The organism is Lacihabitans soyangensis (assembly GCF_024343775.1).
GTDB classification, from domain to species: domain Bacteria; phylum Bacteroidota; class Bacteroidia; order Cytophagales; family Spirosomataceae; genus Leadbetterella; species Leadbetterella soyangensis.
Genome location: NZ_RJUF01000001.1, coordinates 115,344 through 173,014 on the forward strand (window position 1 = coordinate 115,344; position 57,671 = coordinate 173,014).

Annotated in this window: 47 protein-coding genes (2 of these 47 cut by a window edge); 22 read left to right on the forward strand and 25 right to left on the reverse strand. The window is 38.2% G+C overall.

The window, feature by feature from the left end; all coding sequences use genetic code 11:
- The 6 genes from rpmJ to rplQ form a co-directional block, all read left to right on the forward strand.
- A protein-coding gene (gene rpmJ / locus EGI31_RS00550; protein WP_255035163.1) for a 50S ribosomal protein L36 crosses the window boundary here: on the forward strand, window positions 1-85 show its 3' portion. It extends 32 nt beyond the left edge of the window; only the last 85 of its 117 coding nucleotides appear in the window; its start codon lies beyond the left edge, outside the window; it ends in the stop codon at window positions 83-85.
- 5 nt (window positions 86-90) lie between these two features.
- Window positions 91-465 carry a 30S ribosomal protein S13 gene (gene rpsM / locus EGI31_RS00555; protein ID WP_255035164.1) on the forward strand — a complete coding sequence of 125 codons (375 nt, stop codon included), beginning with the start codon at window positions 91-93 and terminating at the stop codon, window positions 463-465.
- 64 nt (window positions 466-529) lie between these two features.
- Window positions 530-925 carry a 30S ribosomal protein S11 gene (gene rpsK, locus EGI31_RS00560; protein WP_255035165.1) on the forward strand — a complete coding sequence of 132 codons (396 nt, stop codon included), beginning with the start codon at window positions 530-532 and terminating at the stop codon, window positions 923-925.
- A 67-nt stretch (window positions 926-992) separates the two neighbouring features.
- On the forward strand, window positions 993-1,598 hold the full coding sequence (rpsD, locus tag EGI31_RS00565) for a 30S ribosomal protein S4 (RefSeq protein ID WP_255035166.1): 606 nt from the start codon (window positions 993-995) through the stop codon (window positions 1,596-1,598).
- A gap of 93 nt (window positions 1,599-1,691) precedes the next feature.
- Complete coding sequence (locus tag EGI31_RS00570) at window positions 1,692-2,681, forward strand: DNA-directed RNA polymerase subunit alpha (protein ID WP_255035167.1); 990 nt, start codon at window positions 1,692-1,694, stop codon at window positions 2,679-2,681.
- A 96-nt stretch (window positions 2,682-2,777) separates the two neighbouring features.
- A complete protein-coding gene (gene rplQ, locus EGI31_RS00575) occupies window positions 2,778-3,374 on the forward strand; it encodes a 50S ribosomal protein L17 (RefSeq protein WP_255035168.1) in 597 nt (198 codons plus the stop codon).
- A gap of 57 nt (window positions 3,375-3,431) precedes the next feature.
- On the opposite strand, the gene EGI31_RS00580 is transcribed toward rplQ, so the two are convergent.
- Window positions 3,432-4,253: a universal stress protein gene (locus tag EGI31_RS00580; RefSeq protein WP_255035169.1), complete on the reverse strand. Its 822-nt coding sequence runs from the start codon at window positions 4,251-4,253 to the stop codon at window positions 3,432-3,434.
- Between the two features lie 214 nt (window positions 4,254-4,467).
- Between EGI31_RS00580 and carA the strand changes: the two genes are divergently transcribed.
- Together carA and thrC are read left to right on the forward strand one after the other, a co-directional pair.
- Complete coding sequence (gene carA, locus EGI31_RS00585) at window positions 4,468-5,568, forward strand: glutamine-hydrolyzing carbamoyl-phosphate synthase small subunit (RefSeq protein ID WP_255035170.1); 1,101 nt, start codon at window positions 4,468-4,470, stop codon at window positions 5,566-5,568.
- A gap of 11 nt (window positions 5,569-5,579) precedes the next feature.
- Complete coding sequence (gene thrC, locus EGI31_RS00590) at window positions 5,580-6,893, forward strand: threonine synthase (RefSeq protein ID WP_255035171.1); 1,314 nt, start codon at window positions 5,580-5,582, stop codon at window positions 6,891-6,893.
- A 39-nt stretch (window positions 6,894-6,932) separates the two neighbouring features.
- Here thrC and glgB read toward each other — a convergent pair whose 3' ends face one another.
- Window positions 6,933-8,870, reverse strand: coding sequence for a 1,4-alpha-glucan branching protein GlgB (gene glgB / locus EGI31_RS00595; protein ID WP_255035172.1), 1,938 nt, complete (start codon window positions 8,868-8,870; stop codon window positions 6,933-6,935).
- Between the two features lie 216 nt (window positions 8,871-9,086).
- Here glgB and EGI31_RS00600 point away from each other — a divergent pair, with 216 nt between their 5' ends.
- The 9 genes from EGI31_RS00600 to EGI31_RS00640 all read left to right on the forward strand — a co-directional run bounded on the left by EGI31_RS00600 (window position 9,087) and on the right by EGI31_RS00640 (window position 22,698).
- A complete protein-coding gene (locus EGI31_RS00600) occupies window positions 9,087-9,488 on the forward strand; it encodes an STAS domain-containing protein (protein ID WP_255035173.1) in 402 nt (133 codons plus the stop codon).
- 14 nt (window positions 9,489-9,502) lie between these two features.
- On the forward strand, window positions 9,503-10,408 hold the full coding sequence (locus EGI31_RS00605; protein ID WP_255035174.1) for a ribonuclease Z: 906 nt from the start codon (window positions 9,503-9,505) through the stop codon (window positions 10,406-10,408).
- A 117-nt stretch (window positions 10,409-10,525) separates the two neighbouring features.
- Window positions 10,526-12,598 carry a ferredoxin-like domain-containing protein gene (locus EGI31_RS00610; RefSeq protein WP_255035175.1) on the forward strand — a complete coding sequence of 691 codons (2,073 nt, stop codon included), beginning with the start codon at window positions 10,526-10,528 and terminating at the stop codon, window positions 12,596-12,598.
- A 26-nt stretch (window positions 12,599-12,624) separates the two neighbouring features.
- The gene (gene cobA, locus EGI31_RS00615; protein WP_255035176.1) at window positions 12,625-13,365 is read left to right on the forward strand and encodes a uroporphyrinogen-III C-methyltransferase; all 741 of its coding nucleotides are present in this window, start codon (window positions 12,625-12,627) and stop codon (window positions 13,363-13,365) included.
- A gap of 71 nt (window positions 13,366-13,436) precedes the next feature.
- Entirely contained in the window at window positions 13,437-14,117 is a 681-nt protein-coding gene (locus tag EGI31_RS00620; RefSeq protein ID WP_374760670.1) for a phosphoadenylyl-sulfate reductase, read from the forward strand.
- A gap of 27 nt (window positions 14,118-14,144) precedes the next feature.
- Window positions 14,145-15,047: a sulfate adenylyltransferase subunit CysD gene (gene cysD / locus EGI31_RS00625; RefSeq protein WP_255035178.1), complete on the forward strand. Its 903-nt coding sequence runs from the start codon at window positions 14,145-14,147 to the stop codon at window positions 15,045-15,047.
- 3 nt (window positions 15,048-15,050) lie between these two features.
- A complete protein-coding gene (locus tag EGI31_RS00630) occupies window positions 15,051-16,301 on the forward strand; it encodes a sulfate adenylyltransferase subunit 1 (RefSeq protein ID WP_255035179.1) in 1,251 nt (416 codons plus the stop codon).
- Between the two features lie 296 nt (window positions 16,302-16,597).
- Complete coding sequence (gene gltB / locus EGI31_RS00635; protein ID WP_255035180.1) at window positions 16,598-21,145, forward strand: glutamate synthase large subunit; 4,548 nt, start codon at window positions 16,598-16,600, stop codon at window positions 21,143-21,145.
- A 38-nt stretch (window positions 21,146-21,183) separates the two neighbouring features.
- Window positions 21,184-22,698, forward strand: coding sequence for a glutamate synthase subunit beta (locus EGI31_RS00640; protein ID WP_255035182.1), 1,515 nt, complete (start codon window positions 21,184-21,186; stop codon window positions 22,696-22,698).
- Window positions 22,699-22,767: 69 nt separating this feature from the next.
- On the opposite strand, the gene EGI31_RS00645 is transcribed toward EGI31_RS00640, so the two are convergent.
- From EGI31_RS00645 to alaS, 13 genes are all read right to left on the reverse strand, one after another.
- The gene (locus EGI31_RS00645) at window positions 22,768-25,137 is read right to left on the reverse strand and encodes an aldehyde dehydrogenase family protein (RefSeq protein ID WP_255035183.1); all 2,370 of its coding nucleotides are present in this window, start codon (window positions 25,135-25,137) and stop codon (window positions 22,768-22,770) included.
- 267 nt (window positions 25,138-25,404) lie between these two features.
- The gene (gene deoC / locus EGI31_RS00650) at window positions 25,405-26,358 is read right to left on the reverse strand and encodes a deoxyribose-phosphate aldolase (RefSeq protein ID WP_255035184.1); all 954 of its coding nucleotides are present in this window, start codon (window positions 26,356-26,358) and stop codon (window positions 25,405-25,407) included.
- A 347-nt stretch (window positions 26,359-26,705) separates the two neighbouring features.
- Window positions 26,706-27,872: a phosphopentomutase gene (locus EGI31_RS00655; RefSeq protein WP_255035185.1), complete on the reverse strand. Its 1,167-nt coding sequence runs from the start codon at window positions 27,870-27,872 to the stop codon at window positions 26,706-26,708.
- Between the two features lie 164 nt (window positions 27,873-28,036).
- On the reverse strand, window positions 28,037-28,231 hold the full coding sequence (locus tag EGI31_RS00660; protein ID WP_255035186.1) for a hypothetical protein: 195 nt from the start codon (window positions 28,229-28,231) through the stop codon (window positions 28,037-28,039).
- Between the two features lie 138 nt (window positions 28,232-28,369).
- Window positions 28,370-28,606 carry a type II toxin-antitoxin system HicA family toxin gene (locus EGI31_RS00665; RefSeq protein WP_255035187.1) on the reverse strand — a complete coding sequence of 79 codons (237 nt, stop codon included), beginning with the start codon at window positions 28,604-28,606 and terminating at the stop codon, window positions 28,370-28,372.
- A gap of 9 nt (window positions 28,607-28,615) precedes the next feature.
- Entirely contained in the window at window positions 28,616-28,837 is a 222-nt protein-coding gene (locus tag EGI31_RS00670) for a 2-oxoisovalerate dehydrogenase (RefSeq protein ID WP_255035188.1), read from the reverse strand.
- 174 nt (window positions 28,838-29,011) lie between these two features.
- Window positions 29,012-31,852, reverse strand: coding sequence for a carbamoyl-phosphate synthase large subunit (gene carB, locus EGI31_RS00675; RefSeq protein ID WP_255035189.1), 2,841 nt, complete (start codon window positions 31,850-31,852; stop codon window positions 29,012-29,014).
- 296 nt (window positions 31,853-32,148) lie between these two features.
- A complete protein-coding gene (locus EGI31_RS00680; protein ID WP_255035190.1) occupies window positions 32,149-33,528 on the reverse strand; it encodes an ATP-binding protein in 1,380 nt (459 codons plus the stop codon).
- Window positions 33,529-33,705: 177 nt separating this feature from the next.
- Entirely contained in the window at window positions 33,706-35,634 is a 1,929-nt protein-coding gene (locus EGI31_RS00685; RefSeq protein ID WP_255035191.1) for a redoxin domain-containing protein, read from the reverse strand.
- A gap of 292 nt (window positions 35,635-35,926) precedes the next feature.
- Window positions 35,927-37,012, reverse strand: coding sequence for an OmpA family protein (locus tag EGI31_RS00690; RefSeq protein ID WP_255035192.1), 1,086 nt, complete (start codon window positions 37,010-37,012; stop codon window positions 35,927-35,929).
- 210 nt (window positions 37,013-37,222) lie between these two features.
- Entirely contained in the window at window positions 37,223-38,929 is a 1,707-nt protein-coding gene (locus tag EGI31_RS00695) for a GMC oxidoreductase (RefSeq protein ID WP_255035193.1), read from the reverse strand.
- A gap of 28 nt (window positions 38,930-38,957) precedes the next feature.
- Window positions 38,958-39,596 (reverse strand): gluconate 2-dehydrogenase subunit 3 family protein, encoded by a 639-nt coding sequence (locus tag EGI31_RS00700; protein WP_255035194.1) that lies wholly within the window; start codon window positions 39,594-39,596, stop codon window positions 38,958-38,960.
- Window positions 39,597-39,730: 134 nt separating this feature from the next.
- Complete coding sequence (alaS, locus tag EGI31_RS00705) at window positions 39,731-42,412, reverse strand: alanine--tRNA ligase (protein ID WP_255035195.1); 2,682 nt, start codon at window positions 42,410-42,412, stop codon at window positions 39,731-39,733.
- A gap of 133 nt (window positions 42,413-42,545) precedes the next feature.
- Here alaS and EGI31_RS00710 point away from each other — a divergent pair, with 133 nt between their 5' ends.
- The 3 genes from EGI31_RS00710 to dprA are packed head-to-tail and all read left to right on the forward strand — an operon-like array spanning window position 42,546 to window position 45,383.
- The gene (locus tag EGI31_RS00710; RefSeq protein ID WP_255035196.1) at window positions 42,546-43,961 is read left to right on the forward strand and encodes a leucine-rich repeat domain-containing protein; all 1,416 of its coding nucleotides are present in this window, start codon (window positions 42,546-42,548) and stop codon (window positions 43,959-43,961) included.
- Window positions 43,958-44,269 (forward strand): MerR family transcriptional regulator, encoded by a 312-nt coding sequence (locus EGI31_RS00715; protein ID WP_255035197.1) that lies wholly within the window; start codon window positions 43,958-43,960, stop codon window positions 44,267-44,269. Before EGI31_RS00710 ends, EGI31_RS00715 begins: the two co-directional genes overlap by 4 nt.
- Before the next feature lie 4 nt (window positions 44,270-44,273).
- Window positions 44,274-45,383, forward strand: coding sequence for a DNA-processing protein DprA (gene dprA / locus EGI31_RS00720; RefSeq protein ID WP_255035198.1), 1,110 nt, complete (start codon window positions 44,274-44,276; stop codon window positions 45,381-45,383).
- Between the two features lies 1 nt (window position 45,384).
- Here dprA and EGI31_RS00725 read toward each other — a convergent pair whose 3' ends face one another.
- Together EGI31_RS00725 and EGI31_RS00730 are read right to left on the reverse strand one after the other, a co-directional pair.
- Window positions 45,385-45,954 carry a hypothetical protein gene (locus EGI31_RS00725; protein WP_255035199.1) on the reverse strand — a complete coding sequence of 190 codons (570 nt, stop codon included), beginning with the start codon at window positions 45,952-45,954 and terminating at the stop codon, window positions 45,385-45,387.
- Between the two features lie 61 nt (window positions 45,955-46,015).
- Entirely contained in the window at window positions 46,016-46,762 is a 747-nt protein-coding gene (locus tag EGI31_RS00730) for a hypothetical protein (RefSeq protein ID WP_255035200.1), read from the reverse strand.
- A gap of 171 nt (window positions 46,763-46,933) precedes the next feature.
- Between EGI31_RS00730 and uvrB the strand changes: the two genes are divergently transcribed.
- Both uvrB and EGI31_RS00740 read left to right on the forward strand, forming a co-directional pair.
- Complete coding sequence (gene uvrB / locus EGI31_RS00735) at window positions 46,934-48,964, forward strand: excinuclease ABC subunit UvrB (protein WP_255035201.1); 2,031 nt, start codon at window positions 46,934-46,936, stop codon at window positions 48,962-48,964.
- 68 nt (window positions 48,965-49,032) lie between these two features.
- Window positions 49,033-49,482: a hypothetical protein gene (locus tag EGI31_RS00740; protein WP_255035202.1), complete on the forward strand. Its 450-nt coding sequence runs from the start codon at window positions 49,033-49,035 to the stop codon at window positions 49,480-49,482.
- 87 nt (window positions 49,483-49,569) lie between these two features.
- Here the strand turns inward: EGI31_RS00740 and EGI31_RS00745 are convergent, their stop codons facing one another.
- The 8 genes from EGI31_RS00745 to EGI31_RS00780 form a co-directional block, all read right to left on the reverse strand.
- On the reverse strand, window positions 49,570-50,862 hold the full coding sequence (locus EGI31_RS00745; RefSeq protein ID WP_255035203.1) for an alpha/beta hydrolase family protein: 1,293 nt from the start codon (window positions 50,860-50,862) through the stop codon (window positions 49,570-49,572).
- Window positions 50,863-50,993: 131 nt separating this feature from the next.
- A complete protein-coding gene (locus tag EGI31_RS00750) occupies window positions 50,994-51,446 on the reverse strand; it encodes a DUF4920 domain-containing protein (RefSeq protein ID WP_255035204.1) in 453 nt (150 codons plus the stop codon).
- An 11-nt stretch (window positions 51,447-51,457) separates the two neighbouring features.
- A complete protein-coding gene (locus EGI31_RS00755) occupies window positions 51,458-54,901 on the reverse strand; it encodes a DUF7948 domain-containing protein (protein WP_255035205.1) in 3,444 nt (1,147 codons plus the stop codon).
- Between the two features lie 115 nt (window positions 54,902-55,016).
- On the reverse strand, window positions 55,017-55,166 hold the full coding sequence (locus tag EGI31_RS00760; protein ID WP_255035206.1) for a hypothetical protein: 150 nt from the start codon (window positions 55,164-55,166) through the stop codon (window positions 55,017-55,019).
- Between the two features lie 90 nt (window positions 55,167-55,256).
- Window positions 55,257-55,394, reverse strand: a complete 138-nt coding sequence (locus tag EGI31_RS00765; protein WP_255035207.1) for a hypothetical protein — start codon at window positions 55,392-55,394, stop codon at window positions 55,257-55,259.
- 143 nt (window positions 55,395-55,537) lie between these two features.
- On the reverse strand, window positions 55,538-56,167 hold the full coding sequence (locus EGI31_RS00770; protein WP_255035208.1) for an ABC transporter ATP-binding protein: 630 nt from the start codon (window positions 56,165-56,167) through the stop codon (window positions 55,538-55,540).
- A 2-nt stretch (window positions 56,168-56,169) separates the two neighbouring features.
- On the reverse strand, window positions 56,170-56,961 hold the full coding sequence (gene lpxA / locus EGI31_RS00775) for an acyl-ACP--UDP-N-acetylglucosamine O-acyltransferase (protein ID WP_255035209.1): 792 nt from the start codon (window positions 56,959-56,961) through the stop codon (window positions 56,170-56,172).
- Window positions 56,962-56,967: 6 nt separating this feature from the next.
- Window positions 56,968-57,671, reverse strand: partial view of a bifunctional UDP-3-O-[3-hydroxymyristoyl] N-acetylglucosamine deacetylase/3-hydroxyacyl-ACP dehydratase gene (locus EGI31_RS00780; RefSeq protein WP_255035210.1) — the 3' portion only. Its footprint extends 688 nt past the window's final position; only the last 704 of its 1,392 coding nucleotides appear in the window; its start codon lies beyond the right edge, outside the window; its stop codon occupies window positions 56,968-56,970.

A 57,671-nucleotide genomic window follows, 5' to 3' on the forward strand; every position in this document is an offset into this window, starting at 1 on the left:
TGAGGACTGCAAAGTGATCAGACGTAATGGTAAGATTTACGTAATTAATAAGAAAAATCCTAAATTTAAACAAAGACAAGGTTAATATTTATGAGGATCTCAGGTGTTGATATTCCGGACAAAAAGAGAGGTGAAATTTCTCTTACCTATATATACGGTATAGGTCGCAGTACTGCGAAAAATATTTTAGGGCAAGCTAACATTTCTGTTGATAAGAAGGCAGGAGAGTGGTCTGACGATGAAGCTAACGCAATTCGTGCTATTATTTCTAATGAGTTTAAGGTAGAAGGTGCTTTACGTTCAGAGGTTACACTTAGCATCAAGCGTTTGATGGATATCGGTTGTTACAGAGGTTTGAGACATAGAAAAGGTTTGCCTTTGAGAGGTCAAAAAACTAAGAACAACTCTAGAACTAGAAAAGGTAAGCGTAAGACTATCGCTAACAAGAAAAAAGCAACTAAATAATATTTAATTGGATCAGGGGAAAATATTTAGTTTTCCTGCCTTAATTTAAGTTTTTCTATCAAAAATGGCACAAGCTAAAAGAAAAGACAAAGCAAAAAAGAGAGTTGTAGTTGTAGAAGCCTACGGACAAGTTCACGTAAGAGCCTCTTTCAATAACATCATCATTTCAGTTACAAATAGTACTGGACAAGTTATATCATGGGCATCTGCTGGTAAAATGGGCTTTAGAGGCTCAAAAAAGAATACCCCTTATGCAGCACAAATGGCGTCACAAAACTGTTGCCAAGTGGCTTATGATTTAGGAATGAGAAAGGCCGATATTTATGTAAAGGGACCGGGATCAGGTAGAGAGTCTGCTATGAGAACTGTTCAAAGTGTAGGTATCGATGTAGTAAATATTTATGATATTACTCCTCTTCCTCATAATGGTTGTAGACCTCCAAAAAGAAGAAGAGTATAATTTTTTATTTTAAACAAATATTAGTTTGGACATTGGGGCTAATTATTTGATAATTTATTTTTAAAACATGGCAAGATATACAGGTCCGAAATCAAAGATTTCAAGAAAGTTTGGAGAAGCTATCTTAGGTCCAAGCAAAGCATTGGCTAAGAAAAACTATCCTCCAGGTCAACATGGTAGAGGTAGAAGAGGTAAAAAATCTGAATACGCTTTACAATTGCAAGAGAAACAAAAGATCAAGTACACTTACGGTATGCTTGAGCGTCAGTTTGCAAGAATTTTCCACTTGGCCGCCGTTAAGGATGGTCAAACTGGTGCTAACTTGATTAAATTGTGTGAATCAAGATTAGACAATGTGGTTTACCGTATGGGTATAGCACCAACTAGAAGAGCTGCAAGACAATTGGTTGCTCACAAACATATAGTTGTAGATGGTGAGGTAACTAACATTCCTTCTTTGTTGGTTAAGCCTGGTCAAGCAGTTGCTGTTAGAGAGAAATCTAAAGCACTTGAGAACATCACTACAAGTACTAGTATTAATTCGTCTAAGAAATACGGTTGGATTGAATTCAATTCAACAGATTTGTCCGGAGTATTTATTAATTACCCAGACAGAGACCAAGTGCCAGAGAATTTCAACGATCAGGCGGTTGTCGAATTGTACAACAAATAATAATATCACACCACCCCTCAACAGGGGTGGTTTCTTTAATATATTTTGGGATAATCCCAAAATTATTTCGTTAACGAAAATATACAGCACAGTATGTCAATTTTAGCATTTCAAATGCCCGATAAAGTCGTAATGGAAAAAGCAGACGACTTTCATGGTTTTTTTGAGTTTAAACCGCTCGAAAGAGGATATGGAGTAACCATCGGTAATGCTCTTCGTCGTATATTGTTGTCTTCATTAGAAGGTTATGCAATTACATCGGTAAGATTTCCTGGTGTTCTTCATGAGTTTTCATCAATTGAAGGTGTTGTGGATGATGTAACCGAGATTATTTTGAATCTGAAGCAAGTAAGATTTAAAAAGATTTCGGATTTTGTAGATAATAAGATTACTGTAAAAGTAAAGAATCAGAGTGAATTAACGGCTGGAGAAATTAGTAAATTTTCTTCTTGTTTCGAGGTTCTTAATCCTGACTTGGTTCTTGCTCGTTTAGATTCTAAAAAGGAGTTGGAGTTCGAAATAATTGTTGATAAAGGTAGAGGTTATGTGCCAAGTGAAGAACACAAAGCAAATGACCTTCCTATTGGCTTTATTTCTATAGATTCAATCTATACTCCAGTAAAAAATGTTAAGTTCAGTGTAGAAAATACGCGTGTTGAACAAAGAACAGATTACGAGAAACTTTTACTAGAAATCAAAACTGATGGTTCTATTCATCCAGAGAAAGCTTTACAAGAGGCGTCACACATTTTGATTCAGCATTTCCTTAAATTTACAGACGAGAACATGGTGTTTGACTCTAAGAAAGATGAGGAAGACAATATGGTTGATGAAGAGTTCTTACACATGAGAAAACTTCTGAAAACATCATTGCAAGATCTTGATTTATCTGTTAGAGCCTACAATTGCCTTAAATCTGCTGATATTCGCACTCTAGGTGACTTAGCTAGATTAGAGGTTGCTGACATGATGAAATTTAGAAACTTTGGTAAGAAATCTCTTACAGAATTGGAGCAACTTATCGCGGATAAGCAACTTCATTTCGGAATGGATGTAGCCAAATATAAATTAGACGAAGAGTAATAATAATTTCGCAGAATTAATTTTTTAAACTCGTAATAGGTGGAAAGCATAGCTGCGTAACTGTTTTCAAACCGTTACTTACGAACAAAGTACAAAATGAGACACGGAAAAAAAGTAAACCATTTAGGTAGAACAAAATCTCACAGGGATGCATTGTTGGCAAACCTTACGATTTCTTTAATCAAGGCTAAAAGAATTGAGACAACATTAGCTAAAGCCAAAGCTTTGAGAATGTACATCGAGCCTTTGATTACCAAATCAAAAACAGATAATACTCACTCTAGAAGAACAGTATTCTCGTATTTACAAGATAAAGAGTCAATCAAGATTCTTTTCGGTGAAATTGCTGAGAAAGTAGCTGAAAGAAACGGTGGATATACAAGAATAATCAAGTTGGGACAAAGACAAGGAGATAATGCTTTTGTTGCACTTATCGAATTGGTTGATTTCAACGAAAACTTGTTAAGTTCAGCTGTTGAGGAAGGCGAAGCTAAAACTAAGCGTTCTAGAAGAGGTAAAAGTAAGAAATCGGAGGAAACAGTTAGTGCAGTAGCAGCTCCAGTTGCTGAAGTGCCTTCTGCTGAGGTTGTTGAAGAAGTTGTTGAAGAGACTCCTACGGCTGAAGTAGTCGAGGAAGTAACTGAAACGCCTGCTGAAGAAACAGATGATAACAAGGAAGAGGAAGCAAAGTAAGTTTTATTTGTTTTCTAATATCAAAAAGGAGCCTCAACGGCTCCTTTTTGTGTTTAGTCAATCGAAACTATATACTAATATTGGTATTTGCGTATCGTTTATGATTCTTTTTGTTTTACTAGGATTGAGGATTCCGTCCAATATGCCCCGTTTGTGTGTAGTGAGTGCCAACAAAGAAATATGCTCATCAGATATCAATTTATTAATTCCTTGTTTAAAATTATTTCCTTCCTTCTGAATATATTTTATATTCTCTTTCCCAAACTTTTTAATCATAGGCTCCAAAAAAAGTTCATTGGCATTAATGTTTAATTCTGAGGAATCTTCGATATGAACTATAGACAATGTTTGGTCTGAGAATTTCGCTAATTTGACAACTTTCTCAATGTACTCTTCTTCATCAAATTCAAGTTGTGTGGCGTAGGCTAAATTGCTCAGTATTTCATTTTCATAATTTTCGGGTATAACTAAGAGCGGTGCTTCTATATTATCAATTAAATGATTGGCTGTTGAACCAATTATTTTGTCAATTATATTGCTATATCCCGTTTTTCCAACTACTATGAATAAAACGTTTTCGGTTGTACAGATATCATTAAGAATGCTACTTAAATCGCTGAAGGATAGTTTGTAATCTACCACCAAGCCCTCTATTCGTATTCTTTCCGTTTCTAATATTAGTCTCTCTTCTAAGGCCTTTACGGTATTTTGGTATGTTTCTTCTATAAGGCCAATAGGTACATTAGGGTCTAAGATGGGAGGTGAGTAAGCGTGCACCAGCGTGATTTTGGCGTTTATTATTTTCGCCAGTTTTATCGAATGATTAACGGCATTGGTGCTTCCCTGAGAAAAATCTGTGGCTACAACGATGGTTTTCATTATTTCATTAATTTAAAATTTGTTTAGCGATTCTTTCCGTTGTCAAAGTTAGGGTTCATAAATCTTTGAAAATATGATTTACAGAATCATAAAATATGATTTTTGGTAATTTATCTACATTATTTGTTGATATGGTAATATTTGTTAGATAAGTTGATTTTTTGATATAACTTTGTACTCCGATAATCTTATCTAATCGGAAAATAACATTCTAATGAGTTTCATTCCCCAAGACGCTATCTTAATGCTTCAAGATGGCACTGTTTTCAAAGGTAAAGCTTTAGGTAAAATAGGTACAACAACAGGTGAAATCTGTTTTAATACCGGTATGACAGGCTACCAAGAGATTTATACCGATCCTTCATATTTTGGTCAGGTTATAGTAAATACCACTGCCCACATAGGTAACTATGGTGTTAAACTTGATTCTGAAGAAGAATCGGACAGCATTAAAATTAAAGGAATGATATGCAACTCTTACGCAGATCATTACTATTCTCGAAACACTGCTGATTATTCATTGCAAGAGTATTTTGAAAAAAATGGAATCGTGGGTATCTGTGATATTGATACCAGACAAATCGTGAGATATATCAGAAACGCAGGGGTAATGAACTGTATTATTTCTTCTGAGATTTCTGATGAGGTGGAATTGAAGAAAATTCTGGATGATTGCCCTTCGATGGACGGATTGGAGTTGAGCTCACTCGTGAGCACCAAGGAATCTTATTTTTTAGGTAATCCAGAAGCCAAACATAAGTTGGCTGTGATTGACTACGGCTGCAAAAGAAATATCTTGAGGAATTTTGTTCAAAGAGATTGTTATGTAAAGGTATTTAATGCTAAAGCAGATATTGCAGAGATTTTGGAATGGAATGCTGATGGGTATTTTATTTCAAACGGCCCTGGAGATCCAGGAGCTATGGATTATGCTGTAGAAACCATCACCGAACTTTTGAAGTCTGACAAGCCACTCTTCGGAATATGCCTAGGTCACCAATTGCTGAGCAGATCGGTAGGTATAGGTACATATAAAATGCATAATGGACACAGAGGCTTAAATCACCCTGTTAAGAACTTAATTTCAGGAAAATGTGAGGTTACATCACAAAACCATGGCTTTGCCGTTATTCCAGAAGAAGCCTTCAAAAGTGAGGAGGTCGAGGTAACCCACCTAAACTTGAATGACAATACCATTGAGGGTATCAGACTGAAAAACAAACCTGCTTTTTCGGTTCAATATCACCCTGAGGCTGCCCCTGGTCCTCACGATTCTAACTATTTATTCGACCAGTTTGTCGCCATGATGAACTAATTCTGAAGTTAATGCAGCTATATAGTACAAATCGAATCAGCGAGAATGTAGGCTTTGAAGAGGCTATTTTTAGAGGACTACCGCCTGATAATGGCCTTTATATGCCCTTAAACATCCCGAAATTGCCACAGTCATTTTGGGATAATATAGAAAACTTATCTCTTAACGAAATCGCTTTTGAGATTTGTAGTGGTTTAATAGGTGACGACATTCCGAAAGATGATTTAAAAACGCTGATCGATCAAGCCATAGATTTTGAGGCACCTGTCGTGCCGATAAAAGAAAATATTTATTGTTTAGAGTTATTTCATGGCTCTTCCATGGCATTTAAAGACTTTGGTGCCAGATTTATGGCAGCAGTGATGTCTTATTTTTTGAAAAAATCTCAGAAAAGCATAAATATTCTAGTAGCCACATCAGGTGATACAGGCGGGGCTGTTGCACAAGGCTTTTTCGATAAAGAAAATATTTCTGTTACCATCCTTTATCCGGCGGGTAAAGTGAGTGATATTCAAGAAAAACAATTAACCACCCTAGGCAAGAATATTAAGGCCTTAGAAATAGATGGTACGTTTGATGACTGTCAGGCCTTGGTTAAGCAGGCTTTTTTAGACAATGACCTTAGAGGGAAGTTTAATCTGGCCTCAGCCAATTCCATTAATATAGCTCGACTTATTCCACAGTCATTTTATTACGTGGCTGCGTATGCCGCCTTGAAAAAAAATGGTAAGAAAATGGTTTTCTCTGTACCATCTGGCAATTTTGGTAATTTAACGGCTGGTTTATTGGCCATTAAGATGGGAATGCCAAATACAACTTTTATCGCTGCGACAAATATCAACAAGGTAGTTCCAGAATATTTAGAGTCTGGCGTTTATTCGCCCATCTCGCCGTCAAAGTCGACCATATCCAATGCCATGGATGTGGGTAATCCAAGTAATTTTCCCAGAATGAGGGCATTGTTTGGAGATAGTTTGTCTGATATGAAAGGGTATGTGAAGGGTTGTTATTTTGACGATAATCAAACAAGAGACGGTATAAAAGAACTTTATGAAGATTACGGTTACCTCACCTGCCCGCACTCGGCTATAGGGTATTTGGGTTTAAAAGAATTTATGGATAAAAACTCCTCTGATGATTCATTGGGCGTGTTTTTGTCAACTGCACATTATGCCAAATTCTTGCCCGAGATGGAGTCTACACTAGGTTTTTTGCCTGAAATTCCTGAAAGGTTGGAGAGTTTGTTGAGTAAAACTAAGGTTGCTGTATCAATGGCAAACGACTTTGAAGATTTTAAAAGTTACTTGAACGAGAATTTAATATAAAAGAGGCGAGGTTTCAAACCTTGCCTCTTTTGTAATTGCTTATTTGATGATAACGGCACCGAGAGGTGGTAAAGTCAACTCAATCGATTGTTCGAAACCGTGAGCTTTGATCGCCTCTGTTTTTAGACTGCTGTTTACGTTGCCAGCACCCCAATATTTAACATCATCAGAGTTTAGTATTTCAACATATTGTTTGTTTTTTGGTACTCCGACACGGTAATTCTTTTGTGGTAGTGGAGTAAGGTTTAACAACACCATCACCTCCTCATTCAACCCTTTGCGACGATAATAAACCACACAATTGTTAGTATCCGAGGTGTCCAACCAATCAAAACCTTCAGGGCTAAATTGTTTATCAAATAATGCTGGTTCGGCTCTATAGACCTTGTTTAAGTCTTGCACCAATAAATTGATACCTTTATGACTGTCGTAGTTTAACAAGTGCCAATCCAAACTTTTTAAGAAATTCCATTCTTCTGATTGCCCAAACTCGCCACCCATAAAAAGTAATTTGGACCCTGGATGGGTAAACATATAAGAAAATAACAATCTAAGATTTGCAAATTTTTGCCATTCATCACCCGGCATTTTGTTAAGTAATGAATGTTTTCCGTAAACCACTTCATCGTGTGAGAGCGGCAACATGAAATTTTCAGAAAAGGCATACACGGTGCTGAAAGTCAGATCATTTTGGTGCCATTTTCGGTACATTGGATCTTTTGAGAAATATCGAAGGGTGTCATTCATCCATCCCATCATCCATTTCATACCAAAACCAAGTCCTCCCAAGAAAGTGGGTCTTGAAACTCCCGGGAATGCTGTAGATTCCTCAGCTATGGTTTGAACATCAGGAAAGGACTTGTATATCTCTTCGTTGAGTTCTTTGAAAAGTGAAATTACCTCAAGGTTTTCTCTTCCACCGAATACATTAGGTATCCATTCTCCGTCGTTTCGAGAATAGTCTCTGTAGAGCATTGATGCCACTGCATCCACTCTTAATCCATCAGCATGGAATCTGTCCAACCAAAACAAGGCATTACTTATTAGGAATGAGCGAACCTCGTATCGGCCATAATTAAAAATGTATGATTTCCAGTCTGGATGGTAACCTTGTCGTGGATCTTCATGTTCGTAAAGAGCCGAACCATCAAATCTATAAATACCATGGGCATCGTTTGGATAATGAGATGGAACCCAGTCTAGGATTACTCCAATACCATTTTGGTGCAACTGCTCCACCAGATACATAAAATCTTGTGGGGTCCCAAACCTGCTACTTGCGGCAAAATAACCCGTTATTTGGTAGCCCCACGAAGGCTCGTAAGGGTGTTGCATAATGGGCATAAACTCCACGTGTGTAAAGCCCATTTCTTTTACATATGGCACTAAAGTGTCGGCTATCTCTCTATAAGTGAGCCTTCTATCGTTATCTTGAGGGTCTCTTTTCCATGATCCAAGATGCACTTCATAAACAGAACAAGGTGCTGAAAGGCTATTGGCCGTTTTTCTGGTCTTCATCCACTCTTCGTCTTTCCACTCATACCAAGTATCCCAAACAATGGAAGCGGTTTTAGGCGACTCCTCCCATCTGAGAGCAAAAGGATCACCTTTTTCCAGTTTTTGTCCTCCAATATTAGAATTTATGAAATATTTATAAACATGTCCATTCCCAACGTTGGCCACCCAGCCTTCCCAAATACCAGAGCCGTCCCATCGCGGCATCAACTGATGGCTCTCAGAGTTCCATCCATTAAAGTCGCCAAAAACAGAAACTGAAGCAGCATTTGGAGCCCAAACTCCGAAGTAGGTTCCAAGAATTCCTTGATTTTCTAAAACATGTGACCCAAGTTTCTCGTATAAACGATAGTGACGACCTGATTTAAATAACGAAATGTCAAAGTCTGTTAACAACGAAAAGGGTTCAACATTCTTGAATTCTGGTGTTTCTGGGTTTGTTGCTTGTTTTTTCTTGCTCATAAAGGTTAAATGTATATTTACGCTTGCAATATCTTAAAATTAATCTTGCTTTGCGAAACAAAATTCGAAGTTTTTTCAAAAAGGAAAGATAGTATTTTTTTGGGTTGATTTATTGCCTTTTTTTTAAAATATATTTGTGGTAAATAGTTTTATTTAATCTTTTAGTAGAAATAACCGAATTAAAGTATTTTTGCGGACTGAAAATTATCGATCGAGATGGAAATTAACAAAAGCGAACAATACGTGGTATTTAAGCCACTAGGAGCAAGTTTTGATGATACAGTTGCTGCGGCGGTGGAGAAAAATATAGCGGTGATGTATTCTTCTGAGGGAAAAATAAATTTTATTTTGAACTTACTCAAGGTAGACTCCATTAGCCCGGGTGCAATCACCTTGTTAAACAAAGTTCAAAGAATATGCAAAAATGAGTCTGGTTTATTGGTGTTGATTTCTACCAACAATGATGTGATTGATTTCATATCTGGAGCTACCGAAGATTTTTTGCTGATATTGCCAAGCGAAGAAGAAGCCATAGATGCCGTTTATATGAATGAGTTAGAAAATGACTTCAAAGATGAGCAGGACGAAGAATTTGGTTCGGAAGAAAGCGACTATTGATAAATAAATACAGGTTGGAATTTAGAATACTCGGTACTGGTTCAGCAACACCTCAATTGCAACGCAATCCTTCGGCTTTTGTCGTAACCATTGATAATTTTTTAGTTTTGATTGATTGCGGTGAAGGAACCCAATATCGATTATTAGAGCATAAAGTAAAGATTTCTAGGTTACGCTATATTCTCATCAGTCATTTGCATGGTGATCATTATTTTGGTCTGATTGGGCTATTAAGTACCTTAAACATGCAAAAAAGAACTGAACCTTTGGTTATATTCGGGCCAAAAGGTTTGGACGAAATCATTGCCTTGCAACTCAAATATTCAGGAACTATTCTGAACTTCAAACTCGATTTTTCGGTAACTGATCCGACTGGTTTCAATCCAATTTTGGAGACTGAAACCATTGAAATTAAAACATTTCCACTAAAACATAGGATTGACTGCACGGGTTTTTTGTTAACCAAGAAAAAATCGAAACGGAAAATCCTGGCTGAAAAACTCCCTGAAAATTTTCCTGCAATTTTTTATAAGATGTTGCAAGATGGGCATGATATAACCGACGAATTGAGTCGTGTCACTTATATCAATGCTGAATGTACGACTGACGGATGTTCAGAAAAACGTTTGGCTTATTGCTCTGATACTATCTATGACGAGTCCATTGTAGATTATATCAAGGATGTTGACTTACTCTATCACGAGGCAACCTTCTTGACCGAGCAAGCCGAAAGGGCCAAAGTTACCTTCCACACCACAGCAGCCCAAGCTGCCTCCATTGCCCAAAAAGCCAATGCCAAGCAATTGATAATCGGTCATTTTTCTTCTAGGTACAAAACCACTGAAGATTTTCTTGTTCAAGCTCAGGAGATTTTTCCAAACACCACACTTTCCAAAGAAGGTGAAAATTTCATTTTTTAAGTAAAGTATATAACTTTTACAATCTATTTAAGTCCTTGCAAGATTTTTACCATATAAACTCTATGAGATTGGTAGGATAAATAATAACTTTGGAGAAAATATAATTGGAATAGTACAATGCAAAGTTTCAGGACAGAGTTAGAGAATCCAGTAGTTGAACAGGATATAATTGATTTAGAGAAGAAAATCAGAATGTTTCGTGAAGGTACAATTCACGAAGATAAATTCAGAAGTTTGCGTTTGGCTAGAGGGGTATATGGCCAGCGTCAGCAGGGTGTGCAGATGGTCAGAATCAAATTGCCATATGGTAAGATGACTTTCAAACAGTGGAAGAGAATTTCTGATATTTCTGATAAATATTCTACTGGAAACCTACACCTAACTACACGTCAGGATATTCAGATTCACTTTGTGAGTCTCGATCGCACGCCTGAACTTTGGCATGAATTGGAGCAAGATAACGTTACGCTTAGAGAAGCTTGTGGAAACACAGTAAGAAACATTACGGCTTCGGTAACAGCTGGCATTGACCCTAATGAACCTTTCGATATTACTCCTTATGCTCATTCCTTGTTTGAGTATTTGCTTAGGAATCCTATATGCCAAGAAATGGGAAGGAAAATCAAAATTTCTTTCTCCAACACTGATGAAGATACTGCTTTGGCATTTATACACGACATGGGCTTTTTGCCAAAGATAAAAGACGGTAAGAGAGGATTTAAAGTAGTTGTAGGTGGTGGCCTTGGTGCTCAGCCAAGAATGGCCGATTTAGCCCATGAGTTTTTGCCAGAAGATCAACTGATTCCGTTTGCAGAAGCCGTTTTAAGAGTCTTTGATCGCCATGGAGAAAGAAATTCTCGAAGTAAAGCCAGAATGAAGTTTCTTTTGCAGAAGATTGGTTTTGAGGCTTTTATGGAGCTAGTGGACGCGGAGAGATTAGCAATTAAGAACAAGTCTTTTGAAATAAATACAGAACGTTTTGATGTGAACGAGGACGTTCAAATAAAAATAGATACAGTTTCTGACCCTCAAAAATTTGATCTTTGGAAAAACACCAACACCTTTGAGCAAAAGCAAATAGGTAAGTTCGGTGTATTCATTAGAGTTCCTTTAGGGAATATTTCTAGTGTGGTTTCCAGAAGTTTGATAGAGAAATTAAGCGGTTTTGTGGGAGATGATATCAGAGTGACTATCAATCAAGGTCTTTTCCTGAGAAATGTACCAGCAGAAAATCTGGCCTATGTTTTCAATGTTCTGGAGTCAGAAGGATTGGCAGCTTTCGGAGCTAATAGTGTGGCCAACATTACAGCTTGCCCAGGTACTGATACTTGTAATTTGGCGATTTCGGATAGTGTGAGCATTACTTATGAGCTTGAAAAAGTAATTGATCAAGAATTTCCAGATTTGGTTAAAAATAATGACTTCAAAATAAAAATATCTGGCTGTATGAATTCTTGCGGTCAGCATGGAATGGCCAATATTGGATTCCACGGTAGTTCGTTGAAAGACGCCAACAAGAATGTGCTTCCAGCTTTGCAAGTATTGCTAGGAGGTGGTTCATCTGGGGATGGATTTGGAAGAGCGGCCGAAAAGGTCATTAAAGTTCCTTCAAAAAGAGGACCGCAAGTGTTGAGATATATTTTCTCCGATTACCAAGAAAATGGCTTAGAGGGAGAATATTTTAACAACTATTTTGACAGAAAGGGTAAAAACTACTTCTATGAATTGCTCAAACCATTGGCGAGCTTAGATGCTTTGGTTCAGTCTGATTTTATTGATTGGGGTCAAGAGGTTGCTTTCGAAACTGCTATCGGTGTCGGCGAGTGTGCTGCTGTAATGGTTGACTTAGTAGCAATACTTTTTGTTGAGGCTGACGAAAAATTGGCAGATTCAAAGGCTGCTTTTGAGAAAGAAAAATGGGCTGATGCTATTTATTTGGCCTACAGTGCACAAGTTAATGCCGCAAAAGCGATGCTTTTGGATATTGATGTGAACTGCAGCACACAAATGAAGGTTATCTCAGAATTTACCAAAAACTTCGATGAAGGTTTTCAAGACAGTATTTTGAGAATAAACAAAGAGAATCCGACCAAAGAATTTGCAGTGGATTATATTAGAGACGCTGTGACATTCTGTGCAGAAACCAAAAAGAAGAGAGAAGAAAATCTAAAATCTCAGATCACTGCTTAATGTTTTCTTCGAATAAAATACCAAAATTGACGCTCGTTGGTGCTGGTCCTGGTGACCCCGAGTTAATTACTTTGAAAGCCATAAATGCTCTCAGAAATGCCGATGTGGTTCTTTTTGATGCCTTGGCCAATGAGGAATTACTTGATTATTGTCACCCATTGTGTGAGAAAATATATGTGGGTAAAAGAGGCCATCAGAAGGGAATAACTCAAGATGGAATCAATTTTTTGATTGCCGAAAAAGCTTTTGAAAAAGGGCATGTAGTAAGACTCAAAGGAGGTGACCCGTTTGTGTTTGGTAGAGGAATGGAGGAAATAGAGTATGCAAAACAAAGGGGAATTGAAGCCCACTATGTTCCTGGTATTTCCTCTGTATTTTCTGGTGGATATCATCTGATTCCCTTGACAGACAGGCGAGTAAGTGATGGTTTTTGGGTAATTACTGGTCATAAGTCAGACAAGAAATTTGCTTCAGATTTGGACTTGGCAGTTCAGTCTAATTCGACAGTGGTGTTATTAATGGCCATGTCAAAGCTCAGTTATATCGCCGAAAAATACCAAGCAGTTAAAAGAACCGAAATACCGGTTTGTATTATTCAAAATGCGAGCACAAGCAAGGAGAAAATGGCTGTGGGCAAAATGTCTGATTTGGTAAAAATGGCTGAGGAAAACCAATTGACTAATCCGGCTATAATTATTATTGGTGAAGTGGTGGATTATCATTCATTGCGTCTTTCGAATTTTGAGAAGCAATATTTAGAGGTATAACAAATTAAATAAGTGAAGGTAAACCACTAAATTTGTGGTTTGTTTTCGAATAAATAATCTTTCTTTAGATGATGATTGAAGAATTAGAAAACTTAGATTTAGTTGCTTCTTTGCGTCTGGTGAGCGAAAAATACCCGAACAAGGTGGTTTTTTCGACTTCATTTGGTCAAGAAGATCAGGTTATAACTGATGCCATTTTAAAGAATGGTTTAGCTATTCAGGTTTTTACACTAGATACGGGTAGGTTATTTCCTGAAACTTACGAGTTGATGGATCGAACCAAAGCAAGATACAAAACCACTTTTAAAACCTATTTTCCTGATACTGAACAGGTAGAGCAATTGGTCGAAAATAAGGGTTTCAATTCTTTTTACGAGTCCGTTGAAAATCGCAAAGAATGTTGTGGCATTCGTAAAATAGTAGGCCTTAAGAGAGCCTTGAAAGGAAACGAGGTATGGATTACGGGATTAAGAGCCGAGCAGTCTGAAAACAGAAGTTCAATGCCTATTTGGGAATACGATGAAATCAACCAAATTTTTAAATTTAATCCATTGGTAAATTGGTCTTTCGAAGAAATGGAAACTTATTTGAAAGATAACAATGTGCCTCAGAACTCCCTCCACAAAAAAGGATTTGTGAGCATAGGTTGTCAGCCTTGCACCAGAGCCATAGAACCAGGGGAGCATCCAAGGGCTGGAAGATGGTGGTGGGAAGAATCCCAAAAGGAGTGTGGTTTGCACGCTGTAAAATAATAGATTTAGTTTTTTTGATACATAAGAATGAATATTAACAAACAATTTCCGAGAGCTTTAGAAGATGAGGCCATCTTTATTCTGAGAGAAGTGGCAGCACAGTTTGAAAAGCCAGCGATACTTTTTTCAGGAGGAAAAGACTCCATTACCTTGGTCAGATTGGCACAAAAAGCGTTTTTCCCGGGTAAAATCCCTTTTCCATTGGTGCATGTCGATACAGGTCATAATTTCCCAGAAACTACTGATTTTAGGGATAAATTGGCTGCAGAATTAGGTGTGGAGCTGATCATCAGAAATGTAGAAGACTCTATAAAAGCAGGAAAAGTAAAAGAAGAAACTGGAAAATACGCCAGTAGAAACGCCCTTCAGACTGTTACGCTTTTGGATACCATAGAAGAATTCAAGTTTGACGCTTGTATCGGCGGAGCCAGAAGAGACGAGGAAAAAGCCAGAGCCAAAGAAAGAATATTTTCGGTAAGAAATGATTTCGGCGAGTGGGATGCAAAAAAACAACGTCCTGAGCTTTTTGATATGCTCAACGGCAAGATTGATTTGGGAGAAAACGTAAGGGTATTCCCAATTTCTAACTGGACCGAATTGGACGTTTGGAATTACATAAAAGCTGAAAATTTGGAGATTCCATCTATCTATTTCGCTCATGAGCGTGAGGTTTTTGATAGAGACGGTATGATTTGGTCAGATTCTAAGTTTATCAACAAGTCAGAAGACGAGATTCCTTACAAGACTATCGTAAGGTTTAGAACAGTTGGCGATATGACCTGCACAGCAGCGGTTTCGTCTACTGCTGACAATATTGACACAATTATTGAGGAGATTTTGGAGGCCGAGATTTCTGAAAGAGGAGCAAGGATAGACGATAAACGCTCTGAGGCGGCCATGGAAAAACGTAAACAACAAGGATATTTTTAAATAATGGATATATTAAGAATTGCAACAGCTGGATCTGTTGATGACGGAAAAAGTACTTTGATAGGTAGGTTGTTGTTTGAAACGCAGTCTATTACCAAAGATAAAATAGAGGCTCTTAAAGCTGCAAGCCAAAGAAAAGGTTTGGATTTCGTAGATTTGTCATTGTTGACCGACGGCCTAATCGCTGAACGAGAGCAAGGAATAACCATTGATGTAGCTCATATTTATTTTAATACGCCAACCCGTAAATACATCATTGCGGATACTCCAGGGCATTTTGAATATACCCGTAACATGGTTACTGGAGCTTCTAATGCATCCGTATCAATCATTTTGATAGATGCCCGAAACGGTGTGGGTGAACAAACCAGAAGACATTTTTATATTTCATCGCTTTTGGAAATCCAGAATGTAGTGGTGGCTGTTAATAAAATGGACCTTGTGGACTACAATGAGGCTCGCTACGAAGAAATCAAAAACGATTTTTTTGAGTTATCGGATAAGCTAAGAAAACCAAATCAGAACATCACTTTTATTCCTATTTCGTCCCTTTATGGCGAAAATATTGTAGAGAAATCTGAGAAAATGGCTTGGTACACTGGAGAATCTTTACTTAATATTTTAGAAGCGGTTGCTCCGGAAAATATTGATTCGGCTGTTCTTCCATTTAGATTTCCAGTGCAGCACGTCATTCGTCCAAAATCAGAGGAATATCATGATTTCAGAGGGTATGCAGGCAAAATAGCCTCTGGGCAAATAAATAAAGGTGACATGGTAGCGGCATTACCAAGTCAGCAAATTAGCAAGGTGAAAGAGATTTTGAAATACACAGATTCTCTAGATTCTGCCCATCAAAATGAGTCAGTAGTCATCACTTTAGAAGATAATATCGACGTTAGCCGCGGAAATATGTTGGTTAAAATCGGTGAGCAACCTGAGCTTAAAAAGCAAGTTAATGCCAGAATTTGTTGGATGGATACCGAGTCAATGAAAGTTGGTAAAGGTTATTTGGTTCAGCATGGTATAAACCGCGTAAAAGCCAAAGTAGCATCGATAGATACTAGATTGGAGATTTCTACATTTGAAGAGTCAGAAAATGTAGATGAATTGAAACTTAATCAGATTGGTGAAGTGTCTTTTAAACTCGCCGCACACATATTTGCCGATAATTTCGAGGCAAATCCTGGCAATGGTGCCTTCATAATTATCGATGAATTTAACAACAATACGGTAGGTGTGGGTTTTGTAAAATAGTATATAGGGGTATATAGGTTCATAAAGAATGGCGACGGTTTCTGTCGCCTTTTTTTATGTCAAATTGTATAATTTCAATACTATTTATTAATATAATTACAAAATAATTTCGCATTCATAAAATTTGGCAAATTGTTCATTTGACCTTTCAATTAATTATTAAATTGCGTTGCAGGTTTAATAAAATACTTTATTTTCTGCTTTTCAATAACTTTTATTTTTAGAGGTTTTTTCGGAAAATCTTCGAAACAATCTGACTGAAATTAGAGTACAATATAAAAACTATTTATTAGAAAATGACTCAAATCGATCAAAATCAAGGTCTTTACCTACCCGAGTTTGAACACGATGCCTGCGGTATCGGATTTAGGGCTCACCTCAAGGGAAGAAAGTCGCACCAAATTGTAGCTGACGCCATCCACATGCTCGAGCGTATGGATCACCGCGGTGCTTGTGGTTGTGATCCAAACACGGGTGACGGTGCAGGTATTTTGCTACAGATTCCCCATGAATTTTTATACGAAGAGTGTCTAAATCTTGGTTTTAAACTCCCTCCATTGGGTGATTATGGCCTAGGAATGATTTTCTTTCCGAGCGATGAAAGACAAAGAGAGGAATGCAAAGAGATTTTGAATCGTAAGATTACAAGTCTAGGTTTTGAGTTGTTGGGTTATAGAAAAGTACCTACCCAAAACGAAACCCTTGGTGAAGGTTCGGGCTCTGTAGAACCTTGGGTTGAGCAGTTGTTTATATCAAAAATTGATCCTTTACAAGACAATATAACATTTGAGAGAAAACTTTACGTTTTTAGGCAGTATGCCACTAAGCTTATTCACGAGTCAGTAGATGGTACTAAAGAGCAGTTCTACTTTAGCTCATTATCTTCGAGCACTGTTTCTTACAAAGGACAGTTGACCACTGATCAGTTGAAATATTACTTCCCAGATCTTAAAAATCCGGATGTGGTTTCTGCATTTGCTATTGTTCATTCAAGATTTTCGACCAATACATTTCCTTCTTGGAAATTGGCTCAGCCATTCAGATACATCGCTCATAATGGCGAAATTAATACCGTAAAAGGTAACGTTAACTGGATAAGAGCAGCAGAATCGACCTTCTATTCTGAGTTTTTCACGGAGAAAGAAATGCAAATGATTTTGCCAATCTGTGACAAAGGGAACTCTGACTCTGCACAATTGGATAATGCCATCGAACTCCTTTACCTTTCTGGTCGTTCGTTGCCGCATGTAATGATGATGCTTATTCCTGAAGCTTGGGATGGCAATGAGCACATGGATCCTGTTAGAAAGGCATTTTACGAGTACCATTCAAGTATTATGGAGCCGTGGGACGGTCCTGCATCTATCTCATTTACAGATGGTAAGATAGTTGGAGCTACATTGGATAGAAACGGGCTTCGTCCATCTAGATATTGGGTGCTCAATGACGATACCGTTATAATGGCCTCAGAAGCTGGTGTTTTAGATGTTGATCAATCAAAAGTAATATCAAAAGGTCGTTTGCAGCCAGGTAAAATGTTCGTCGTGGACATGGAGCAAGGCCGAATCATTCCTGACGAAGAACTTAAAGCTGATATCTGTTCTAGACAGCCGTATCAGGAATGGCTAGATGAACACAAAATCAAGATTTCTGAATTGCCTGATTCTATTCGTCCCTATACCCAATACGACGAAAAATCGCTGTTGAAACGTCAGTTGGCCAGTGGATATACCTCCGAAGATTTAAGAATGATTTTAGCTCCTATGGCAGCTTCGGGTGCAGAAGCCATTGGTTCCATGGGAATTGACTCGCCTTTGGCAGTGCTTTCAAACCAAAGTCAGCACATTTCATACTACTTCAAGCAGCTATTCGCTCAGGTGACCAACCCTCCGATAGATTCTATCAGAGAGCGTTCTATTATGTCTTTGATATCTTTTGTGGGTGCGGCTGATAATATTTTGACAGAGTCTCCAAAACACTGCCGTCAGGTGCAATTGGAACAGCCTGTGCTGACCATCAAGCAGTTTGATAAATTGAGATTTGTAGATTACGAAGGTTTTCAGGCAAAAACAATCAATACTTATTTCAACGTTGATGCGGCCAACCCTGCAAAATCTCTTGAGTTTGCTCTGGAAAGAATATGTAGATATGCCGAAGATGCCATAAACGACGGCTTCGAAATCATTATACTTTCTGACCGTGCTATAGATTCTGACCACGCACCAATTCCTTCACTTTTGGCAGTGGCTGCTGTTCATCATTATTTGATTAGAGAAGGCATCAGAGGTAAAGTTGGTATTTTGGTTGAATCTGGAGATATCTGGGAAACACACCATTTTGCTACTTTAATTGGATATGGAGCATCTGGAATTTGTCCGTACATTGCTTTTGAGACCATTTCTGAAATGAACAGAAAAGGTATGATTGATGGTGAATATACTGATGAGCAACTATATAAAAACTACACCAAAGCAGTTGATAAAGAGTTGCTTAAGATTTTCTCTAAAATGGGAATTTCAACACTTCAGTCTTACAGAGGAGCTCAGATTTTTGAATGTATTGGTTTGAATAAATCTGTTGTCGACAGATTCTTTACAGGTACTGTATCTCGTATTGAAGGTTTAGGCTTGGAAGAAATTGCCAAAGAATGCCTCATCCGTCATACCATTGCTTTCCCGAAAGTTTCGGTTCAAAGCGTGAAGAGACTTGAAGTAGGAGGAGTGTATCAGTGGAAACAAAGAGGTGAAAAACACCTTTTCAATCCAGAAACTATTCACTTGCTCCAGCAGTCTGCCAGAATTGGTGAAAAAGACCAAGACAAAGGTTACGAAATATTTAAAAAGTATTCCAAAATAATGAATGATCAGACTGAGCAAGCGATGACTTTGCGTGGTCTGTTGACTTTCAAAAACACCAATCCGATATCGATTGATGAAGTGGAGCCGGTTGAAAACATCCTTAAAAGATTTGCAACAGGTGCCATGTCATTTGGATCTATCTCATGGGAGGCCCACACCACTTTGGCTATTGCTATGAATAGAATAGGTGGACGGTCAAACTCGGGTGAGGGTGGTGAAGACGAAATTCGTTACGCCATACGTGAAAACGGTGATAACCTTAGTTCGAGTATTAAGCAGGTAGCTTCAGGTAGATTCGGTGTAACTTCTTATTACCTAACCAATGCCAAAGAATTACAAATCAAAATGGCTCAAGGTGCTAAACCTGGTGAAGGTGGACAACTACCGGGTCATAAAGTAGATGATTGGATTGGTAGAGTAAGACACTCCACTCCAGGTGTAGGATTAATTTCTCCTCCGCCGCACCACGACATTTACTCTATTGAGGATTTGGCTCAGTTGATATATGACCTGAAAAATGCCAACAGAGATGCTAGGATTTCCGTTAAATTGGTGTCCGAAGCTGGCGTAGGTACAGTGGCTTCCGGTGTGGCTAAAGCCCATGCTGATGTAGTATTGGTGGCAGGATACGATGGAGGAACGGGTGCTTCACCTCTTTCTTCAATTCGTCACGCGGGTTTACCTTGGGAGCTTGGTTTGGCTGAAACACACCAAACTTTGGTAAAAAATAAACTAAGAGGTAGAATCACCGTTCAGGCGGATGGACAGATACGTACGGGTAAAGATATCGTCATTGCTACTTTGTTGGGTGCTGAAGAGTTTGGTGTAGCAACGGCTGCTTTGGTAGCTGTGGGCTGTATAATGATGCGTAAATGTCACCTCAATACTTGCCCTGTTGGTGTTGCTACTCAGAACAAGGAGCTTAGAGCCTTATTTAGTGGAAAACCAGAGCATGTCGTGAATATGTTCCAGTATTTAGCTCAAGAAGTTAGAGAAATAATGGCAGAATTAGGCTTTAGAACCATCAACGAAATGGTTGGTCAGTCGCAGATGCTAGAGAAACGTAATGATATTGAGCATTGGAAAATCAAAAACTTGGATCTTTCTAAAATACTTTATAAAGAGGAAGCTGAAGAGTCGGTGGCACTTTACAAACAAGAAGAGCAAGACCACGGCATAGCCAATGTTTTGGACTGGAAATTGGTTGAAGATGCTCAGGCGGCTTTGAAGAATCAATCGAAAGTAACTGGTGAGTATGTAGTGAATAACCTCAATAGGTCAATAGGAGCCATGCTTTCAAACGAAATATCGAAAGTATACGATGGTGAAGGCCTTCCGGCAGAAACTATCAGCTATAAATTTAGAGGCACAGCTGGACAATCTTTTGGAGCTTTTTCTACCAAAGGTATCAAATTTGAACTAGAAGGTGATGCCAACGATTACTTCGGTAAAGGTCTCTGCGGTGCTGAATTAGTGGTTTATCCTGATAGAAAAGCAACATTCAAACCATCTGAAAATATGGCCGTGGGTAACGTTTCGTTCTATGGAGCTACTTCTGGCGAAGCCTATATCAACGGTATGGCAGGTGAGCGTTTCTGTGTTCGTAACTCAGGTGCTAAAGTGGTGGTAGAAGGCGTTGGTGACCACGGATGTGAGTATATGACCGGTGGGGTGGTTGTAATCCTTGGTGAAACAGGTAAAAACTTTGCGGCTGGTATGAGCGGTGGTTTGGCCTTTATTTATGACACCAAAGGCGATTTTGATTCAAAATGTAATACCGAAATGGTAAATCTGGAAGAATTAGAGTCATCTGATTACGACTTGCTAAGAGAAATGATTGGTAAACAATACGCCAACACCAATAGTGAGGTGGCGAAGTTTATCTTAGACAATTGGGAAACTGAAATTGCGAAGTTTGTAAAAGTGTATCCAACTGATTATAAGAGGATTTTGATGCAAAGAATGGCAGAAAGTGTTGCCGCTTAATTAAAGAATTTCAAATAGATTAATATATTTTTTAGATCATGGGAAAACCAAGTGGTTTTTTAGAATTTGAAAGAAAAGCATCTCAAAAAAGAGATGTAAACGAAAGAAAAAACGATTACAACGAGGTTGAGTTAGGTTATGACCAAGCTCAGACCAAAGATCAGGCCGCTCGTTGTATGGATTGCGGTATTCCGTTTTGTCACAACGGTTGTCCGCTAGGTAACATTATTCCAGAGTTTAACGATGCCGTGTATGATGGTAACTGGCAGTATGCCTACGAGTTGTTATCTTCAACCAACAACTTCCCGGAGTTTACTGGTAGAATATGCCCAGCACCGTGTGAAGCGTCTTGTGTTTTGGGTATCAACAAGCCCGCAGTGGCCATTGAGTACATTGAGAAATCTATCATAGAGAAGGCATTTGAGAATGGCTGGGTAGTACCAGTGGTTCCAAAAAAACGTACGGGCAAATCTGTTGCGGTTATTGGCGGAGGTCCAGCAGGAATGGCTGCGGCTTCTCAGCTCAACAAAGCTGGTCACACGGTGACTTTATACGAAAGAGCAGACCAAATAGGTGGTTTGGTTAGATATGGTATTCCAGATTTCAAGTTAGATAAAAGCATTATTGACAGGCGTTTAGCAGTTATGGAAGCGGAGGGTATTACTTTCAAAACTGGAGTAAACGTAGGAGTTGATATCAAGGCGGGTAAATTGCTCGAGCAATACGATGCAATTGTTCTCACAGGTGGTTCCACGGTTCCTCGTGACGTACAAATAAAGGGCCGTGAACTGAAAGGGATTTATCCAGCCATGGAGTTTTTGAGTCAACAAAACAAAAGAGTGGCAACAGAAAGAGGTAAATCACTCGACTTGGCCAAAGACCACCAAGGTAAAGCTTACCAAAATGGTGAACTTTTGGCTACCGGCAAAAATGTTTTTGTGATTGGTGGAGGAGATACAGGCTCAGATTGCGTGGGCACATCCAACAGACACAAAGCCAAGTCAGTTTCACAAATCGAAATCATGCCGATGCCACCAGCTAGCAGAGCCGAAAGCACCCCATGGCCACAGTGGCCTATGATGCTACGTACTTCCACCTCACATGAGGAAGGTTGTGAGCGTGCATGGAGCGTAAACACGAAAGAATTTATAGGTGACGAAAATGGTAATTTGAAAGCCCTTAAACTGGTGAATATCGAGTGGGTATTGGAAAATGGCCGAATGGTCATGAAGGAAATTGAGGGCTCAGAGAAAGAATATCCAGCCGAGTTGGCTTTGATAGCCGCAGGTTTTCTTCACCCACAAGCCGGTGGTTTGATTGAGGATTTGGGTGTGAAACTCGACAACCGAGGAAACGTGGATGCAACTAATTACCAAACATCAGTTAAGAAGGTTTTTGCTGCTGGAGATATGCGTAGAGGTCAATCCTTAGTGGTTTGGGCCATCTCAGAAGGCCGTGAGGCTGCAAGAGCAGTTGATGAGTATTTGATGGGCTATTCGCTCCTAGAAGCCAAATCTACTCCGATGATTACGGCGGATTATGTGGGTTTGTGATAAATTTCCGAACAAATTATAATAAAAAAGCCATCGGTAGATGGCTTTTTTACATTATTCCCCAATATTTTACGCCCCATAAGGTATCCAAATATTTTTAATCTCAGAAGCATGTCTGAGAAATTCTGTACCTTCTGACTGCTCATTATTCATCCAGTCGCGGTATTTTCCGTAGTTTACCCAAGTTCGTTTCATATTTTCAGCAGAAAGACTTTCAATGTCTTTTGAGCCCTCTTTGCTTCCAAAATACCAAAGTCCTTCTACATCATAATGTTTTGCTAATTCTTTTGCCAAGGTTTCTTTAGGTCCTGAAATGATGTTTACAGTTCCTCCTGGAACATCTGAAGTATCGAGTATTTGATAAAAATCAGTAACACTGAATGGTGCTGATTCTGCAGGAATGACAATCACACTATTTCCTAATGCAATTGAAGGAATTACCGTTGAAATGAATGCCAAAAGTGGTGCTTCTTCTGGACAAACAATTCCCATTACCCCAACTGGCTCAGGCATGGCCAAAGTTACATTCCTTTGAATGGTTTGATGAGCCTGACCATCGTATTTATCAGCATGAGCTGCATAAGTATAGATTCTGTCGATAGACTTTTCTACCTCAGCATCTGCGTCAGTTTTGCTATAACAGCACATTTGAATCAAACGGTTTGAAAATTCAGATTTTCGGGCAGATAAATTTTCGGCGATATAATACAGAACTTGTGCTCTTGCATGTCCTGTCATTTCTGCCCATTTTCCATTGGCATGTGCCGCTTCTACCGCATTTCTGATGTCTTTTCGGCTTCCTTCAGGGGCTTCACCGACTACTTCGCCTTGAGGATTTTTGACAATGATACTGTAACCACTATCTGGTCGAGCCTGTTTGCCGCCAATATACATTTTGGCTGTACGGTCTATGCTATCTGCAATGGTTATTTTTGATTTTTGAATCGCTGGTTTTATCGGTTTATCTGAAAACTGTTCCTCAACTCTGGGTTTCATATATTCAAAAAGGCCTTCTTTTCCACCTTCTCTGCCAAAACCTGATTCTCTGTAGCCACCAAAACCTGAACCAGCGTCAAAAACATTAGTGGAGTTTATCCAAACGGTTCCCGCTTTTACTTTTGGAGCAATATCTAGTGCCAAATTGATGTTTTCCGTCCAAATACTACATGCCAATCCATATCTCGTATTGTTGGCTAATTTTACAGCTTCCTGGTGCGACCTGAAACTCATGGCCACCAAAACTGGCCCAAAAATTTCTTCTTGAGCAATGGTACTTGAAGGCGAAACATGGGTAAATAGGGTAGGAGGATAGAAACAGCCATCTTTCGGGCATTCCCAATTGGGTTGCCACATTTGGTTGCCCTCTGCAACTCCTTTTTGAACCAATTCGTCAATGGTTTTTAATTGTACAGGTGCCACAATGGCCCCAATATCAATGCATTTGTCCATGGCATCACCTACACGCAGCTTTTCCATGCGGGCTTTTATTTTGTCATAAAGCTTGTCTTGAATGCTTTCCTGAACCAAAAGCCTCGAACCCGCACAACAAACCTGACCTTGATTAAACCAAATGGCATCTACAATACCTTCCACAACAGAATCCAGATCAGCGTCTTCGAAAACGATAAATGGCGACTTTCCTCCCAATTCCAAAGAAACTTTTTTACCCGAACCCGCGATGGCTTTTCTGATGATTTTGCCAACTTCAGTAGAGCCAGTGAAAGCAATCTTATTTACATCTTTGTGATTCACCAAGGCTGCCCCAGTAGAGCCTGGACCTGTAATGATATTTACCACTCCTTTGGGCAATCCCACATTTTGACAAATTTCAGCAAACAAAAGTGCAGTCAAAGAAGTGAATTCAGCTGGTTTCAGTACCACAGTATTTCCCATCGCCAAGGCTGGAGCTATTTTCCACGAAAGCATCAAAAGGGGGAAATTCCATGGAATAATCTGGCCAATCACGCCTATTTCTTTATAATCTTTTAGCTCGCTGTCCATCAATTGTGCCCAACCAGCATGGTGATAGAAGTGTCTGGCTACCAACGGAATATCAATGTCACGGGTTTCTCTGATAGGTTTTCCATTGTCAAGAGCTTCCAAAACCGCAAATAATCTAGAGTGCTTTTGGATTTGACGGGCAATGGCATACAAATACCTTGCTCTGGCTCTTCCACCAATTTTCACCCAGTCTTTCAGAGCTTTGTTGGCTGCGGTAACCGCCTCATTGACATCTCCTTCTGAAGCTTCGGCGATATTGGCCAAAACCTGCATGTTAGAAGGATTGATGGTTTCAAAATGCTTTTCGGCTTTTTTCCATTCTCCGTTTATGAACAATTCGAAAGTTCTGTTGTGGGCATCAAGAAATTCATTTGCTTGAGCTGCACTCTCAGGAGCTGGACCGTAAGCCATCGTGTTAAATATTTCTTTTACTTTCATTTCTATATTTTTTCTCGCAAAGTCCCAAAGACGCTAAGGTTTAGACTTTGTTTAATATGATTTATTCTATTCATTACTCTAAATCTGTTGACTGAGCGGAGCCGTTGGCAACGTACTCAAAATCCGTTGACTGAGCGGAGCCGAAGTCAAGAGAATTCATTTCACTTAAAAATCTGTTGACTGAGCGGAGCCGAAGTCAAAAGGTCATAATCTCCAAAATCTGTTGACTGAGCGGAGCCGAAGTCAACAGATTTTGTAAATCTAATTTTATGCCATAGCATGGCGATAACTTGCAGAATATCTGCCTGTTATGTAATGTTCTAGTTGACGTTCGATATCTCCCAAAAGACTACTCGCTCCGAATCTGAAAAGATTAGGTTGCAACCATTCGTCTCCCAATTCCTCTTTCATCAATATCAACCAATCCAAGGCTTGTTTGGCTTTTTGGATTCCACCTGCTGGTTTGTAACCTACTTTGATTCCTGTCAATTCTTGGTATTCTCGAATTGCTCTTATCATCACTAAACTGACTGGTAATGTTGCGTTTACTGCTTCTTTACCTGTGCTGGTTTTTATAAAATCCGAGCCAGCCATCATACTTACCCAGCTTGCTTTCGCTACTTTGGTGTAAGTCGGAATTTCGCCAGTGGCCAATATTGTTTTCATGTGGGCATCGCCACAAGCGGCTCTACAAGCTTTTACTTCATTGTAAAGTTCTTCCCATTTTGAATTAATAACCAATTCGCGGCTGATCACAATATCAATTTCGGTAGCCCCAGCTTCTACAGATTTTTTGATTTCCTCGACTTTCTGTTCAAAAGAAATTTTACCAGCAGGAAATCCTGTTGACACAGCTGCAATTGGAATTCCAGAATTGCCCAAACTTCTTTTAGCATCTTCTATCATGTTATGGTAAACACAAACCGCACCCGTGGTTATGTTGGCATCGGTCATCTCCATGGCTTCCAAAAGGTCTTTTCTGACTGGAGAAATGGCCTTGGCACAGAGGCGTTCTACATTTCCTGCAGTGTCATCGCCTGCCAAAGTGGTCAAATCTATACAAGTGATGGCTTTTAGCAACCATGCGGCTTGAAATTCTTTCTTTACGGTTCTTCGTCCACCCAAACTCGCGGCTCTGCGTTCTACAGCCGAGCGATTGACATTAATGTTTTCGAAGTATTTGGTGTCGAAGGGTATACCTTCATTTCTTATTTCTGTCATTTTAATTTTCATTCTGTTTAAATGAAATACTTTGTGTCGCCTTTCCGGCGGGGAGTTAATTTTTTTCGAAAAAAAGTAACCAAAAAAACATTTTCTGAACCGCACCGGCGGCCCGGAATGATCCTCTGTGAAAATTTGATTTTAAATTTTTCAATTAGTTGAAACTTTTTCAGTAAATCAAATTTTCACAACGGACTGTTCAGACATCAAAGGAACCATTTTATTTATTTCTTTTCACCTAGTGTTAGTCATTTTTGTTATGTGTAAATCCATGAAAATCAGCGTTATTTTCAATATCAGTGCGGCAGCCGTTGCTGTCATCAGCGTGCCATTATTTAGCTCGAAAATTAAACAATCAAACTTAAATAACTCTCACCTTGTGTTTTATATTCAACTTCAAGATACTCAGCTATAGTAGCGGCGATATCGGCAAAGGAGTTTCTTACACCAAAATTAACGCCTTTTTTTATGTTTTTACCTATGTTTAGTATCGGAATGTATTCTCTCGTATGGTCATTGCCATGATGGGTTGGGTCGTTACCGTGGTCTGCTGTGATGATTAGTAAGTCATCCTCTTTCAAATTTTCCAACATTTCAGGCAAATAACTATCAAATTCCTCCAGACATTTGGCATAACCCACCACATCTCTTCTGTGTCCAAAAAGCATATCAAAATCTACCAAATTGGTGAATACAAAGCTTTCACTCGGATTTTTGATGGCCTCTATGGTATCTATAATGCCTTCCAGATTTGTAGCCGTTTTTTTATATCTCGTTATGCCTTTTTCTGCAAAAATATCATTGATTTTACCAATGGCATAAACTCCTTTGCCTTTTTCTTTCAAAACATCCAAAACCGTTTCGGGTGGCAAAATGGCGTAATCTTTTCTTCGGCTGGTGCGGCTGTATTTTCCAGATTCTCCATCAAAAGGTCTGGCTATTACTCTACCCACTTCATATTCGCCCACCAACATTTCTCTAGCTATTTTGCAGATTTCATATTGTCTTTCTATCGGAATTATCCCTTCGTGCATGGCGATTTGAAATACAGAATCTGCTGAGGTATAGACAATTGGAAATCCAGTTTTCACATGTTCATCTCCCAAGTCATCAATTATGGCTGTGCCAGAGGCCGAAATATTTCCCAAAGTTTTTGAACCAATGGCTTTTTCGAAACGCTCAATAAATTCTTTTGGAAAACCATTTTCTGTGAAAGTTGGGAAGGGTTTTTCTAGAATAATTCCAGAAATTTCCCAGTGGCCCGTGGTGGTGTCTTTGCCGGAGGAAACTTCGGCTGCCTTTCCAAAAGCAGCGGTTGGGCTATCTGTTTTGGCTAATTTGTTGGTTAAATCTATATTTCCAAGACCCAGTTTTACCAAGTTAGGTATCTGCAAATCAGGATATTGCTCTGCAATATGGCCTAAAGTATTGCTTCTTACATCGCCATATTTGGCAGCATCTGGCAGTTCGCCAATACCCACGCTATCTAAAACTATTAATATTACTCTTTTCACTATTCAGTCTGTTGAAGCAGTAAAAGTAATGAATTTTATGTTTGGTGGGTTCTTTTTGGGTTATTCGTTGTGGTTGATGGAACATGGATGACACAGATTGGATGGATTTGGACGGATTTTTTCTTTTGAAAGAGGTTAGAAAAGATATAGGAGCCAGTATTCTCCTAGTTAGAAACAAGCTCATATTTTATTTCATTTGGATTATTAAAATGGCAATTAAGTGCATCTTTAATATTGGTTTCTAATTCAAGAAATGAATCACCTTCAGTTATAATTTGCTCATTTTCTAAAATATGAGATTCGGCAAAATATCCACCACTTTCAACGTCTTGTTTTATTTGAAATGTGATTTGTTGCATTGTTTTTTGCTATTTAATATTACTCTTTTCACTATTCAGTTTGTTAAAGTGGTAAAAATAATGAAATTTATGTTTGATGGGTTGGATTGTGGGTTTTTCGTTGTGTTAAGCTACAGGATTGTTTAATCAAGAAAGATTTTATATTAGTTGTCTTACTAATTCTTCGACTTCTATTTCATGATGATTAGCAATGTTTTTTAAAATAGCTTTGAGTGTTCCTATTTTTATTGGGTTATGATTAGGAATGGTTTCAGAATGTTTTCCTCCTTGCTCTGTTTGAATTCGAATATGGCTTCCGGTTTGGCGAATTACTACATAGCCAAATGGCTTTAACTTTTTGATTAATTCTTGTCCTGTGATGTTCTTTAGTAGCATTGGAGATTGTTAAAAGGCAAAAACCTCTTCCCTAGTAAATTTCATAATGACTTTATGAGGCATTTCAAAGGCATTTTCGAAATGACATAACAAAGAATCTTTTATCATTTCTTTCAATTCATCAATTGAGTCGGCTTGGGTTACAATTTGTTCGGACTCTGAAATTTTTGCCTCAGCTATATAACCACCGCTTTCGAAATCTTCTTCAATGTTGAAAATTATCTCAGTCATTTTTTTTAATTTATTTTCAATCACTAATTTAATAGAAAATGTTAATGATTGTAAAATAGTTCATGAATTTATATTGAATACAATGCTTTAAATCGGGATTTTATAATACAAAGTTGAACAAAAAAGCCCCTCGGCAAATACCGAGGGGCTTCAAAATATCATAAAAAGAGATTCTTATCTACTCATGTACATATTCCTTTCAGAATATACTTGTAGGAAGAAATCGTCTGTTAGGTCTTCTATGAAGTAGATGCCTTCGCCAGTTGACTTCATCTCTGGGCCAAGTTCTTTGTTTACGTTCGGGAATTTATTGAACGAGAATACTGGTATTTTGATGGCGTAACCTTCTTTTACTGGCTTGAAATCGAAATCTTTTACTTTGGATCCCAACATTACTTTGGTGGCGTAGTTTACATACGGCTCTTGATAGGCTTTGCATATAAACGGCACCGTGCGTGAGGCTCTTGGGTTGGCTTCTATCACATACACTTTCTCGTCTTTGATAGCAAACTGAATGTTGATCAATCCTTTGGTGTCTAAAGCTATGGCAATACGCTTGGTATATTCTTCTATTTGCTTGATGACGTTTTCGCTCAAATCGAAGGCTGGCAACACTGCGTAAGAGTCACCTGAGTGAATACCTGCAGGCTCGATATGCTCCATGATACCGATAATGTAAGCATCTGTTCCATCACAAATGGCATCCGCTTCGGCTTCTATGGCGTTCTCGAGGAAATGATCCAAAAGAATATTGTTATCAGGAATATCGTTCAAGATTTTCACCACATGTTGCTCCAGTTCGGTCTCGTTGATGACAATTTTCATACTTTGCCCACCCAATACGTAACTTGGACGTACCAAAAGCGGGAAACCAAGTGATTTAGAGACTTCAACGGCTCTATCTGCAGTTCTTACAGTATCAAATGGTGGGTAAGGAATGTCTAATTCTCTCAATTTCTCTGAGAAACGACCTCTGTCTTCGGCCAAATCAAGTGCTTCGTACGAAGTACCAATGATTTTTATACCATATTTAGTGAATTTCTCAGCCATTTTCAAGGCTGTTTGTCCACCTAGCTGTACGATTACACCTTCTGGTTTTTCATGCTCGATGATGTCGAAAACGTTTTCCCAGAAAACTGGCTCAAAGTACAATTTATCTGCAATATCAGGGTCTGTAGAAACCGTTTCAGGGTTACAGTTGATCATGATGGTTTCGTAGCCCATTTCTTTGGCGGCCAATACGCCATGCACGCATGAATAGTCAAACTCAATTCCTTGTCCGATACGGTTTGGACCAGAGCCTAATACTACTATTTTCTTTTTGTCAGATACAATCGACTCATTATCAGGGTTTTCTTCTGATGCGGAGAAGGTAGAGTAGAAGTAAGGCGTTTTCGCCTCAAACTCAGCAGAACAAGTATCGACACATTTAAATACTCTGTTGATACCAAGGCCTTTGCGTTTTGCGGTGACCTCACTTTCTTTACATCTTAGCAAGTGAGCCAATTGTCTGTCGGCATATCCTTTTTGCTTGGCTTCTACCAATATTTCTTTTGGCAATGAATCCAGTCTGAAGGTCTCGATTTTGTGTTCGAGCTGAATCATTTCTTCAATCTGATGCAAAAACCACTTGTCTATTTTGGTCAGTTTCTGAATCGTGTTGAAAGACAGACCAGCTTTGAAGGCATCATAAACGTGGAAAAGTCTATCCCACGAAGGATTGGCCAAGCTATATTTCAATTTCTCCTGATCTCTTTCCTCTCTTCCGTCAGCTCCAAGGCCATTTCTCTTGATTTCAAGCGATTGACAAGCTTTTTGCAAAGCCTCTTGGAAATTACGACCGATACCCATGGTTTCACCCACAGACTTCATCTGTAAGCCCAATCGACGGTCACAGCCAGGGAATTTATCGAAATTCCATCTCGGAACTTTTACTATTACGTAGTCAATGGCTGGTTCGAAAAATGCTGATGTTGAGCCAGTTATCGGGTTAATTAGCTCATCAAGATTATAACCAATCGCCATTTTGGCAGCGATTTTGGCAATTGGGTAACCCGTAGCTTTTGAAGCCAAGGCCGACGAACGGCTCACACGTGGGTTGATTTCGATGGCGATGATTTCGTCTGTGTCAGGATTCAATGAAAACTGCACGTTGCAACCACCAGCAAACTGACCAATGGCGTTCATCATCTTGATGGCCATGTCACGCATTCTTTGATAGATGGTATCAGGAAGCGTCATGGCTGGTGCTACGGTGATAGAGTCACCCGTGTGAACACCCATAGGGTCAAAGTTTTCTATCGTACAGATAATCACAATGTTTTGATTGTGATCACGCAAAAGTTCTAGTTCGTATTCTTTCCAGCCCAAAATAGACTGCTCTACCAAAACCTCATGCACTGGGGAAGCGTGAAGTCCATGATTGAGGGCTGCGTCAAATTCTTCTGGGGTATTTACAAATCCACCACCAGTACCACCAAGCGTGTAAGAAGGACGAATTACCAATGGAAATCCGATTTCTTGGGCGATTTCTTTGCCTTCCAAGAAAGATTTAGCCGTGCGTCCTTTACAAACGCCCACGCCGATTTCTATCATTTTTTGACGGAATAGCTCACGGTCTTCTGTAGTTTCAATGGCTTTAATGTCCACACCGATGATTTCTACACCATATTTTTTCCAGATACCCGCATTATCGCAGTCTATGGCAAGGTTGAGGGCTGTTTGACCACCCATTGTCGGTAAAACATGTGTTATGGGCTTGCCCATTTCTTGATGTTTCGACAATATCTCCTTGATTGATTTCTTTTCGAGAGGCTTTAGATACACATAATCAGCGTTCATCGGGTCTGTCATGATGGTTGCTGGGTTTGAGTTTATCAAAGCAACTTCTATACCTTCTTGTTTGATTGATCTTGCGGCTTGCGACCCTGAGTAGTCAAATTCACATGCTTGGCCTATAACAATGGGTCCTGAACCAATGATTAGGACTGATTTAATGCTAGAATTTTTTGGCATTTTTTTTTGTAGAGTTTCGATTCGATTATCGAAGAACAAAGGTAATACAGAAAGCTGAAACTGGCATAAATTATTTTAGATAAATGGGAAGGTTTTCAAATGGATATAAATATTTTAAGAATTATTTTAAAGAAATATGGTCCATTAAAATCTTAAAGTGGAGGTTTTAGTCGTTTACTTTTTAGCCGAAATAAAAGTTTTCAGCTCATTATAGACAAAACAAAGAACTCAAAGCTGGTTAATATATTTCGGTTAATTCTACTTTTCTTTGTTTTTCGAGTTCTGGGTTTTGATTTCTAGTAACCGATTTTAGTTTTAAGTGTTATTTCTCCAATGTTGTAGCAGTAAACCGAGGCAGGAATAAAAGTAAAAACTAAATCATTAGTCTCTTTCCAGCCAAATTGATCCACGGTGGTTATTAATGCACTTGGAAAATCATTAGAATGACAGAATTGAACTAGACTTTTGAGTTCAGCTGGTTTATTAAAATATCTATTGCTCCATTTGATTTCAACACCCCAAATTGGTTTGTATTTTTTATCGTCCACAAGTACCAAATCAACCTCTCCCTCTTGTCTTCCTTCTTTCCAACGAGCGTATTTCAAATCAAGTTTTTCTCTGTGCATCCATTGAGATAGTACTGCTGTTTCAACCAAATTTCCCATTTCACTATCTATTTCTGAAATAGGAGAAAACAGAGCTGTTCGTAAGGATGGGTTGGTCAAATAGACCTTAAAACTAGTAACCCTTTTTAGCCGTTTGGCATTTATATCCACTTTATTCAATACTTTTATAAGAAAGGCGGCTTCTAGGTACTCTAAATATTTTTTTAAGGTGTCTTTTTGAATGCCACTTTCGTTACTCATGTTTTCATATGAAAATTCGTTTCCTGTATTATAAGCTATGTAAGTAAAAAAACGGTTTAACTCCTGAACATCCCTGATTCCATACAAACTTGGCAAATCTCGCAGTAGAACTTTATCAACGATATCGTTTTTTACATACCTACCCATATCGCTTTGAATTTTTTCCGATAATACAACTTCTGGATAACCTCCAAAATTAAGATAATGAACAAACTCTTCATTAAGGGCCTTTATATCATGGGCTAAGCTATAAGGCATTTGCTTGCTGCCATATTTAATTTCTCCTTTATAGATGTTGTGATTCAGGTTTTTAAGATGAATATATTCCTGAAACGTCAAAGGGGGGAGCATAAAGTCTGTAAATCTTCCCGCTCCACTTTCTGTACTATGCCATTTTAGTGCGGCAGCTGCCGATCCCGAAACTATGAATTTTGTCTCAGGATAAGAGTCGACTAAAATTTTTAGATGGCGTTCCCAATCCTTGAGATATTGTATTTCGTCGAAAAACACAAAACAACCTTTAAGGTCATCTAAGGCAAGTGATTTTTTGCATAAGCTGAGTATGTCTTCCAAGCTTAAGTGAACGTAAATAGGATTGTCTATACCAATAAAGAAGATTTTTTGAGATTCTACGTTTTCGTTAAGTAGTTGTTGAATGCTATGAAATAACATAACAGTTTTACCCACTCGTCGAGGTCCCATGAGTACCAAAGCTCTTCGAATTGTTTTCTCTTTAAGATAAGGATAAAATACATCAAAGTATAGCCGTTTTGCCATGGAACTATACAATTCTGGAATTTTTTTATTCAACCACCAAGGGTTTTCATACCTTAAGCGTTCAAGTATTTTTTCCGTAGGAATAAGACCTGTTTTTGTCATTAATTTTCTTATTTATACAAATATTGTAAAAATAAGTAGAATTAAACCAATTTAAAGTTACTTTTTTTGTGGAAATTAAAAGAATTTGGCTTGGTTTGTTTCTTAAAGTTACTCGTTAATTAAACTCACTAACATTTTTAGCTCCTCTATTAAACCCTCACTTGAACCGAATCCAGTGCTTCTGTGTCTAATCTTTCCGTTTTTATCAATTATTATTTTGGCGGGTATTGAAGTTACATTGTAATCATTGGCTGTTTGATTTATGTTTTCGATGAGTGAATCAAACAGAATATGGAAGTTTTCTAGTTTTCGACTTTTTATTATTTTTTCGATGTTTTGAGATAAACTGTTTTCTTCTTCAACCCTCTTGATTTCAGACTCAAAAGTATCAATAAAAAGAAATTTGACATTTTGATTTTCCAATTCTTTCATAGCAGTCTGCATCGCCGGAAATGCTTTTATGCAAGGTGCACACCAAGTTGCCCAAAAGTCAATTATAACTATCTTTCCCAGGAAATCAGAAAGTCGTACTAGATTACCCGACATATCTTTAAGAGCAAAATCTGGGGCATCTATATGGGTTAAACCTTTTTTTAGAAATAATTTGTACGAATTACTAGCCTCAATTTTCGCATTTGTAAGATTGCTGGCTTCTTTTGTTATAAAAGTTTCTTTCGAAATCAATTTATATATTGAATCAATTTTGGCATTCGAAACATTCCCTTTTATGTAATCTTCCGAAATTTTTATGGCTTCTTCAATTTTTTTGTTGGCTACCAAATATTCAATGAAATGGTGGTTTATGGTCGGATCATTATTATTCATTAATTCTATTGCCTTTCTTTGATTACTCAAGGCTTCCTCTTTGTGACCAATTTTGTACAAAATAGATGCATAGGTATCTAAAACATTACCAAAATAAATGGAAAGAGTGTCACTATTTTTTCGAGCTTCAATTGCCTTTTCAGCAAACATTTTGGCTATGGCGAGTGTAGATTCATTCTGAGCAAACTTCCAAGCAATGTTATTCAGGTTGAAGGCTAAATAACTTTGAGCCTCTTTCGTCTTTTCATTTTCTAAAAACTCGGAAATTAAACTTTCTATATTCTTAGAATCATACTTTTTGGCGTAAACCCATAACATTTCAGCAAATAATAGCCTTCTTTGAATAATACTTAAAGACGGATATAACAGCCTTATTTCTTCATAATAACCTTTAGCTTTGTCAGGATTTTTAAAAGCAACATCCTGGAATATCGAAAACTTTCTGTTAAATGAAGCGGATCCATTAGGATATTTGGTGGCCATTTTTGTAATCAATGAATCAGTTATTGAAATTTTATTAGCGGCTATGATATATGCGTAGAGCACGGAAAATCGTTCATCAATTCCACTCTCAAATATTTCGTCGAATTTTTGTTTTGCAATCTGAATTGCCTCCGATTTTTTATCGGGCACTCTTGCCAGCGTTTGTAGATAATTCGGAAAGTTTTTTTCTTTTAACTCTGGATTTAATTGAAACTCTTTCTCTATCAATTCTAAAGCTGTATCAAAATTTACCTCACCTTTAAATAAATTATTGTTTAGATAAGTAGCATAACCTTGGTTAAAATATGTTCCTTTTAATGGTTTGGAATCTTGAAAAATGTTAAAAACATAACCTTTGCCATTGTTATTATCGATTTCATTTTTATTTTCTATTTTGATAACAAAGAATGAAGTTGAGTCAGGTAAAATAATTTCGCCAGAAAGTGAATTATTATCAAGTTTGGTTAGGATTCTTTTAATATCGGTGTCTATACGGCTCGATTTATAGATAATCGCAAACATTTTAGAACCTGCTTTTGCCAACGGGCCAATGTAGTTAACTTTTATTTTTTTACCTACTTCCGGGGCTTCCGTATCAAGGCTTACACCTAAACTTTGCCCGAAAGAAATTAATGTGTTTAAAAGAAAAAGTATAAGTATTGAAAAGAGAGTAAAAAATTTATTAACATGGACTTGGGGATTCAGGGCTAAATTAGCTGTTTTTTTCATTTATTTTTCTTCAAGAATTTCTTACTTCAATAATTGTCAAAATATAGTTCTGTTCAATTTAAAGTAGAATTGGAATTTTTTCAAAATTCTAATCGCCGTTTTCTTTTCATTAACATTTTGAGGCTGTGCCTTTTGAATGTTTTATACAGAAACAAAAAAAAAGCCACCCCAAGAGGTGGCTTCCAAATATTTAAAGCAACAAATCATTACAGATTCATTTTCTTTAGTTCTTTCACTGCAAAGTCTGCTGCTTAGGTCGTTTTTAAAAGGTTATTCTAATGATATCTCCTTTTCAATATATTTCTGTCAATTGTACTTTTCTTTGTTTTTCGACGTCTGCGTTATGATTTTCATAGATATTTTGTTTGGTATTCGATTTTAGCAACAACTGATTGGTATGTACGCCCTTACTTTTTAGATAGGTGGCAACTACTTGTGCCCTATATCTAGCCAAGGTGGCGTTAAGTTCTTCTTTACCAACGTTATCGGTGAAACCGGTAATGTTAATTCTGGCATCCAGTTTCTGTTGTAGATACCATGACAAGCTATCTAAAACCAATTTGTTTTCGGATTTTAACTCAAATTTACTTTGATCGAAATACAGATTTCTACTGCCGAAAGTGCTGTAAGGGAGATTGTTTTTTGCATCAATACTAGGTTCAGTTTTGTCTTCTTTTTCTGAGATTTCGGCTAGGACGTTCTGCTGGTCTAACTCTTGCATTATTTCAGTTGGATAAGTATTTATATCCACAAAAGTTAAACCTCTGTTTGCTAAGAAATTATCTTCTTGAATTATTTCATTTTTGGCATTTGTAGTAAGTACTTTATGCTGATTTCGAAGTGATTTTTCGAAGATTGGATAATTAGTGCTTTGTTTATTCTCGACAAGAATTGTAAAATCCATATTTCTAAATATTGTGTCTTTTCTTACTGTCAAAAGTTTATATTTGTTTCCTTTTTGATGTGTAATAGGAAGACAAAAAATCAAGAGGTCTTTAAATTGTAACTGGTAAAAGACCCCTTTACTACTAATACTGAAGTTGGCTAAGCTTGTTTTGTTAAACCTCCCAACAAAGTGAACAGGAAAAGTAACAACATCATAACCCGCACTTTCAAAAATCAATGCTTGTATATCCGTTGGCAGTTTGAAATCGAAAAGGTTCTTAGTATCCGTTTCTGCCAAATGTATCTTTTGACCATCTTTGATGCCATAAACCTGTGTTTTTAGATCAACTCCGTTGCTGTCATCCCAGAAGCTACCTTTAATATTGACTTTTTGCGAAAAGGCCGAGCTGGCCGTGACCAATAGAAAAAGAAGAAGTATTAGATTGTTTTTAGCAAAGAAAGATGCGGATTGTTTTTTCAAAAAATTAGACATAACTCTGGACATTGTAATGAATTGTTTAGCGATTGGAAATTAAAATTTAGGCCCGTCTGAGTACCATTTGTCGAAAGTAAATAATATCTATCGAAAATCAAAAAAGAACAAATAGTTTTTGACTAAATTATTAGTTAAAAAAAACTAAGCATTTCAAACAAAAAAAAGCCACCCCAAGAGGTGGCTTTCAATTATTTACAGAAAAAATCCTTACAGATTCATCTTCTTTAATTCTTTCACAGCAAAGTCTGCCGCTCTGGCTGTAAGTGCCATATAAGTCAACGACGGGTTTACGCAAGATGCTGATACCATGGCTGCTCCGTCTGTAACGAATACGTTTGGTGCTCCCCACACTTGGTTGTTTGCGTTCAGAACCGAAGTTTTGGCGTCTCTACCCATTCTGGCAGTTCCCATTTCGTGAATACCGATACCTGGTGCTTTTTCTTTGTCATGGTAAGTGGTCACGTTTTTCACGCCAGCGGCTTCAAGCATGTCTTTTGCCTCCTTTTCCATGGCCTCTCTCATTTTCCACTCGTTTTTACCCCAAGCTGCATCAAAATCGATAATCGGTAAGCCCCATTTATCTTTTTTGTCTGTTAGCGTAAATTTATTGGTTGGATCTGGAAGAGTTTCCCCAAAGCCCATGATATTAACACTCCATGGACCTGGTTTGGTTTGTGCATTTTTGAAACCAGCACCAAAGCCTTGCTCGTCTTCGGCTCTTCCACGAGATGCTCCGCCTTGGTAACCGAATCCACGTAAGAAATCACGTTTATCATTGCCCCAGTTGGTAAAACGTGGAATGTAGATACCGTTTGGTCTTCTTCCATAATAATACATGTCGTCGAAACCTTCCCAAGTACCTGTAGCTCCTACACCCAAGTGGTGGTCCATGATGTTTCTTCCCAGTTGGTCCGATGCATTTCCAAGTCCATTTGGGTGAGTTTTTGATTTTGATTGCATCATAATCCAAGCTGAATTCACAGCAGATGCATTCAAGAATATAATTTTTGCAAAGTATTCTACCTCTTCCTTTGTGTTCTGGTCAATGGCTTTAACACCTGTGGCTTTGCCTTTTTCATCATCAAATATTACCGAGTAAACGATTTTATCATTTACTAAAGTAAGATTGTTGGTTTTCATGGCCGCCGGAATAGTCGCCGATTGGCTACTGAAGTAAGCACCATAAGGACAACCTCTCATACAACGGTTTCTGAATTGGCATTTGCCACGACCAAGAGCAGTTTGCTCTTCGGTAGGAGCCGTAAGGTGAGCCACACGACCTACAATTATCTTACGTCCAGCAAATTTACTTTCTACGCCTTTTTTTACCTCACGCTCAACACAGTTAAGCTCCATAGCTGGCTGAAAATGACTATCTGGCAATACATCCAAACCTTCTTTCGAGCCGCTAATTCCCGCAAATTTCTCCACGTACTCATACCAAGGTGCCAAGTCTTTGTAGCGTATTGGCCAGTCAATACCCACGCCTTCTTCAAGGTTGGCAGTGAAGTCACGCTCGTTCCATCTGTAGCTTTGGCGGCCCCAAAGCAAGGAACGTCCTCCTGTATGATAACCTCTGATCCAGTCGAAACGACGAGTTTCTTCATATGGATTATCTATATCTTTCTCAAAGAAATGTCTGTGTTCTTCATTGGCCGTGTAGCCAGTTCTATAACCTGCCCAGTAGTCTTTTTTTACTTGGTCTGTTACTCGGCCACGGTGTTCAAATTCCCAAGACTCTTTCATTGCTGTGGTGTAATCAGTTACGTGTTTTACGTCTCTACCACGGTCTATCATCAATACTTTAAGTCCTTTTTCTGTAAGTTCTTTGGCAGCCCAACCTCCTGAAATACCTGTACCAACCACAATGGCATCGTATGTTACAGACTCTTTGCCTTTACCTTGTAAATTCATTTTTTATTTATAATAGGTTGATTAATAATTAAATAGCATACGCTTTTTGACCAGGCTCCATTTTTATACAGCCGTCGTATCTACCCGGAATCGGCACAAAGTCAAGCGTTTGGGTTGCCCCTGGTTCTGAAGTGAAAAAACCAAATACCGTCAATTCTTTCATCAGGTTAAAGAATGGAACAGGTGGTTCAACTTTTTTACTTGTATTTTCTTTGGTTAAGCCAGATTCTGAGTCCACTTGTTTGGCTTTTTTCTCAGTATTTTCACTTTCTGCCTTAGCCTTGTCTCTCATGGTAGCTATTACTTGGATTTTTTTATCTGCTGCTAAAGCAACAAATGCAGAACCAAGCTTTTTTGATTCGGCTTCAACGTCTTCCAACCCTTTTATGAAATGCTGTTGTTGAGCTTCGGTGTAACAGTCTTTTAACATCATTTCTACAAATGGACCCACGCCAGCGTCTTTTGCACCTGGAGTGTCAGTTTTAGGAATGATTACCTCGGCTATTTCCGCAACCAATGCTTGGAAGTCTTTGGTTAAACTAAATGCAGCTCCTGATGTTGCATCGCCAGATGCTTTGCAACCATTCAAAATTGCCATCATGGTTGGGGCAGAAACTACTCCTCCCATCATCAGGGCAACTCTCTGTAATGCGTCTCTTCTTTTCAATTTAATAAAATTATAAGGTTGTAAAATAAAATCGCTCCTAAAAATAGTAAGTAAAATCAGGCCAGCAAAGAAAAAAGAATCAAATTCTCGTTTTTGAAAACACAAACGGTTAGAATATTTTTCAAGTATTTATTTTACCCAAAAATCAACTCCTTTGCTTTGTTAATGGCATTGGTTAATCCTTCCGCATCGCTTCCGCCTGCTGTGGCGAAATGTGGTTGACCACCACCGCCACCTTTCATGGCTTTTGCTGCTTCTCTTACCGTATTGCCAGCATTCAGACTTTTTTCAGCAACCAAAGTCTCGTCAATCATAACTGCCAAACTCGGCTTTTGGTTTATGATTGTACCTAATATCACCACGGCATTTTCCATGTGTTTTTTGAGGTCATAGGCCAATTGTCTTAAACTGTCAGCCGAAGGTACTTCCACTTTTTCGGCAATGAACATGATATCACCATTCTTTTGGATTTTGCCCAAAAGTTCAGTTTTGATTACCTGCAATTTTTCGTTTTCAAGACTTTCAATTTTCCTTTGCAATTGGTTCTTTTCTTCGATTAAGGCCTCAATTGCTTTTGGCAAATCTACAGCACCCTTGAGTAAACCTTTTATTTGTTCCAAAGTTTCGCCTTGTTTTCTCATCATTTCTAAGGCTTTCTTGCCTGTGATGGCCTCTACACGGCGTACACCAGCGGAAACAGAACCTTCTGATATGAATTTAAAAAGTCCGATTTCGCCCGTGGCCGGCACATGGGTTCCACCACAAAGTTCTACGGAAAAATTGGGGTCAAAAGTAATTACACGCACGAAATCACCATATTTTTCACCAAAAGTGGCGGTAGCTCCAAAATTCATGGCTTCGGCAATCGGCACGTTACGTTTTTCGTCCAACGCTATATTTTCTCTGATTTTTTCATTGACTATGTCTTCAATTTGTAGCAATTCTTCATCAGTTACCTTAGAGAAATGCGAGAAGTCAAAACGGGTTACTTCGTCGTTTTGGTAAGATCCTCGTTGCACTACATGGTTACCTAAGACTTTACGCATGGCCGATAGCATCAAGTGGGTAGCGGTATGGTTTTTCTCAATATCCTTCCTTCTTTCAGAATCTATTTTGGCAAAAACATTGATAGGAGTTTGGGTTTGTTCCAAGACGTCCACCATTTTGCTATTTTTGGTAATATGTACAAAAAGGTCGTTTTCCTTTTTAGTATCTATCACTTGTAAGGTGTGGTTCTGACCATTCAGTTCAAAAGTAATGGTTCCCACATCACCGACTTGACCACCCATTTCAGCATAAAAAGGCGTTTGATCCAACACAATATGCAATTCATCCCCAGCCTTTGTTTTTACGGAACGATATTTCATCAATTGAGCTGGTGATTCTTCAAAATCATAGCCTAAAAACTCTACACCGTCTACATCACCCAATTCTATCCAATCGGCTGCTTCTTTGGTAGCATCTTTACGACTTCTGGCTTTTTGTTCGGCCAAAGCACTCTTAAAGCCTTCTTCGTCTATCGCAAATCCTTTTTCACGAGCAATCAATGCCGTAAGGTCAACCGGGAAGCCGAAAGTGTCAGAAAGTTCGAATACTGTGTTGCCGTCTAATGTTTTGGTTTCGATGGTTTTGGCATCTGCAAAAATGTGATCCAATCTTTTCAAACCTAGTTCCAATGTACGCAAGAAAGTTTTTTCCTCTTCTTCCACCACTTTGGTTACAAAATCTACCTGAGCGTGTAATTCCGGGAACACGTACTCAAATTGAGTAGCCAAAACAGGTACCAATTTGCACATAAATGGCTCTCTGAAATCTAAATATGAATATCCATAACGAACGGCTCTTCTCAATATTCGGCGGATGACATAGCCTGCTTTGGCATTAGACGGTAATTGTCCATCGGCAATGGCAAAACTCACGGCTCTCAAGTGATCTGAGATTACTCTCATGGCCACATCTACGTAGTTATCTGAACGTAAAGTGCCATTTACACCATATTTTTTGCCTGAAAGTTCTTCTATTACCGAAATGGTATTTTGAAAAATATCAGTATCGTAGTTTGATTTTTTGCCTTGAATGGCCATACAAAGACGCTCAAAACCCATTCCAGTGTCTACATGTTTGGCAGGAAGCGGTAGGAGAGAGCCATCGGCTTTACGCTCAAACTGCATAAAGACGTTGTTCCAGATTTCTACCACTTGAGGATGATCGTTGTTAACCAATTCTTTACCTCCTATAATGTCAATTTCCTCTTGGTTACGGAGGTCAATGTGGATTTCAGAGCATGGGCCACATGGACCGATATCGCCCATTTCCCAGAAATTGTCTTTTTTGTTTCCTAGAATGATTCTGTCCTCATCACCGATGATTTCTTTCCAAATGTCAAATGCTTCTTGGTCAAACGGAACACCATCTTTTTCATCTCCTTGAAAAACAGATACATAGATTCTGTCTTTAGGTAATTTGTAAACTTCTGTCAACAATTCCCACGACCAAGTTAAAGCTTCTTTTTTAAAATAATCGCCAAAAGACCAGTTGCCCAACATCTCGAACATGGTGTGGTGGTAAGTGTCGAAACCTACTTCTTCCAAGTCGTTGTGTTTACCACTTACTCGCAGGCATTTCTGGGTGTCGGCTATTCTAGATTTTGGCGGAGTACCATTGCCCAAGAAAAAGTCCTTAAACTGAGCCATTCCTGAGTTGTTGAACATCAAGGTAGGGTCGTTTTTAGCCACCAATGGGGCAGAAGGAACAATTAAATGGCCTTTTGAAACAAAAAAATCTAAGAATGCTTTCCTGATCTGATGCGAAGTCATATAAAAAGTATATTTATTTCTGATAAAAGAGGTGCAAAATTAGACTTTTTTGGTCATTTTAGGAATAATTCCTTGAATATTCTTTTAAAACTAAGAAATTAGTTTTAAGTTTAAATTCTAAACCAAAATCTCGATGAAAACACTGCTTGTTTGTGCCTTTTTACAATTCTGCATCCTCACCAGTTTTTCTCAAAAAATCATATTCATAGAAAATCAAGAAGCTTATGACCGCTTACTAAAGTTTAAGACTAAGATTAAACCGGATGACGAAGTCAATAAAGGAATTTGGAAAAATAACGGTTTGGTGCAAAAGAGGCTAATGATATCCTTGAAAAGAGAAAATCAATTTATACCGTTACAAAACCCTGAGGTTAGTTTAAATTATCACATTTATGTTAACAAAAACAATGTGGCTGATAGCCTAAAATACTATTTTGGGAGATATGTTCAGACAATTGATGGTGGAAAAACAAGATTTGAATTTGAGTATTTCGACCCACAATCTAATACTTTAGCTATCCAATTAGATAAATTATTTAGAGATATTTTGAAAAATACCAAATTCTATTATCATCCCATGCGTCCGTACGAAATTTCCGGAGGATTACGATTGAATCAGTATTTGTCAAAAAGTGAAAGTGCTGAATACAGAGTATCAGAAATTTTAAAAACGAAAAAGAATACCGATAAGGTATTGAATTTGAGTCATTTGGGTTTGAAAAAACTTCCAAATGAGATATATGATTTCAAAAATCTGGAAGAATTAGATTTGAGCAAAAATGAGTTTGAGGTATTTAGATTAAATGCCAAAAAGTTGCCAAAATTGAAGAAAATCGTTCTTTCGGAAAATTTGTTGAGCGAGAATTCGATAAAAATAAATAGGAATAAGCATGTGCAGATGCTCAGTTTGAGTGATAATGCATTTGAGGCTTTTCCGAAAAGAATTCAAAGAAATAAAAGGCTGAAAGATATTCATTTGGCCAATAATTTTATTCAAAACACGATTGGCATTAGATTTAAAAAATTGAAGTCTCTCGAACTTCTGAATTTTTATAATAATCAAATCACTTCGCTCTCTGAGAATATTGGTCTACTTGAGAATCTCCAGATTTTGGACCTTTACCACAATCAGCTGAATTTCCTTCCTCAAAATATTGTAAATCTAAAAAACCTGCAAACATTGGCGGTTTCAAACAATAATCTTTGGGAATTTCCGAGTACGTTTCAAGAATTGCCCAACCTCAAAATATTGTATGCACACCATAACAAATTGAGCTTAGTTAATTTTTTACCTCCTAATATTGAAAATCTAGATTTGGGTTTTAATCTATTAGAATCGGTTCCTGCTGCACTCAAAACTGTGCCTCACCTGACCGATTTGGATATTTCAAACAATAAAATCACCTCTGGAGCCGAGGTATTGAAACAGATTCCAGACTTGAAAAAAGTATTTTTGGCATTGAACGATTTCGAATCTGACTCCACCAAATTTGCAGAACTCCAACAAATAATTGTAGATTTGAAAAAAAAATCGGTTAAGGTCAAATGAAATTGTTTTTTAGTACGGACGAAGTCGCACAACAATTGGAGATTCCGGTCACTACGGTGGATTTCTACGTTCGTACTTTTAGAATGAATATTTTGAAGGTAGGGAAAAACCGAAAATTCTCACATTCAGATATAGAAAAGCTTCAGAAAATTGTGGATTTGATTCACAAAGAAGGCTTTACCATAGACGGTGCTAAAGAAAAACTCAAAACCAAGGAGGTGAAAGAGTCTGTAAATGAGGAGGTGGTATCGCGTTTGAAAGAAATCAGAAAAACCCTAGAATATATAAAAGTAGGATTAGAAAAGTGAATCTATGCAACAAGATTTGATATACGAAATTGCCTTGAGCAAAACCGAAGGCATTGGAGGTGTGATGTTTAAGCAGCTTCTCAATACTTTTGGAAGTGCCAAGGAGGTTTTTGAAACTCCTTCAGCCAAGCTTTTGAAAGTACCCAACATGGGTAAATTTACCCTTGCCAAAATCAAGGAAAATGAGGAAGCCCTCATTCAGGCAGAGACAATTGTTAGTCAGAGTGCCAAAAACAACATTAGAATTGTTACCTTTAAACAAGACGAATATCCCAAAAAACTTAAGGGGATTTTTGAAGCTCCACCGATTTTGTTTTTTAAAGGAAAAGGGCATTTGGAGTATCCAAAAACCTTGGCCATTGTCGGTACAAGAGATGCTTCGGATTACGGAAAAAAATCTACGGAAGAAATTGTTGCTTCACTAAAAGAACACAATGTACAGATAGTGAGCGGTTTGGCTTACGGTATTGATATTGCTGCCCATAAAGCTGCTTTGAAAAACGGACTTTCAACAGTGGGCGTGCTGGCTAATAGTTTGGAGACCGTTTATCCGAGTTCTCATAAAAAAGTAGCTTTGGAGATAGAAGAAACTGGTCTTTTGATATCAGAACAGCCATTTGGTACTGAAACCAAACCCTCGTTTTTCGTGGCCCGAAATAGAATAATTGCAGCTTTGGCCGATGCAACGATAGTGGTAGAATCTGCTCGAAAGGGCGGTTCAATGGTGACTGCTGAATACGCTAACAATTACAATAAGGAGGTTTTTGCGATACCCGGCGGCATTTTTAATAAATATTCTGAAGGACCTAATTACTTGGTATCGAACAACAAAGCCCAGATTTTTACCAATACCCAAGATTTTGTGGAATGGATGAAATGGGATACTGACAATCAGGAAGTTAAGGTGGTTGAAAAGGAAGTATTAGACCTTTCAAAATATACGCAAGAAGAAAGCAAAGTGCTCAGTTTGTTGATGCAAAACGGCGAAATGCTCATTGATGATCTCAGTTGGCACTCACAGATCCATCTCAACAAATTGGCATCTATTTTATTAAATCTCGAATTTGCTGATTTGGTGAAACAAAGTCCGGGTAAAAAGTTTGCACTTCGTTAATTTATTTTTTGGCTTTCAGAAGCGTTCTAAAACCCCATGCGAACAAACCGGTTAGCATCAGGAGAATGTTGTACATCGTAAACCCCCATTTCAATAGGCTGAAAGAGGAGGCCAATTTTACCAGGAAGTTTATTTTTTCGGGATAAATAAGGAGAAGATAACCAACACTTAGATTTTCAAAAACATCGGCAAAGCCTATCAGAAAAGGGAAAACGTTAAACAGTTGAAAGTAATGACTGCTTGAAAACGAATTTCTAAAAAACAGACTCAGGAGCAAACTATAAGAAATACAATAAATGACTGGATACAACAAATCAATAAAAAAGACGTAAATTTTGTAATAAAATCTACCTGTTTCACCTAGCGAATCCATCAAGTTGTAAAACTGCTGAATGTTGTACCCGAATCGCATCTCTAACAATACCTGATTTTGCAATGGATTGATAAGTGTGGCCATTTTTGGAATAATAAAAACCGCAAAAATCACTTGTGAAAAAAAGGCCAGCAAAATCATTTTTAAACTCGCTCCTGCGTGCAAATAGGCCGAAAATCTTCTCAGATTTTTTAACATTCCATCATTAGGGTATCTGAGAGCAATTTAGGAAAAAAGAAATTTGAAGGCAACCAAATTTTTAAAAATTGAGGCCTAAAGCAAAACCGAAGTTAGGTTGAACACCCTCTCTGATCACAAATGTGGTTAATGCCCCATTCTCATTACCTCCATAATAACCAGTGAAGTTGCCATTCTGAGGAACGGTGTCTTTCACTTCCTTCGATTTTTTTTGTGACAAGAACCTGATACCACCACCAATATAGGTATCAATGTAGAGATTTTGGAAAATAGTATACTGCAAGCCGATATTCATATTTGGCAATAGGCCTAGGTAAGAAATTCTACCGGAGTTACGGTAAAACTTGGAGACCATGTTATTCGGCTTTGTGCTATCGGTCAGGTAATAAAATCCGCCCTTATCATAGTCGTTTACGTTGTATTCTACTTTGAGACCAGGAGAAAGATAAACGCCGAATTTCGATTTATCATTGATAAAGCTGTATTTATCGCCAGAGAAAAAGCCAGGTACGTAGAACCTTCTTTCAACACTAAAAGTGGCTCCTTGCCATTTGGAGTTTTGTTTGTAGGCCGAAATGGTGCCATAGCTGTCATAAATGTCGTTTTTTCGATTAATATATCGGATGCCTAAACCTATCACCGTGCTCCTGGTTCTTGATTTGTTGAAAATTTCTTCGCCAAAGTTCATTGAGCCAGTCACCAAGCTGAAAGGCTGAAATTTAAAGATTTTTAAAGGTTTTTCTTCATTTTGTTGAGCCGAAGTGGCAAATGTGCCTAAGCTAAAAATTGCGAGTATTAACTTTTTCATACTGTTGTAGTTTTTAATAATGAGCAAATTTAGACTAATAACGTTGCAAAAGGTATGATGTTTCTCACAAACTTATTTGAAGGATAAAATAAATGCCAATTTTTTTAGCCTTTTTACGCTAATTTTTTGTTTAAATCATATTGAAGTATATTTGACTATAATTTCTGAACTATGAGTTTTTCGCTAATATCTGATTTTAAACCCACAGGCGACCAACCGCAAGCCATAGCACAACTGGTGAATGCTATAGAAGCTGGTGAAAGATCTAACGTCCTTTTGGGAGTTACAGGAAGCGGTAAAACCTTTACCATTGCTAATGTTATTCAGCAGCTCGATAGACCGATTCTGATTTTGAGTCACAATAAAACCCTTGCTGCTCAGCTTTACGGGGAGTTCAAGCAGTTTTTTCCTGAAAATGCTGTTGAATATTTCATTTCTTACTACGATTATTATCAACCTGAGGCTTTTATAGCTTCTACCAATACTTACATAGAAAAAGACCTGATGATCAATCAGGAAATAGATAGGTTGCGATTGTCAACTGTTTCATCTTTGATGTCAGGTAGGAGGGATATTGTGGTTATAGCTTCTGTATCATGTATTTATGGTGCTGGAAATCCCAATGAGTTTAAGCAAAGTATTATCAAAGTTGCTGTTGGTGATGTAATAAGCCGCAATAAGTTTTTATATAAATTGGTAGAGATACTTTATTCACGTACCGAAGTAGAGTTCAATAGAGGCACTTTCAGGGTGAAAGGTGACACAGTGGATGTCTACCCTGGTTATGCCGATTTTGCTTTTAGAATTATCTTTTTCGGTGATGATATCGAAGAAATTCAGATGATCGAGCCGACCTCTGGGAAAAAAATAAGGTCAGAGCCTAAAATCGTGATTCCGCCAGCTAACTTGTTTGTCACAGGTAAGGAAGTCATGCAGGAATCTATAAAACAGATTCAAGATGATTTGGTGGCACAAATTAAATATTTTGAAAGCGAAGGTCGTGTGTTGGAAGCTCAAAGAATTCAAGAAAGAACGGAATTTGACTTGGAAATGATGCGTGAATTGGGCTATTGCAGCGGTATAGAGAACTATTCGAGGTATTTTGACAAACGCAAAGCAGGTGAACGTCCTTTCTGCCTTTTGGATTATTTTCCAGAGGATTTTCTTTTGGTGGTGGACGAAAGTCATGTAAGCATGCCGCAAATCAGAGCCATGTATGGCGGAGATAGATCAAGAAAAACTGCCTTGGTAGAATATGGCTTTAGGTTGCCTTCAGCCATGGATAATCGCCCGCTTACTTTTCAGGAATTTGAAAGCCTAACCCCACAAACAATTTTTGTAAGTGCCACACCATCAGACTATGAGCTTAATCTTGCGGGTGGGGTAGTGGTGGAGCAAATCATCAGACCAACCGGACTTTTGGATCCTGAAATTGACGTAAGACCGAGTTTGAATCAAATTGACGATCTTTTAGATGAAATAAACGGCAGAATCAAAAAAGATGAGCGAGTGTTGGTAACTACACTTACCAAACGCATGGCTGAGGAATTGAGCAAATATTTAGAAAGAGTCGGTATAAAAGGACGCTACATTCACTCCGAAATTAAGACGATGGAAAGGGTGGAGATTTTGCGTGAATTGCGTTTGGGAGTGATTGACGTTTTGGTGGGGGTTAACCTTTTGCGTGAAGGATTGGATTTACCTGAAGTGTCTTTAGTGGCCATTATGGATGCCGATAAAGAGGGCTTTTTGAGAGATATTCGTTCATTGATACAAACGATTGGTAGGGCTGCAAGGAACTCTAACGGAAAAGTGATCATGTACGCCGACCGGATGACAGGTTCTATGCAAAAGGCTATAGATGAGACCAATAGGCGTAGAATTATACAAATAGAATATAACGAAGCTAACGGAATTACCCCAACCACTATTCTGAAAAGCAAGGAGGCCATTATGGAACAAACCTCAATTGCCGACTTCAAACCTTCTACAAAAGGCTACTATGTGGAGCCTGAAAGAATCAGCCTAGCAGCCGATCCAATAATGGCGTACATGGGCAAACCTCAGTTAGAAATACTTTTCAAAGAGGCCAAAGCCAAAATGGAAAAGGCGGCTTCAGATCTAGATTTCCTTCAAGCAGCCCGATTCAGAGACGAAATGAACCAATTGAAAGAAAGGTTAGGGGAGTTGGAGAAGGTGTAAACTGAATATTTATTTTAAGATAGTAATTTTTATATTCAAATATTTTACAAAAATCGCAAAACAATTTTATGGATAGTGATTTTAGAAAATCTTATTTAGAACTTAAAGTCATTTGGAAAGATGATGATGTGCTTGAATTGAGTGTAAAAGTTTCTAACGGACGTTATAGCGGTATAACGGAAGTTTATGACACTCCTGAGACTTTATTTAATTTTGCAAGAAGGTTAGAAGGGTATCCAAGCGTGAATCAAGAACTTTTTTACGAGGCTGGCAAAAAGGATAGTTATTCATTCTTTTCGATGAGATTCTACAAAATTGATTCTGCAGGTCAAATAGGAGTTGAAATAATGCTAGAGGAAAATGTATCAACAGAATATCGACCAGAGGAAAAAGATAAACTTAAGGTAGAAATAATTATTGTTCCCAGTGCAATAGATGATTTCCAAAAAGAATTAGTTAACATGGCTAAAAACCGGGAAGGTGTATCAATATTAAATGGTCAATACAATTATTCCTGATCTGATTTACACAGATTCTTGGAAAAATCCGTGTAAATCAGCGTTTCCGCAGGAATCTGCGTAATTAGCGTGCTCTAAAAACGGAACTCATTTCCCCTCAGGCAAAGCGTGCAAAAGTTCTAAACCTACAGATGATCGAGGCTTAAATCCTTCCCAAGTTTTGGCATTGGAATCTTGCGGTAGATTTAGATATTTCCCGAAATCTTTTTGTTTTAAATGGATTCCCAAAAATGCCGTTACAAAGTGCTGATTGATGTTATTGATACGTTTTTCATTCCAAGCGGGCTCGGCATATCTATAGTATTCATCAATGTGTAAACCTGGCTGAAGCGACTCCGCTGGAGGAGGATTAGGAGCTACATTGTGGCGGGCATTCATATAGGTAAGCATATATCTGTCAGTATTTATTGCACCATTATATATGGCTTTAATACCTTTTTCATAACCCGATATATCGTCTTGACTTCCAGCAAAAAAGAAAGTCGGGATTTTTAAGCCTTTCAAACTTTCAGCATCCCAAACTCCACGTTCCATTCCCCAAGGAGCAAATGCCACTACTGCTTTTATTCTAGCATCTATGCTTGTCTTGTATTCGGCATTTGAGCCCAGTCTGCTCTCCAAAGCTTTGCTACCGCCTGTCAAAGCTCCAAATAATTTAAGAGAATTGTCACTGTAACCTGCTCCAGCAACATTCAAAACACCATATCCACCCATAGAATAACCTATCAAACCTGTTTGGTCTACGTCAATTAATCCTTTCAAAGCATCTTTCGATTGATTGAGAGCTGCCATCTGATTCAGTACAAAAATGATGTCCTTTGAACGATTCAGCAGTGTACTTGGGAAACCTGCAGCATCTCTAAAAGTAGATTCCATATGGTCAATAGCTACGACAATATAGCCTTTAGATGCCAGATTTTCAGTCAAATAGGTCAGCAGTAATCTTGAACCCAAGTAGCCATGAGAAACAATTACGAGTGGGAATTTGCCCTCTGTGGTCAAAGGTTTGGCATCTCTTGCGGCTCGTCCCTGAAACGTAAATGGAATAATTGGCCTTTTGGGGTCATTGGACGAACCCATTACCTCGTCATAGACCACTAGTTCCTTTTGATCGGAAACAAGTGTTGCAGGATACCATACCTCAATTTTTAATTTTCGGTCATAAAAAGCGGTTTGTTCACCTTTAGATTTTAAGATATCAATTTGGTTAGAATTTGTGAATTCCAGCGTTTTAACCCCAACTTTATATTCACCTCGGGCTGACAATGACGGGGCATCAGGTAAAGCATCTCCATAAACGAAATCCGTTTTTTGGGAGTAAGAAACAATGGAGAAAAATAAGGTTATCGCGAAGTTTAAGAAAGTAAAACAATTTTTCATTTAAGATTTTAATTTATTAAGGTTTGAAAGTGTAACAAAGCTATGAAAGGATTGTTCATTTGGTTCGATACAACAAAAAAATAACCCATCCAGCATCTCGTGAATGGGTTATTTCTATCTTTAAAAAATATTTAGTTTTTAGGTACTAAAACACCATCTGCTACAAAAGTTAGCTCAGTTTTTGGTGTAGTAATTTTCGCAATTTCTTCTTTTGATTTACCTGCGTCTTCAGCGTAATGTTGTAATTCCGCCACACTGGTGGTTTTTACAGCAGGTATTCCCTCAAAGATGACTTTTTTGCCTGCAATGTCTTTTGGTACAAAAAAACCGTAGTCTTTAAAGGTTACTCGCATGGTTTGGCCATCAGCAGTTTTGATTTTCATCCAACATCCCGCAGCCTGACAAACCGACTCCACTTCTCCTTCAATTTTCACAGGTGCAGGCTCAAACGTTGTTTTACCTTTTAAAGAAGCAGCCTCTGTTGATCCTTTTGGTTTAATTTTCTTGCCAAATGCATCATATTTCTGACCGAAAGCGACACTGGTTAAACCCAAGAATAGAATCGTGATAAATAAATTTTTCATGTTATTGTTGATTAGTTTAAAACCTCTAGCCATCCTTTACAGACTTGACCGTCGGGTATAGTTAGTAAATAATAATACGTTCCAGCGTTTGTTTTATTTCCCCAATCGTTCTGATAGTTGAAATCCTCAAAAACTTTTTTTCCCCAAGCGTTAAAAATTTGTAATGCACTTGAAGGATATCCAACTACAAAAGTATCATTTTTTTTGTCATTGTTAGGTGTAATTACATTCGGAATTATTCCGTCGAAAGTTTTCAAGTCAATGCTTCGGGTGGTTTCAAATGCACAACCAGCATTGCTCAGACCTTTCAATGTGAGAAAAGTTGTCAGATTGTTCTTTACCGAAAAAGTGGAAATGTCGGTTGTTTCTGGGTTTTCGCCAATTTTCCAAATGTAGCTGGTAGCCCCCGTGCTTTTATTGTTGAAAATTATCTCAGACGGTTTATGACAGGCAAATTTGTATTCATAATCAAAGTCAAGTTTTACACTCTCGTCGACAGTCACGGTTACTGCCTTTTGAGGGTTACATCCATCTGAATAGAATGCTTTTACGATGTAAGTACTTGTTTTTTTTGGGTTTATAGTGATTGATGCCTTGGTAGAGTCAGAAATGCCCTCGCCTGACCAGACAAATTTATCCGCTAGTCCTGAAGCATTTAAGCTGATTTTATTTCCTTTACAAATAGTGGAATTGTTAGTTGCTCCGAAATCTGTTTTGGTATTTTCAACAGTTACTTTAATATCTTTTTTGATGCTACATTCCTGGTTTGAAATCTCCACAGTGAAAATCTGCGTGTTTTGAACTTTGGTGCTTACACTGTCTTTTGAAGAATTTGGAAAAAATTGACTTGGAGACCATTTGTATGTTTTTCCCCCAGATGCATTCATGAAAACCTGGGCACCAGGACAAACTGTGGTGTCGTTGGAAACGGAATGATTGAAAGATTTTACTTTTAAGGTTCTGAAAGTGGAATCCACGGCCTTGCAGGTTACCTTGTTGTAGGCTACGAGTTTTATTTTATACTGACCAGAATCCGTGAAAGTGTAATTAATGTTTTCTGCAGTGGATACTTTTGCGTTGTTGACATACCATTCGAAGGTTTCGCCTCCAACAGAATTGTTATCAAAATCAAGCTTGGTTGGAGCACATATTTCTGTTGGATTTACTTTTGAGCCGTCTTTGAGGTCAAATTTGGCATTGAGTGCATCAAGATTAAATTTAAATGCCGCCATATTGCAATTGCCATTTCGGTGATTAGGCTCAGCGGCATTTTTCAGAGGAAACTCCACAAAACCAAATGCCTTGCAAACACAAGCGGAGTGATAGATTGTACCGTTTTTGTCAAAACGGCAGGTTCCTCCATCCAAGTGGTCACCACGTTCTTCGTCTGCATTGCTTGGTGGTGTTGAACCAAAATAAGTTGCATAAAGCAGTGATTTGAAGCCTTTTTCGAAAATAGCAAAATAATAATTACTTCCTGAAGTAGATTTTTTGAAGGCATTTTCTGTAATCGGAAGGCCTTTTGTGGTGCTATTTTTGTTATAACCGTTTTCTGAGTTTACTCTTCCTCCCCAGCCAGAAACATAAATATTGCCGCAATCACTCACCATAAATGCCGTCGGTACCAAATCAACTGTTCCAAACGACCTGCCAGTCCCGAAAATCGAAGAAAATTTAGAACTCGATAGATTATTTGATAAAACTTGCACAAACTGCCCACTTTTGGCATTTTGGTAAAGCCCACTCGTTACCGGATATTCGCCCAAGGTTGAGCCTAAAGTATATACATTTCTCTCTAAGTCTAGGTCAATCAGATGTGCCAAATCTCCTTTCGAGGTGCCAATAAAAGTGGAGGCCGTAAGTCTATTATTTTCAATTTTTATGATAAATCCTTCTGTATCGCCGCCAAAAGTTTTTCTAAAACCTTGGCTCGTTATTGGAAAATCCTTACTTAAAGTGACACCACAAACATAAATATTATTAGACTTATCCACTCTTATTCCATATGCTGCATCGTAGTTATTTCCACCAATAAAAGTACTGAACAACAGCTGATTACAGTAATTGTTGAGTTTGAAAACAACCGCATCGTATGTCGATTTTTTGGTTTGAGTGGTTCCTGCTATTGGAAAATTTGCTGACGTACTTACACTCGCCACATATATATTATCCGCTGCGTCTACATACACTTCTCCACGAAACTCGTCACCATAGTTTTGTATTTCCAACGCTCTAAAATCATGAATTCCGTCGTTTTCGCTTCCTCCGATATAGGTAGATCCCAAAAGGCGGTCGCCATTTACAGAAAGTACGCTAACGAAAATATCGGTTCCTGAATAAAACGCAATATTAGTAGTAATAGGTGGGCCGTTTAGAAATGTACCGCCATTGAAGGTTTGGTCGAAACTGACGGACGTAGTTGGGAAATTGGAGGATGAGGTAGTGCCAAAAACAACAAGCTCATCTTTGGAGTTCACAATTAAGCTATGCGGAACTTCTGATTCGTTTCCTCCCAAAAATGTGGAGTAAAGAATTTTACTTCCATCATCCGAATATTTAACAATCACTACATCGGTTCTGTAGCCTACATCCGTTGGAGTAGTTGTTCCTCCAGATTTTGGTTGGTAGGCGTTAATGGAAACGGGAAAATTTACCCCAAATACAGTACCGGCAGCGTAAGTATTTCCTTTAGAATCGTAAGTTGCTGTATGCGACCAATTGTCTGATAATGATCCTGTATACGTACTAAAGACCAACTCAGGGTCTATAATAAGTTCTTGATTATGATTGTATTCCGCCAATTGAAAAGAAATATAATCATCGGTCATTTTAAAACTTGACTTTATAGGTTTTTTCTGGTTGTTTGTGCTTTGGTAAGTAAAAGGCTGGAATTCTTTGATGAGACCAAAGTTAGTTTTCAATATCAATTCATTCTTTTGGATCAGGGTTTCATTGGCACCTTCGTATTTGAATTTTATTTGACTGGCATCAGCTCCAGGTTTCACAATATACTCATATTTAAGTGATTGATCCGCAGAATACATTCTAAAATCGATACCATCGAAAACATTTTCAAGTAAAATCTCTTCAAAAGCTGGAACGTTCGACTTCCATTCGTCTTTATTTTGACCAATAAAAAAGTTAAAAGTCTGATCCACAGCTTTTTCTTTTTTTGAGAATTGGCAAATGTTTTTAAATTCTAAACTGATATTTTGGGTAGAAAATGATTTCCGGCCTTGCCTATCCGATGAAAAATGCGGAGAGTTTTCCGCCTCATATAGTTGATAGACCAAGCCATTTCGGGTAATCCAAAGCTGTCCTGAAGGAATGGAAGTTCTGTAAAGTACCTCAGAAGGCCATTGTCCTTGGTTTTTTATAAAAATGTAGGCCGATACAGTAGATTGAGAAACAATCCAAAACACAAGAAATAAGAGTATCCGTCTCCCAAGAGCCATTCCAAAACCATTATTTGTTGAAATTTAGGGCATTTTGGTGGTTTTTGCAAATGACACGCTGCTTTTGAGGATAAGCGAAGAGGATTTTAAAGAGTTTTTATATTAAGAAAAATATCTACACCAACTGCATTTTGGCCACTTTGGGGTCAACAATGACCATATCCTGTTTAAAATCTAACTTTATTCTCCATTTTCGCATCGTAGCGGCACCAATGACAACGTTTTTACTTAATCCTGGAACAACTAAAAACTCGTCAGAAAGCAAAACGTCATTTATATAAAAATCTAGACATACTCCTTGAGAAACATTAGTATATTGCCCTTCTGCAGCTGTGGCAATTTTTCTAACCCTACCTTATGACACTGGAGTTTCTAGACCTTCCAGCATATTGAGATTTATACAGGAAAGGTTTGCTCCTGAATCGTACAAGGTATAAATGTGCTTTTCACCCTTAGAACCTGCAAATAGTAAGGGCTGCTTTATGATTGACATGAAATATTTTTTTTGTAAAAATATAAAATTGTTTGAAAAAGTATAAAGTCGATGTTTGATTTATTTCGCAAATTCGTATGACTTTATAAATTTGGATTTGGGATATTCAGTGAAATTCTGATAGGGTTGAACCATTCGAAATTTTATGCTTTAATCTTAAAATCAAGAATATTCAGGTGTTTCTCGCAAAAAATATATTCTTTGGGTTCGTTGGAAGATACGATTACGATTTTGTTTTTGATGGCTTTCTCTACTTGTGAGATGTACCAGTCAAATCCTTTTTGGTCGAGGTTGGAGGTAGGTTCGTCTAACAAAAGAACTTCGGTTTGACTATAAAAAGCCAAACCAAGCTTAAGTTTTTGACGCATACCAGAGGAGAAATTCTTGACGGGTTTGTCTTTATGTTTCTCTAATTCTATTATCTGCAAAAAGTCAGAAGTACTTAAACCGTTCTGAAAAGGCTTGAATTTGACATGGAAATTTACAGATTCTGCGAGGGTAAATTCTTCTATGAGTTCAAGGTAAGGTGCTGAAAATGACAACAACTCGTGCCAGTTTTCGTCTGGAATCGTTTTTTCTTGGTTGCTGTATGTAATTTTTCCTTCATTTATCGGAATTGCCCCAGCCAAAGCCTGCATCAGCGTTGATTTCCCTGAGCCGTTTGGACCAATGATTGCAATGGGTTCATTTCTTGAAAACTCAAAACTTAAATTCCGAAATATCCATTCGTTTTTAAACTTCTTGCCAATATTTTCTAGGGAAATTTTTAACAAAATCAGTCGATGTTTTTAGCAATTCCAGACTTTATGATTCCTCGCTCTGAGGTTCTTACAAAATTTAAAATTTCGTCTCTCTCGGCAGTTGCTGGAAACTCCAACTCTACCAATGCTACAGCATCTGAATTATTGAGTCCTCGAAGGTATATATATCTGTAAATGTTCTGAATTTCTGATATTTTTTCGTCAGAGTATCCTCTCCTTCTTAAACCCACAGAGTTAATTCCTGCGTAAGAAAGTGGTTCTCTGGCTGCCTTTATAAATGGTGGAACGTCTTTTCTGATTTGAGAACAACCACCTATGTAGGCGTGATTTCCGATTTTAACAAACTGTTGTACAGCTGACATTCCCCCTATGTTGGCGAAATCACCTACATATATGTGTCCAGCTAGTTGAACAGCGTTGGCGAGTATTACATTGTTTCCAATTATACAGTCGTGTGCCACGTGGGCGTAAGCCATTATGAGGCAGTTAGAACCTATTTCGGTGCGGTGCTTGTCTGCTGTTCCTCTGTTCACTGTTACGCACTCTCTGATGGTTGTATTGTCGCCGATGATGGTGACGGTATTTTCGCCTTTGAATTTTAAGTCTTGTGGAACTGCGGAGATTACTGCCCCGGGAAATATTTTACAATTTTTGCCTATTCTTGCTCCTTCCATAATGATGGCATGCGAGCCTATCCATGTCCCTTCTCCAATTTCCACATTTTTATGGATAACTGCAAAGGGTTCTACCACTACGTTTTGAGCAATTTTTGCGTCTGAATGTACGTAAGCCAACGGCTGATTCATATATTATTAATTGGATTTCTTAACTAATCTTGCGGTCATGTCTACCGAACAGACCATGTTTTTGCCTACCCAGGCCTCGCCGTGCATTTTGGCTACACCCATTCTGATAGGTGCGAGTAGAGTGCATCTGATAACTAACGAATCACCTGGTAAAACATTTTTATAGAACCTACAATTTTCGATTCCGACCAAATACGGCCAGTATTTTTCAGGTTCTCCGGTAGAAGTTAACACCAAAACACCGCCTGTCTGGGCAATAGCTTCCACTTGTAAAACACCCGGCATCACTGGGTTATCAGGAAAATGACCCGTAAACTGCGGCTCATTCATGGTGATGTTTTTGATACCTACCACGGTGGTTCCGTCTAAAGACATAATCTTGTCTACTAACTGAAACGGATAACGGTGGGGTAAAAGTTTCGCTATATCCAATACGTTGAAAACTGGCTCGGCGTTGGCATCGAAATATGGAGCAGCACTACTTTTTTGTGCTATTTGTTTTTTGATTAACTTGGCCAACTCTATATTAGACGCATGGCCCGGTCTGGCAGCCAAAATGTGGGCTTTCAAAGGGCGACCAATTAAGGCTAAATCTCCCATTAAATCCAGCAATTTATGTCTGGCAGGTTCATTATGAAACTTGAGTTTTTCGTCGTTCATAATTCCTGCCTTACCATCACTTACCAGTTTTTTGTTCAGGATGGTTGATA

Coding starts and splice junctions, on each gene's coding strand:
- rpsD (WP_255035166.1), top strand. CDS start 993: ATGGCAAGATATACAGGTCCGAAATCAAAGATTTCAAGAAAGTTTGGA.
- glgB (WP_255035172.1), bottom strand. CDS start 8,870: ATGAGCAAGAAAAAACAAGCAACAAACCCAGAAACACCAGAATTCAAG.
- EGI31_RS00730 (WP_255035200.1), bottom strand. CDS start 46,762: ATGAAAAAGTTAATACTCGCAATTTTTAGCTTAGGCACATTTGCCACT.
- EGI31_RS00690 (WP_255035192.1), bottom strand. CDS start 37,012: ATGTCTAATTTTTTGAAAAAACAATCCGCATCTTTCTTTGCTAAAAAC.
- rplQ (WP_255035168.1), top strand. CDS start 2,778: ATGAGACACGGAAAAAAAGTAAACCATTTAGGTAGAACAAAATCTCAC.
- alaS (WP_255035195.1), bottom strand. CDS start 42,412: ATGACTTCGCATCAGATCAGGAAAGCATTCTTAGATTTTTTTGTTTCA.
- EGI31_RS00645 (WP_255035183.1), bottom strand. CDS start 25,137: ATGAAAGTAAAAGAAATATTTAACACGATGGCTTACGGTCCAGCTCCT.
- EGI31_RS00620 (WP_374760670.1), top strand. CDS start 13,437: ATGATTGAAGAATTAGAAAACTTAGATTTAGTTGCTTCTTTGCGTCTG.
- EGI31_RS00570 (WP_255035167.1), top strand. CDS start 1,692: ATGTCAATTTTAGCATTTCAAATGCCCGATAAAGTCGTAATGGAAAAA.
- EGI31_RS00580 (WP_255035169.1), bottom strand. CDS start 4,253: ATGAAAACCATCGTTGTAGCCACAGATTTTTCTCAGGGAAGCACCAAT.
- EGI31_RS00750 (WP_255035204.1), bottom strand. CDS start 51,446: ATGAAAAATTTATTTATCACGATTCTATTCTTGGGTTTAACCAGTGTC.
- EGI31_RS00640 (WP_255035182.1), top strand. CDS start 21,184: ATGGGAAAACCAAGTGGTTTTTTAGAATTTGAAAGAAAAGCATCTCAA.
- rpsK (WP_255035165.1), top strand. CDS start 530: ATGGCACAAGCTAAAAGAAAAGACAAAGCAAAAAAGAGAGTTGTAGTT.
- uvrB (WP_255035201.1), top strand. CDS start 46,934: ATGAGTTTTTCGCTAATATCTGATTTTAAACCCACAGGCGACCAACCG.
- EGI31_RS00710 (WP_255035196.1), top strand. CDS start 42,546: ATGAAAACACTGCTTGTTTGTGCCTTTTTACAATTCTGCATCCTCACC.
- EGI31_RS00665 (WP_255035187.1), bottom strand. CDS start 28,606: ATGCTACTAAAGAACATCACAGGACAAGAATTAATCAAAAAGTTAAAG.
- carB (WP_255035189.1), bottom strand. CDS start 31,852: ATGCCAAAAAATTCTAGCATTAAATCAGTCCTAATCATTGGTTCAGGA.
- lpxA (WP_255035209.1), bottom strand. CDS start 56,961: ATGAATCAGCCGTTGGCTTACGTACATTCAGACGCAAAAATTGCTCAA.
- EGI31_RS00745 (WP_255035203.1), bottom strand. CDS start 50,862: ATGAAAAATTGTTTTACTTTCTTAAACTTCGCGATAACCTTATTTTTC.
- EGI31_RS00600 (WP_255035173.1), top strand. CDS start 9,087: ATGGAAATTAACAAAAGCGAACAATACGTGGTATTTAAGCCACTAGGA.
- dprA (WP_255035198.1), top strand. CDS start 44,274: ATGCAACAAGATTTGATATACGAAATTGCCTTGAGCAAAACCGAAGGC.
- cysD (WP_255035178.1), top strand. CDS start 14,145: ATGAATATTAACAAACAATTTCCGAGAGCTTTAGAAGATGAGGCCATC.
- EGI31_RS00670 (WP_255035188.1), bottom strand. CDS start 28,837: ATGACTGAGATAATTTTCAACATTGAAGAAGATTTCGAAAGCGGTGGT.
- EGI31_RS00715 (WP_255035197.1), top strand. CDS start 43,958: ATGAAATTGTTTTTTAGTACGGACGAAGTCGCACAACAATTGGAGATT.
- carA (WP_255035170.1), top strand. CDS start 4,468: ATGAGTTTCATTCCCCAAGACGCTATCTTAATGCTTCAAGATGGCACT.
- EGI31_RS00610 (WP_255035175.1), top strand. CDS start 10,526: ATGCAAAGTTTCAGGACAGAGTTAGAGAATCCAGTAGTTGAACAGGAT.
- EGI31_RS00660 (WP_255035186.1), bottom strand. CDS start 28,231: ATGCAACAAATCACATTTCAAATAAAACAAGACGTTGAAAGTGGTGGA.
- rpsM (WP_255035164.1), top strand. CDS start 91: ATGAGGATCTCAGGTGTTGATATTCCGGACAAAAAGAGAGGTGAAATT.
- deoC (WP_255035184.1), bottom strand. CDS start 26,358: ATGACAGAAATAAGAAATGAAGGTATACCCTTCGACACCAAATACTTC.
- EGI31_RS00740 (WP_255035202.1), top strand. CDS start 49,033: ATGGATAGTGATTTTAGAAAATCTTATTTAGAACTTAAAGTCATTTGG.
- EGI31_RS00765 (WP_255035207.1), bottom strand. CDS start 55,394: ATGTCAATCATAAAGCAGCCCTTACTATTTGCAGGTTCTAAGGGTGAA.
- EGI31_RS00695 (WP_255035193.1), bottom strand. CDS start 38,929: ATGAATTTACAAGGTAAAGGCAAAGAGTCTGTAACATACGATGCCATT.
- EGI31_RS00630 (WP_255035179.1), top strand. CDS start 15,051: ATGGATATATTAAGAATTGCAACAGCTGGATCTGTTGATGACGGAAAA.
- EGI31_RS00685 (WP_255035191.1), bottom strand. CDS start 35,634: ATGAAAAAAACAGCTAATTTAGCCCTGAATCCCCAAGTCCATGTTAAT.
- gltB (WP_255035180.1), top strand. CDS start 16,598: ATGACTCAAATCGATCAAAATCAAGGTCTTTACCTACCCGAGTTTGAA.
- thrC (WP_255035171.1), top strand. CDS start 5,580: ATGCAGCTATATAGTACAAATCGAATCAGCGAGAATGTAGGCTTTGAA.
- EGI31_RS00755 (WP_255035205.1), bottom strand. CDS start 54,901: ATGGCTCTTGGGAGACGGATACTCTTATTTCTTGTGTTTTGGATTGTT.
- EGI31_RS00725 (WP_255035199.1), bottom strand. CDS start 45,954: ATGTTAAAAAATCTGAGAAGATTTTCGGCCTATTTGCACGCAGGAGCG.